Annotated in this window: 46 protein-coding genes, 1 tRNA gene, 1 pseudogene and 1 other annotated feature; of the genes and pseudogenes, 13 read left to right on the top strand and 35 right to left on the bottom strand. The window is 52.0% G+C overall.

What is annotated here, in order from left to right; translation table 11 throughout:
• Positions 1-369: 369 nt before the first annotated feature.
• Together BLR64_RS25285 and BLR64_RS25280 are read right to left on the bottom strand one after the other, a co-directional pair.
• Positions 370-801, bottom strand: a complete 432-nt coding sequence (locus tag BLR64_RS25285) for a CBS domain-containing protein (RefSeq protein ID WP_208607231.1) — start codon at positions 799-801, stop codon at positions 370-372.
• A gap of 78 nt (positions 802-879) precedes the next feature.
• Complete coding sequence (locus tag BLR64_RS25280; protein ID WP_090718874.1) at positions 880-2049, bottom strand: M20 family metallopeptidase; 1170 nt, start codon at positions 2047-2049, stop codon at positions 880-882.
• Positions 2050-2224: 175 nt separating this feature from the next.
• Between BLR64_RS25280 and BLR64_RS25275 the strand changes: the two genes are divergently transcribed.
• Positions 2225-2572 (top strand): YugN family protein, encoded by a 348-nt coding sequence (locus tag BLR64_RS25275; protein WP_090718872.1) that lies wholly within the window; start codon positions 2225-2227, stop codon positions 2570-2572.
• Positions 2569-3816 (top strand): putative lipid II flippase FtsW, encoded by a 1248-nt coding sequence (ftsW, locus tag BLR64_RS25270; RefSeq protein WP_090718870.1) that lies wholly within the window; start codon positions 2569-2571, stop codon positions 3814-3816. Before BLR64_RS25275 ends, ftsW begins: the two co-directional genes overlap by 4 nt.
• 79 nt (positions 3817-3895) lie before the next feature.
• On the opposite strand, the gene BLR64_RS25265 is transcribed toward ftsW, so the two are convergent.
• The gene (locus BLR64_RS25265; protein WP_019911482.1) at positions 3896-4261 is read right to left on the bottom strand and encodes an Asp23/Gls24 family envelope stress response protein; all 366 of its coding nucleotides are present in this window, start codon (positions 4259-4261) and stop codon (positions 3896-3898) included.
• Positions 4262-4413: 152 nt separating this feature from the next.
• Here BLR64_RS25265 and cax point away from each other — a divergent pair, with 152 nt between their 5' ends.
• Entirely contained in the window at positions 4414-5484 is a 1071-nt protein-coding gene (cax, locus tag BLR64_RS25260) for a calcium/proton exchanger (protein WP_090718868.1), read from the top strand.
• A gap of 90 nt (positions 5485-5574) precedes the next feature.
• Here the strand turns inward: cax and BLR64_RS25255 are convergent, their stop codons facing one another.
• The 5 genes from BLR64_RS25255 to BLR64_RS25235 form a co-directional block, all read right to left on the bottom strand.
• Entirely contained in the window at positions 5575-5877 is a 303-nt protein-coding gene (locus BLR64_RS25255) for an Fpa/YlaN family protein (RefSeq protein ID WP_068727580.1), read from the bottom strand.
• 148 nt (positions 5878-6025) lie between these two features.
• Positions 6026-6271 (bottom strand): HPr family phosphocarrier protein, encoded by a 246-nt coding sequence (locus tag BLR64_RS25250; protein ID WP_039872573.1) that lies wholly within the window; start codon positions 6269-6271, stop codon positions 6026-6028.
• A gap of 114 nt (positions 6272-6385) precedes the next feature.
• Positions 6386-7501, bottom strand: coding sequence for an aminopeptidase (locus BLR64_RS25245; RefSeq protein ID WP_090718866.1), 1116 nt, complete (start codon positions 7499-7501; stop codon positions 6386-6388).
• A gap of 94 nt (positions 7502-7595) precedes the next feature.
• Positions 7596-8438, bottom strand: coding sequence for a hypothetical protein (locus BLR64_RS25240; protein ID WP_139172094.1), 843 nt, complete (start codon positions 8436-8438; stop codon positions 7596-7598).
• Positions 8439-8602: 164 nt separating this feature from the next.
• Complete coding sequence (locus tag BLR64_RS25235; protein WP_090718862.1) at positions 8603-10606, bottom strand: sensor domain-containing diguanylate cyclase; 2004 nt, start codon at positions 10604-10606, stop codon at positions 8603-8605.
• 391 nt (positions 10607-10997) lie between these two features.
• Here BLR64_RS25235 and rpsD point away from each other — a divergent pair, with 391 nt between their 5' ends.
• Complete coding sequence (rpsD, locus tag BLR64_RS25230) at positions 10998-11597, top strand: 30S ribosomal protein S4 (protein WP_068727586.1); 600 nt, start codon at positions 10998-11000, stop codon at positions 11595-11597.
• A 152-nt stretch (positions 11598-11749) separates the two neighbouring features.
• Here rpsD and tyrS read toward each other — a convergent pair whose 3' ends face one another.
• Complete coding sequence (gene tyrS / locus BLR64_RS25225) at positions 11750-13003, bottom strand: tyrosine--tRNA ligase (protein ID WP_090718860.1); 1254 nt, start codon at positions 13001-13003, stop codon at positions 11750-11752.
• A 59-nt stretch (positions 13004-13062) separates the two neighbouring features.
• Positions 13063-13314 (bottom strand) — a binding site (T-box leader).
• Positions 13315-13452: 138 nt separating this feature from the next.
• Between tyrS and BLR64_RS25220 the strand changes: the two genes are divergently transcribed.
• On the top strand, positions 13453-16386 hold the full coding sequence (locus BLR64_RS25220; RefSeq protein WP_090718858.1) for a transglycosylase domain-containing protein: 2934 nt from the start codon (positions 13453-13455) through the stop codon (positions 16384-16386).
• Positions 16387-16460: 74 nt separating this feature from the next.
• On the opposite strand, the gene acsA is transcribed toward BLR64_RS25220, so the two are convergent.
• Positions 16461-18182: an acetate--CoA ligase gene (gene acsA / locus BLR64_RS25215; RefSeq protein WP_090718856.1), complete on the bottom strand. Its 1722-nt coding sequence runs from the start codon at positions 18180-18182 to the stop codon at positions 16461-16463.
• A gap of 161 nt (positions 18183-18343) precedes the next feature.
• On the opposite strand from acsA, the gene BLR64_RS25210 reads away from it, so the two are divergent.
• Positions 18344-18976: a GNAT family N-acetyltransferase gene (locus BLR64_RS25210; RefSeq protein ID WP_090718854.1), complete on the top strand. Its 633-nt coding sequence runs from the start codon at positions 18344-18346 to the stop codon at positions 18974-18976.
• Between the two features lie 11 nt (positions 18977-18987).
• On the opposite strand, the gene BLR64_RS25205 is transcribed toward BLR64_RS25210, so the two are convergent.
• The 3 genes from BLR64_RS25205 to BLR64_RS25195 all read right to left on the bottom strand — a co-directional run bounded on the left by BLR64_RS25205 (position 18988) and on the right by BLR64_RS25195 (position 21536).
• Positions 18988-19689: a 5'-methylthioadenosine/adenosylhomocysteine nucleosidase gene (locus tag BLR64_RS25205; protein ID WP_090718852.1), complete on the bottom strand. Its 702-nt coding sequence runs from the start codon at positions 19687-19689 to the stop codon at positions 18988-18990.
• Between the two features lie 109 nt (positions 19690-19798).
• Complete coding sequence (ccpA, locus tag BLR64_RS25200; RefSeq protein WP_068727591.1) at positions 19799-20809, bottom strand: catabolite control protein A; 1011 nt, start codon at positions 20807-20809, stop codon at positions 19799-19801.
• 274 nt (positions 20810-21083) lie between these two features.
• Positions 21084-21536 carry a hypothetical protein gene (locus BLR64_RS25195; protein ID WP_090718850.1) on the bottom strand — a complete coding sequence of 151 codons (453 nt, stop codon included), beginning with the start codon at positions 21534-21536 and terminating at the stop codon, positions 21084-21086.
• 206 nt (positions 21537-21742) lie between these two features.
• Between BLR64_RS25195 and BLR64_RS25190 the strand changes: the two genes are divergently transcribed.
• Positions 21743-22267: a type 1 glutamine amidotransferase domain-containing protein gene (locus BLR64_RS25190; protein ID WP_090718849.1), complete on the top strand. Its 525-nt coding sequence runs from the start codon at positions 21743-21745 to the stop codon at positions 22265-22267.
• Between the two features lie 92 nt (positions 22268-22359).
• Here BLR64_RS25190 and BLR64_RS25185 read toward each other — a convergent pair whose 3' ends face one another.
• From BLR64_RS25185 to aroA, 7 genes are all read right to left on the bottom strand, one after another.
• Entirely contained in the window at positions 22360-23766 is a 1407-nt protein-coding gene (locus tag BLR64_RS25185) for a hypothetical protein (RefSeq protein ID WP_090718847.1), read from the bottom strand.
• Complete coding sequence (locus BLR64_RS25180) at positions 23753-24277, bottom strand: sigma-70 family RNA polymerase sigma factor (RefSeq protein WP_244157848.1); 525 nt, start codon at positions 24275-24277, stop codon at positions 23753-23755. The genes BLR64_RS25185 and BLR64_RS25180 overlap by 14 nt, the downstream gene beginning before the upstream one ends.
• A gap of 204 nt (positions 24278-24481) precedes the next feature.
• The gene (gene ptsP / locus BLR64_RS25175; protein ID WP_090718845.1) at positions 24482-26239 is read right to left on the bottom strand and encodes a phosphoenolpyruvate--protein phosphotransferase; all 1758 of its coding nucleotides are present in this window, start codon (positions 26237-26239) and stop codon (positions 24482-24484) included.
• A complete protein-coding gene (locus tag BLR64_RS25170) occupies positions 26236-28119 on the bottom strand; it encodes a glucose PTS transporter subunit IIA (protein ID WP_090718843.1) in 1884 nt (627 codons plus the stop codon). Before BLR64_RS25170 ends, ptsP begins: the two co-directional genes overlap by 4 nt.
• A 485-nt stretch (positions 28120-28604) precedes the next feature.
• A complete protein-coding gene (locus tag BLR64_RS25165) occupies positions 28605-29273 on the bottom strand; it encodes a hypothetical protein (protein ID WP_090718841.1) in 669 nt (222 codons plus the stop codon).
• Between the two features lie 130 nt (positions 29274-29403).
• Complete coding sequence (locus BLR64_RS25160; RefSeq protein ID WP_090718840.1) at positions 29404-29838, bottom strand: CoA-binding protein; 435 nt, start codon at positions 29836-29838, stop codon at positions 29404-29406.
• Between the two features lie 340 nt (positions 29839-30178).
• Positions 30179-31471, bottom strand: a complete 1293-nt coding sequence (aroA, locus tag BLR64_RS25155; RefSeq protein WP_090718838.1) for a 3-phosphoshikimate 1-carboxyvinyltransferase — start codon at positions 31469-31471, stop codon at positions 30179-30181.
• Positions 31472-31583: 112 nt separating this feature from the next.
• Between aroA and BLR64_RS25150 the strand changes: the two genes are divergently transcribed.
• Positions 31584-31892 carry a rhodanese-like domain-containing protein gene (locus tag BLR64_RS25150; protein ID WP_090718836.1) on the top strand — a complete coding sequence of 103 codons (309 nt, stop codon included), beginning with the start codon at positions 31584-31586 and terminating at the stop codon, positions 31890-31892.
• A 28-nt stretch (positions 31893-31920) separates the two neighbouring features.
• Here the strand turns inward: BLR64_RS25150 and BLR64_RS25145 are convergent, their stop codons facing one another.
• The 4 genes from BLR64_RS25145 to BLR64_RS25130 all read right to left on the bottom strand — a co-directional run bounded on the left by BLR64_RS25145 (position 31921) and on the right by BLR64_RS25130 (position 36584).
• Positions 31921-32466 (bottom strand): shikimate kinase, encoded by a 546-nt coding sequence (locus tag BLR64_RS25145; RefSeq protein WP_090718835.1) that lies wholly within the window; start codon positions 32464-32466, stop codon positions 31921-31923.
• A 181-nt stretch (positions 32467-32647) separates the two neighbouring features.
• On the bottom strand, positions 32648-34060 hold the full coding sequence (gene gndA, locus BLR64_RS25140) for an NADP-dependent phosphogluconate dehydrogenase (protein WP_068723567.1): 1413 nt from the start codon (positions 34058-34060) through the stop codon (positions 32648-32650).
• Between the two features lie 333 nt (positions 34061-34393).
• On the bottom strand, positions 34394-34990 hold the full coding sequence (locus tag BLR64_RS25135) for a hypothetical protein (protein ID WP_090718833.1): 597 nt from the start codon (positions 34988-34990) through the stop codon (positions 34394-34396).
• 307 nt (positions 34991-35297) lie between these two features.
• Positions 35298-36584 (bottom strand): MFS transporter, encoded by a 1287-nt coding sequence (locus tag BLR64_RS25130; RefSeq protein WP_090718831.1) that lies wholly within the window; start codon positions 36582-36584, stop codon positions 35298-35300.
• Positions 36585-36678: 94 nt separating this feature from the next.
• On the opposite strand from BLR64_RS25130, the gene BLR64_RS25125 reads away from it, so the two are divergent.
• Positions 36679-38154, top strand: a complete 1476-nt coding sequence (locus BLR64_RS25125) for an aminotransferase class I/II-fold pyridoxal phosphate-dependent enzyme (protein ID WP_090718829.1) — start codon at positions 36679-36681, stop codon at positions 38152-38154.
• Between the two features lie 107 nt (positions 38155-38261).
• Here BLR64_RS25125 and BLR64_RS25120 read toward each other — a convergent pair whose 3' ends face one another.
• Both BLR64_RS25120 and BLR64_RS25115 read right to left on the bottom strand, forming a co-directional pair.
• Positions 38262-38585, bottom strand: coding sequence for a DUF1292 domain-containing protein (locus tag BLR64_RS25120; protein ID WP_039872519.1), 324 nt, complete (start codon positions 38583-38585; stop codon positions 38262-38264).
• Positions 38586-38674: 89 nt separating this feature from the next.
• Entirely contained in the window at positions 38675-39226 is a 552-nt protein-coding gene (locus BLR64_RS25115) for a copper amine oxidase (RefSeq protein ID WP_068723560.1), read from the bottom strand.
• 165 nt (positions 39227-39391) lie between these two features.
• On the opposite strand from BLR64_RS25115, the gene BLR64_RS25110 reads away from it, so the two are divergent.
• A complete protein-coding gene (locus BLR64_RS25110; protein WP_090718827.1) occupies positions 39392-40129 on the top strand; it encodes an MBL fold metallo-hydrolase in 738 nt (245 codons plus the stop codon).
• A 3-nt stretch (positions 40130-40132) separates the two neighbouring features.
• On the opposite strand, the gene BLR64_RS25105 is transcribed toward BLR64_RS25110, so the two are convergent.
• The 7 genes from BLR64_RS25105 to BLR64_RS25075 form a co-directional block, all read right to left on the bottom strand.
• Entirely contained in the window at positions 40133-41239 is a 1107-nt protein-coding gene (locus BLR64_RS25105) for a GerAB/ArcD/ProY family transporter (protein WP_090718825.1), read from the bottom strand.
• Between the two features lie 22 nt (positions 41240-41261).
• On the bottom strand, positions 41262-41459 hold the full coding sequence (locus BLR64_RS25100) for a hypothetical protein (RefSeq protein WP_090718823.1): 198 nt from the start codon (positions 41457-41459) through the stop codon (positions 41262-41264).
• A 17-nt stretch (positions 41460-41476) separates the two neighbouring features.
• Positions 41477-42625, bottom strand: coding sequence for a Ger(x)C family spore germination protein (locus BLR64_RS25095; protein WP_090718822.1), 1149 nt, complete (start codon positions 42623-42625; stop codon positions 41477-41479).
• Positions 42622-44175: a spore germination protein gene (locus tag BLR64_RS25090; protein ID WP_090718820.1), complete on the bottom strand. Its 1554-nt coding sequence runs from the start codon at positions 44173-44175 to the stop codon at positions 42622-42624. The genes BLR64_RS25095 and BLR64_RS25090 overlap by 4 nt, the downstream gene beginning before the upstream one ends.
• 193 nt (positions 44176-44368) lie before the next feature.
• Positions 44369-44605, bottom strand: a complete 237-nt coding sequence (locus tag BLR64_RS25085; protein ID WP_068723548.1) for a DUF3892 domain-containing protein — start codon at positions 44603-44605, stop codon at positions 44369-44371.
• 88 nt (positions 44606-44693) lie between these two features.
• On the bottom strand, positions 44694-45137 hold the full coding sequence (locus tag BLR64_RS25080; protein WP_090718818.1) for a GNAT family N-acetyltransferase: 444 nt from the start codon (positions 45135-45137) through the stop codon (positions 44694-44696).
• A gap of 110 nt (positions 45138-45247) precedes the next feature.
• The gene (locus tag BLR64_RS25075) at positions 45248-45466 is read right to left on the bottom strand and encodes a hypothetical protein (RefSeq protein ID WP_090718816.1); all 219 of its coding nucleotides are present in this window, start codon (positions 45464-45466) and stop codon (positions 45248-45250) included.
• Between the two features lie 101 nt (positions 45467-45567).
• Here BLR64_RS25075 and BLR64_RS31290 point away from each other — a divergent pair.
• A pseudogene (locus BLR64_RS31290) lies at positions 45568-46201 on the top strand (class I tRNA ligase family protein); the annotation flags it as partial.
• 75 nt (positions 46202-46276) lie between these two features.
• On the opposite strand, the gene BLR64_RS25065 reads toward BLR64_RS31290, so the two are convergent.
• Positions 46277-46723 carry an NUDIX hydrolase gene (locus BLR64_RS25065; protein WP_090718814.1) on the bottom strand — a complete coding sequence of 149 codons (447 nt, stop codon included), beginning with the start codon at positions 46721-46723 and terminating at the stop codon, positions 46277-46279.
• A gap of 334 nt (positions 46724-47057) precedes the next feature.
• Here BLR64_RS25065 and BLR64_RS25060 point away from each other — a divergent pair.
• Positions 47058-47129: transfer RNA gene (locus BLR64_RS25060), tRNA-Val, on the top strand.
• Positions 47130-47259: 130 nt separating this feature from the next.
• Here the strand turns inward: BLR64_RS25060 and BLR64_RS25055 are convergent.
• Positions 47260-47781 (bottom strand): serine O-acetyltransferase, encoded by a 522-nt coding sequence (locus BLR64_RS25055; RefSeq protein ID WP_090718812.1) that lies wholly within the window; start codon positions 47779-47781, stop codon positions 47260-47262.
• 101 nt (positions 47782-47882) lie between these two features.
• On the opposite strand from BLR64_RS25055, the gene BLR64_RS25050 reads away from it, so the two are divergent.
• Positions 47883-48169: transposase (locus tag BLR64_RS25050; RefSeq protein WP_167360780.1), on the top strand; the 287-nt coding region annotated here is incomplete at its 3' end.

The raw sequence follows: 48169 nt of genomic DNA, 5'->3' as shown, positions 1-48169 counted from the left end.
ATGCCGTTCCCTCTACGCCGGAGGGTTCTTCGCTGTTGTACCAAGTTCTTTACAGCTTCCATGGCCTTCGTCCAGTTTAGCGAGACTCGGCTCCCTCTTTTCCCCTTTGCAGGGCCTTTTTGACGACGCGGCAGGATTCACTTGATGTTGCGGCCTGGGTTGTTGCTCGCCCGGTCTCTGACCGGTACTTTTGTCGATGCGCTTTTACACACAGATTTCGCCATGCGCAAGCATCCTAGCTACAAGAGTGGCTTGGCCCCTCTCTTGGTTGGACTTGCACCAACTAGATAATGCGTGCCTCTGGGCACGCCAGAACAGGAAAAAGCCCATTTCCGCATGCTGCGGATATGAGCTCCCTTAATCCCCTCTTCAATGCAGCTGACGCTGCGAAATTTCACTCAGCGCTTCTCCCGCTTCGTCGGCAAAGATTTGTTTTACAGCCAAATCGCCAAGTGATACCACACCGATCAGCTTGCCGCCGCGTGTTACCGGCAGGCGGCGGATTTGTTCCGAAGCCATCCGTTCAGCGGCCTCATCTACAGTAGCGGACTCCTCGATCGAGACCACCTTGCTGCTCATCACGGTCTCCACAGAGGAAGAACCCGGGTGCTTCTCCGCGTACCCCCTGAGAACCAGGTCCCGGTCCGTAATAACGCCGATGAGCTTTCCTCCCGCTTCCGAGTCCACTACGGGTATAAACCCGGTATCGTAGTCTCTCATTTTGACGGCAACTTCATAGACATTGTCCAGCAGCGTAACCGCTGCAGGCTGCGATGTCATCACTTCCCGGACTGTTTTCACAAAAGAACCTCCTGTCTGCTCCGTAATATACGGAAGTAGGTTCCCCTCATTCGGGCAAATTATGCACAATCGGAACCATTATTCATTCAGGCAGGAATCTGCAAGTGCCACCAGCAGTCTGGCACCATGCAGCATCGCATCCTCATCAAAATCAAATTTACTGTGATGATGCGGATATACGGCATTCTTGTCCGGATTCCCTGCGCCTACAAAGATGAAGCAGCCGGGAATCTCTTTGACATAATAAGCGAAATCTTCGGCCGGCATGATTTTTTCCATTTGTATAACCTGCACTGTATCCCCAAGCGCTTCAGGGGCAACCCGGAAAAACCGGCTGAACTCTGCTTCATCATTGACAAGCGGCGGATACCCCATCATGTAATCCACCTTTGCTTCCGCCCCGTAGACCGCGGCAACTGCAGCCGCCATCTCTTCAATTCTGCGGCGGATCAGATATCTTGTCTCTTCATCAAAAGCCCGGACAGTCCCTGTTATCCGGCAGCGCTCCGCAATGATGTTCTGGGCAGTACCGCCTTGAATCGTTCCGATGCTCAGGACAGCCGGCTGCAGCGGGTCCACACTGCGGCTGACAATGGTCTGCAGCTGGGTTACCAGCGCCGCTGCAGCTACAATGCTGTCTACCGTACGGTGGGGCATCCCGCCGTGTCCGCCTTTCCCGGTAATATCAATGAAGAATTCGTCCGCCGAGGCCATCAGCGGGCCTGGCGCACTGCCGACTGTTCCCAGCGGCAGCGGTGTCCACAGATGCAGCCCGTAGACGGCATCTGCTCCCTCAAGCACGCCTTCGGCGATCATGTCCTTTGCCCCGCCCGGACAGATTTCCTCCGCCGGCTGGAACAGGAAGCGCAGCTCGCCCTTGAGCTCGTTCCGGCGGGCGCTGTAATAGGCCGCTGCTCCAAGCAGCATCGCCGTATGCCCGTCATGCCCGCAGGCATGCATAACACCGGGGTTCTGCGAAGCATATTCGCTTCCGCTCTCCTCAGTGATGTTGAGTGCATCCATGTCAGCACGCAGCACCACCGTCTTGCCCGGACTGCCCCCTTTGAGAATTCCGGTCAGTCCGTAACCGGCTTTGCTGCGCCTTACCTCTATGCCAAACGCGGCCAGCCTGTCCGCCACAAAAGCCGATGTTTCCTTCTCTTCATACGACGGCTCCGGATGACGGTGCAGATGTCGGCGCCATTCCACCATGTCCGGAAGCAGCTGTTCAATCTCTCTTTTATCCATTACGGTTCCATTCCCTTCTCCCAAGTGTTTATATTGTAGCAGAATCGCAAAAAACTGTGTATCTGCAGAGCCGGTCTGCCTTGCACAACCCCTGGAAACATACTATCATGAGGAAGAACATCTATAATATTGCTACGAAATTATCATTATACTTCACAAGGGGGATATGTGCGCTATGATATTTGAGAACACTGGCCTCGTAGGACTGCAAAGCGACCTTCAGTATCTGGATGAAAGTGCGGCCAAAGCCGGATTTATCCGCTGGCAATGGGAATACTACAGGGCCACTTACGATTGCAAGATTGAGGATCACCAGAACGGCGGCGAATATTTCCTGCGGATCAACACACGCGCCGTCGAAGGCAAGCTGGAAAAGCCCGATGCCGTGCTTGCGATTGAAGCCGTTTACCTGGGCAAGGCCACCTTTCCCCACGGCCTGGAGTACGAATCCCCGGTTCCTCAGCCCGTACTGGATACTGCAGCACAGCGCATTCTTGAGCTGAAAGGACTGCTTGAAGCTTGAACACCGTAAAAGGAAAAACCAAACAAAAAACCAGCCTGCCCAAAAGAGGCACACCTGATTTCCAGCTGCTCATCCTGACTCTGCTGCTTGTCGGCTTTGGACTCGTCATGGTGTTCAGCTCCAGCTCCAGCCTCACGCTGGCCAGTGAAAAGTTCGGAAACGATCCGCTCTACTTCCTTAAGAATCAGATTCAGTGGGTAGTGGTTGGCAGTGTCGTAATGTTTACTGTGATGAATATTCACTACAGCAAATTCAAGAAATGGTATGCCCCGATCTTTTTGCTTACGCTCGTGCTTCTGCTGCTGGTAGCCTTCTCTGAGCGCACCAACGGTGCCAAGAGCTGGTTCAACATCGGCGGCCTCGGCATCCAGCCCACGGAGCTGGCCAAAATCTCCATTATTCTGTATCTGTCTGCGCTGATAACCAAAAAGGGTGAGCGGCTGAGAGATTTTCGCACCGGCTATATTCCGGTCATGGTCATTGTCGGCATTGTTGCCGGTCTTATTATGATGCAGCCGGATCTGGGCTCCTGTCTGATTCTCGTGGCAACCAGCGGCCTCGTTATTTATGCCGGCGGTGCCAGCATGAAGCATATTCTCGCCTCTATCGCACTTCTGGTGCTCGGTGTAGGAATTGTAATGGGTGCAAAGACCGCCATCGACTTCCTGTCGCCGCAGACTGCTACTGTTGCCGCAGATAATAATTACAAAATGGACCGCATCACTGCTTTTCTTGACCCGTTCCAGGATGCCGAAGACGGAGGCTATAACATTATCCAGTCACTGACGGCACTGGGAGAAGGAGGTACAAGCGGCGCCGGCTTCGGACAGAGCATCCAGAAGCTGCACTACCTGCCTTATCCTTACACGGACTTTATTTTCGCCGTTATCGGCGAGGAGCTCGGTTTTATCGGGACTGCTGTTTTCCTGCTGGTCTATCTGTACTTTATCTGGAGAGGGATTCTGATTGCACTCAGATGTACCGACCCTTTCGGTACGCTAGTCGGTGTCGGGGTCATGGGGCTGATCGCCATTCAGGCCTTTGTCAACATCGGCGGAGTCACCAAGACGATCCCGCTTACCGGGGTCACCCTTCCGTTCATCAGCTACGGCGGCTCTTCACTGGTCGTAACGATGTTCTGCATGGGCATTATGCTGAGCATTTCGCGTGAAACCAACCGCCCGGCCAAAGAAGAGGTCACCAAATCTGTAACCACCGTCAGACAGGTACGCGCCAGCCGCTGAATCTGCCGGTTCAAGCTTCATAAGATACAAAAAGGCAGTCCGGAAAACCAACACCGGACTGCCTTTTTGTATTCTTGGCTTACGAGATTTCGTCGTTCTTAAAGGCAACGCCTTCTACTTTTACATTGACCTCAACAATATGAAGCCCTGTCATGCTCTCTACCGCTTCACGCACGTTCTGCTGCAGCATCCGGCAGACCTCATGAATCGGTGTCTCGTACAATACGATAATACGCAGGTCCACTGCAGCTTCAAGCTGTCCGACTTCGACAGTGACACCCTTCTGCACATTCTTGCCGCTGAGGCGTTTGGCCCAGCCTTCGGATAAGCCGCCTGACATGGCCGCTATACCCGGAGTCTCTAATGCCGCAAGTCCGGCAATTTTTGAGACGACATCATTGGATATCCGTATATTTCCCATTTCAAGTTGAAGTTGTTCCGCCATGCCATATCCCCCCTACACTCATTATCAATTATTGTAATTCGAAAACAGGCTAAAAAGCAAATGACTTCTGCAGCACCGTTTACACTCCGGTTTAATTTGGGTATATTGAAATATGAATTTAACCTACATACAAAGATCGGGGTGTGTTTCACTTGAAAAAATGGATTTCTCCGGCGCTGCTGATAATCACTTTTATCTTAAGCGCAGTCGGACATTATGCGGACTGGGATCACACGCTGCAATTCGTGTTATCCGCAGTTGCGGTTGTTTTTGTAGCCGGCTTCCTCGGCCGGGCAACCGAAAGCGTAGCCCACTATGCCGGACAGCGGCTGGGGGGCTTTCTTAATGCCACCTTCGGTAATGCCGCAGAGCTGATCATCGCCTTCTTCCTGGTCAAGGAAGGGCTGTTTGACATGGTCAAAGCGAGTCTCACCGGCTCCATTATCGGCAACCTGCTGCTGGTGCTGGGCCTGAGCATTTTTGCCGGAGGAATGAAGTTCAAGGTTCAGAATTTCAACGTCACGCTGGCCGGGCTCAACGGCTCACTGATGATCGTTGCAGTCATCGCCCTCTTTGTTCCTGCCATGTTCTTTAACACCCACTCCATCACCGAACGGGACACGGATGTGCTAAGCCTGGTTGTAGCGGGTCTGCTTATTGCCTCTTATATGGCGTGGCTGATCTTCTCCATGATTACCCACAAGAAATATCTGGCCGATGTAACGGATGACAGCGCAGAGGAGCTGCCCAACGAACATGCCCCTGCCTGGTCCAAGGGCAAGTCGATCCTGTATCTGATTCTGGCTACGGTAATGGTCGCTTTTGTCAGCGAATGGCTGGTCGGCACGCTGGAGACGCTGACCGAGCGCTTCGGCTTCAGTGAACTGTTCGTCGGAGCGTTCCTCGTCGCTATTATCGGGAATGCAGCTGAGCACAGTGCGGCGATTATGCTGGCCATGAAGAACAAAATCGGGGCTGCAGTAGAGATCGCTGTCGGCAGCAGCCTGCAGATCGCCCTGTTTGTAGCGCCTGTCCTCATCTTCGCCAGCTACTTCCTGGGCAATACCATGGACATCGTCTTTACGACTATAGAGATTGTGGCCATCGCCGTCTCCGTGTTTATAGCCAAGTCTATTATACAGGACGGTTCAACCAACTGGTACGAAGGGCTGCTGCTGCTGGCGGTCTATATGATTCTTGGAGTCTCCTTCTATCTCGTATAGGCTCATTCTCCACCATTGCTGTACAACAAAAAACGCACATGGGCGGCACTAACCCTCATGTGCGTTTTTATGAACAGCTGGAAGCTTCGCCTAATTCCCGCGCTCTTCCGCCTTCTTGTTCAGCGCCTCGTACAGCACAGCCAGATTACGCTCCAGCTCACTCAGTACCTGCTTACCTGTATACTCTGGTACAAGCCCCGCTCTGACCGCAAAATCGACCTCTCTGGAGAAGCCGTACATCTGGGTATCCAGCACTTCCTCATAGAGAGGGCAATAACGAGTCGCCAGATTCTCCATCTGCACTTCGATGAGCTTCTGAATTTTATCGGCATCTTCTTGTAGAAGAGTAATTGCTTTAAGATTAAGCTGTTCCTGCAAATCCGATGAAGTCATGCATTTTCCCCCCCATGTCCAAAAGTTACAGCTGTTATTGCTATTTAGTTTAATATTAGTCGAAATTGAGATTCAATACAAGAATTCAGTTTCACGACTGCAAAAAAACGCCCTGCCGCATAGGCAGGACGTCTTTGAGGCTGATAGATTACTCAGCAACAACCGTAAAATTCAGACCGTGCTTGGAGAAAACTTCGCTCATTGCTTTCTTTGCTTCTTCGGCATCAGTGCCGTGAACATGAAGTTCGTAGCTTTGACTGGAAACCAGAGTTGTAAACAACCCAAGGATACTCTTTACGTCAATGTACTTGTTGTCCGCCTGAAGGACGATTGATGAGTTGAACTGGCTTGCCGTTTGGGCAATATCCACGATTGCCGCATTGTTACTGGACATAGGAATCCCTCCGCAACTTGATTAGAAAAACTTAGTTCGCTTGTTCATTTGTAACCAATTCCATGATACCTTGAATCCGCTTACTCGCGCAAGGTGTTTTCTGTTGATTACATTTTATTTCAGGTTTTCTGGATTCAGACCATCAAGCTCCGGAATCACGAAAATTCCATCCTTGCGGATCAGCACATCATCAAAATAAATCTCCCCGCCGCCGTACTCGGGACGCTGGATCAGTACAAGATCCCAGTGGATGGAGGAACGGTTGCCGTTGTCGGTCACATCATATGCCTGCCCCGGAGTGAAGTGAAGGCTGCCGGCGATTTTCTCATCGAACAGAATGTCCTTCATCGGATGCAGGATGTACGGATTGAAGCCGATTGCGAATTCACCGATATGGCGCGCACCGTCGTCGGAATCAAGAATTTCGTTAAGGCGGGCAGTATCATTGCTGGTCGCTTCCACAATTTTTCCGTTCTCGAAGCGGAATTTCACATTTTCAAAAGTGATGCCGTTGTACAACGTGGCCGCGTTATAGCTGATCGTTCCGTTAACGGAATCGCGGACAGGAGCGCTGTAGACTTCACCGTCAGGGATATTTTTCTGGCCGGAGCATTTCTCCGCACCGATTCCTTTGATCGAGAAGGTGAGCTCTGTTCCGGGACCTGTGATCCGCACCTTGTCTGTCTTCCGCATAAGCTCCGCAAGGGCATCCTGGGCTTTGTCCATCTTGGCATAATCCAGGTTGCATACTTCAAAGTAGAAGTCTTCAAAAGCTTCTGTGGTGGTGTTGGCCAGCTGGGCCATGCTCGCGTTAGGATAACGCAGAACTACCCATTTGGTATGCTTGACACGCTGCTCGCTATGTACCGGATGAGAATAGAGGGAATTGTACAGCTTCATATTTTCTTCCGGCACATCTGCCAGATCGTTGACATTCTCGCCGGCACGGATACCGATATAGCAATCCATCTGCTTCATGCGGTTCAGGTCGATCTCAGCCCAGGTCTTAATCCCCTCCGGGGTTGCATATTTAAGCATGCTGCGCAGAACGGTGCGGTCAGTCAGCTGGACAAAAGCGTTGCCGCCGGCTTTACCGACCTCCTCCACAACTGCTTTGATCAAATCTCTTTCGCTGCCGATCATTTCGACCAGCACATTTTCGCCCGGCTGCACGTCTACGGAATAACCCACAAGGTTTGCCACCAGCTTTTGAATTCTTGGATCCTTCATCCTGCTCGCTTCCTTCCTCTTACATAAAAATGGCATACCGTTCTATTGTAGCACGCCCTCTACTCAGCGCAAGCCTTCCTTGCCCGGTAACCTTCTATTGATAGCCGTAAAAATCCACCTTGGTCACATATGCTTCCCCGTCTGCGGGATCTGTCATCCCCGGATAACGGATGGTCCGCGTCCAGGTCAATCTCTTGGGCAGGCTGTGCCTGGAGTCCACCTTCATAAAATAGACGGAGGTCACTTCAGCTTCATCTATCCGCTGTTTAAGCTCCCTGGATTTCTGTGTCCAAAGCGTATCCATCGCTTCCCTGACCTCAGCAGTCTGCCCGGCAGATTCAGCTACTGACTCTTGCCGGATTGCCTGCATTTCCCGTTCCAGCTCCTCAGACAGCTGCCGCTTGGCTTCAGCAGGACTTAACCTGATCCGCAGCACCCGGATTCCGCCGGAAGAACCGGATTCCTCAGTTACCTGCGTGTCCGGCTTCTGCAGCTCCTCCAGCTGCTGCAGGGGGTTGAGGCCGGCAAGCCTGCCGGCTTCACCGGATTGCTGAGGCTGCCATTCCCCATTCTTCTTCTCCAGCTTTGTATAGAAGGAGGGAGCGGCTGCCTTGCTCCGGCCTGACTTTTTCACGCCTTGCACAGGTACCGACCTGGTCTCCCCCGCCTCATCCGGAAGCAGGGAATACAGGCTGATCCGGCTATGGTCCTGCACTTTGCCTCCATAATACAGGGCTGACTCCGGTACAGGCTTCCCCGCTATGAGGAGTGCCGCCGAGCCTTCAAACGTAACGGCATCCTTTCCGTCCATTCCGGCCAGAGCCAGATTCAACTCCTCCGCGGCCGGCCGGCCGCCGGGTGCAGCGCATCCACTGAGCAGCAGCAGGGCAGCAACCGCCGAGAGTCCTTGCTTATGTGACAAGACCGGTATTTTCATGGCACCCATGCCTTTCCTGATCGTTTATCTTTCTAGGGTTCTCCTTCTAGCACAGGCTTATGCACTATAAAACCCTAAATGGGGTCTAACATGGAAGCACACTTCGACGCTTTGAGGGACTCCGTTCTTATCTAGCAAAAAAAAGAACCCTTTTGGCCGGTAGCCTAAGGATTCTTAAGAGTTACATCTGAATTTTTGCTGTCAATGACCACCTGGTTCCGCCCGTTATTTTTTGCCTCATAAAGCGCCATATCCGCCCTGTAAAAAAGGGATTCCACGCTTACCCGCTCATCCGTCCAGCTCCATTCAGCGATTCCGCAGGATACCGTGACCCGCGGCTCCGTCTCGCCCATCACCCGCTTGCGGATCCGTTCAGCCACGAACCGGGCCTGCTGGATTCCAAGCTGCGGCAGATAGACCGCAAGCTCCTCACCGCCCCATCTTGCTGCTATATCACCTTGCCGGATGGAAGATTTGACAATTTCACTGACCTGCTTCAGGATCTTGTCACCCTTTTGGTGACCGTATGTATCGTTCACCATCTTGAACTGGTCGATGTCTACTACAACCAGCGTTCCGCAGAAATCTTTTGTCTGCCGCTCCTTGATCTCCTCATCCAAATAGTGCCGGGCGTACAGGCCGGTCAGGCTGTCCCGGTTCGCCAGATAGCGGACCTCGGCATGCAGGCGGGCATTGCCGACCGCGAGTCCAATGTGCCCCGCCATCGCCTGCAGCAGACGGAAGCTGTCATAGGAGAAATAATGCGGCTCGCGGTGGGTCAGCATAATCGCGCCGCGGACCTCTCCGCCCACATTCAGCGGAGTTGCAATCACCGACTGCGACTCCGTTGCGGTCATTAGCCGGGAAGAGACGCCTGCGGTATTGCTGTATTCTGATAAAATAAGCGGCTCCCCCAGTTCATACACCTGTCCGCCCAGGCCCTTGCCTGTTTCGATAATCTCACCGCGCAGCGGCGGAAAGTTGCAGGCAATCGCTTCAAGACCGCCCTTCTCTTCATTAAGGTGCAGTATACAGCAGTAATCGGCGCCGAACATCTCCAGCAGCTCTTCAAAGGCGTATTGGAAAATGTCCCCGAGCCGCAGACTCTGGTTGAGGCGCTGGGTCAGCTCACTCATCATGCGCAGCTCGCGGATCAGCTGATTGGATCGCTCATACAGCTTGGCGTTCTCGAAGGCTGTTCCTGCAGTATCAGCAATCATGGACAGAAAACGGAGATCCACAGCCGGGAAGGATGGCTTGTCCAGCATCATATGAAATACGCCGTATATCCCCTGCTTGCCGCCCAGCGGCAGGCCGATCTCTACAGAATTATTATCACGCCCGGCATGCAAAGTCACGCGCCCGTCCTTGAAGGCCTTGGCGCAGACATCGTCCTTGCCCCAGCGCAGCGGCAGCGGTTTGACCTGCGGGTGGGTGCTGCGGTGATCCTGCGACATGAACAGCTCCAGCCTTACACCCGGATACATCGCAGAGATGCTGTCGATCACCTCGGTCAGCACAGCGTTGACGTCAATGTTGTCATGCATCCGCTGGACGATCTGGAACAACAGGGAGCGGCGGCTGCTTTCACGCTCGGCATGCTGGTGTACGCCTGCCAGATCAGAGACAAATACATGCTCGAACCTGCGGTAAAAGCAGGTCTGGTAGTGCATCGCCATCGCTTCTGCCGTATGCCGCCCGCCCAGCTGGTATTGCTCAGCCGGCATTGCACAGCCAAGCAGGGCAAAGATTTCACCTTTGCTTCTTGTAAACACAGGGAGCACCAGCAGCTGCACCCCGGAACTGTCCGCCGGAACTTCTGCGGCGAATGTAACAGGCTCCCGTGAGTCCAGGCTGCCGGCTGCGCCCTTCTCCCACTCTGTTCTCCAGAGCCCGCTCTGTGCACCGGTCCCGTCAGCCGCTTCAATCCATTCTCCTTTATAGTTAAGTACACACCAATCCCACAGCTTTGCAAACGGAGGCACCTTCAGCCCCCGCCACTCTCTGAAGCTCTCTGCAAGCAATTGGCCTGCGTACGGGAAATCATAGGATACGATATCCGTCTCCCTCAGCCACGCGGCGGGATCACCTGAGTCTCCGCTTGATTGCATTGTGTCCTGCAACAGCATACGTGTATCTTTCTGAACGCATGCTTCCTGTTCCGACATAAATAGGATCCCCTTTGCATCTCAAATTAAATATATCCGGTAACATCTAATTAGCTATATTTTACTCCCTTTCTTCCTGTAATGCATTATATTTTCCTAAAACCCGGGATTTTTTTTAGGACCAAAGAACTAACGACAAAGATAGACAAAATCTTATAAAAGAAGAACTTGACTTTGCCTGTTGTTTTCATATAATATTTATTGTTGAACAAGACTGATAAGAAGTCTTACTTGGGCGTAACGTTGTGTCACCCTCACGCATCCCGTTACTGCCAGGGCAGCGGCTGAACTTCCCAGGCAGAGTGAAACCAAATACACGCTTTCACGAAGACGGTTGCGGCACAAATAGGCCCTACCATGAAATTTCAATTATAAAGGAGTCTACTTTAATATGGCACGTTACACCGGACCTAAATTCAAACTCAGCCGCCGTCTGGGCATTTCCCTTAGCGGTACAGGCAAAGACCTGAAACGCCCTTTCCCTCCGGGACAGCATGGCGCTAACCAACGCAGAAAAGTAAGTAACTACGGAATGCAGCTTTTGGAAAAACAAAAACTCCGTCACATGTACGGTTTGGGCGAGAAGCAATTCCGCACTTTGTTCTCCAAAGCTCAGAAGCTCCAGGGTATCGCGGGCGAAAACTTCATGTTCCTGCTCGAAAGCCGTCTGGACAACCTGGTTTACCGTCTTGGATTTGCTAACTCCCGTGCAGGCGCACGTCAGCTGGTAGCCCATGGCCACGTAACCGTAAACGGCAAAAAAGTCGACATCGCTTCTTACCGTGTAAGCGTAGGCGATGTAATCGGTCTTCGTGAAAGAAGCCGTTCCATGAAGTCCATCAAGGAAGCTCTGGAAAACCGCAATCACCTTCCAGCTTACCTGGAATATGCTGATGCAGCATTCGAAGGCAAATATGTTCGTTTGCCGGAACGCGCTGAGCTGTCCCAGGATATCGATGAAAAGCAAATCGTCGAGTTCTACAACCGTTAAGATTGGTTCGATCAAAGCCTCCGGTTCTCCGGAGGCTTTTTTTGAAATATAAGAATTTATATGTTTTACGCTATCAATCATCCTTATCTTTCTCGCAGAGCGGTTACCGCCTTCTCTGAAGGACGGCATAGCCGTTTCTACTTGTTGTCTTTTTACATCAGATTCAGCCTGGCGAACTTGCGCTTCCCTACCTGAATAATATCCCCATCCTGCGGACTGACCTCTGCAGCCTGCTCCTCCAGTTTGATTCCATTAAGCTTCACTGCCCCCTGCCGGATGCTGTGTCTGGCCTCACTATTCGTCTCCGCAAAACCGAGCAGCGTCAGCAGCCTAACCAGCTTGAGGGTACCGTTCTTCAGCTCTGCGGCAGCAAGGCTGTAGGTCTCTATCTGCTCTGGCAGCGCACGCTGCTGAAACACTGTAACAAAATGCCGCTGTGCAGACCCTGCCGCCTCTGCCCCATGGTACATCCGGACCAGCGTATGGGCCAGACGCATCTTCACATCCCGCGGATGGGCAGCTCCTGAATCCAGGCTCCGCTCCAGCTCCGCCAGCTCCTCATTACTGAGATCGGTCGCCATTTCGAAGTATCTCAGCATCAGCTCATCCGGCACGGACATTGTTTTACCGTACATTTCATCCGGTGCTTCATCAATGCCTATGTAGTTGCCCAGGCTCTTGCTCATCTTCCTGATTCCGTCGAGCCCTTCAAGCAGCGGCATAAGGACCACGGCCTGGGGCTCCGCCCCATATTCCTTTTGCAGAGTACGACCCATAAGGATATTGAACTTCTGGTCAGTGCCGCCGATCTCGATATCCGTCCTGCTCACCACCGAATCCATTCCCTGCATAAGCGGGTAGAAGAACTCATGCACGCTGATCGCCTGCCCGGCCTGGAACCGCTTGGCGAAATCATCCCGCTCCATCATCCGCGCCACCGTTACTTTTGCCGCCAGATTAACAACCTCCGCAAAGTCCATGGGTCTAAGCCACTCCGAATTGAGAAGCAGGCTGGTTTTATCAGGATCAAGAATTTTGAAAATCTGCTGCCTGTAGGTAGCCGCATTACGCTGCACTTCCTCCCTGCTGAGCTGTTTACGTGTCTCTGATTTGCCAGTAGGGTCCCCGATCATTCCGGTAAAATCCCCGATAATCAGCTGCACCTGATGACCGGACTGCTGAAACTGGCGCAGTTTGTGCAGAACAACGGTATGTCCGATATGAATATCGGGTGCCGACGGATCAAGCCCCAGCTTAATGTTGAGCGGCACCCCTGTTCCCACTGACTTCACCAGCTTGCTTTTCAGTTCCTCCACCGGCACGATTTCCGCTGCACTGCGAACGGCCGTTTCCAGCTGACGCTCCACCTCCCTCTGCTGCGCAGGGGTCAAATCTTCCCATTTCATACCCACGTCCTCCTTCAAATTGTCTCGGTTGAATGCAAAAAGAGCCGTATGCTCACCCCCAAAGGGACGAGCATCCGGCTCGCGGTACCACCCTAATTAAAGATCCCCGCCATGCAGAAGCAGCAGATCCTTCACTTCATTATCATAACGGGTATGCCCCGGTTCCGGACTACTGGCAGGACTCTGTGCACCTGTGTTCCTCCGGACAGCTTCAGACTGTAATTCAAAGGGGCCTGCTGCCGGTTCGCACCACCCACCGGCTCTCTGAAACACATGGCTTGCCTTCTACTGATGTCCTTCAACGCTTTTGTCCGTATCCAATTGAGTAAATTTATACCATGACAGGATTCTAAAAGTCAACAGTTCCTTAAACTTACTTTCGGGCAGAAGCGCATTCAAAACCGGCAAATTGTGCTATAATAGTTCCGTTAAAAGGAGGATTATCGTCGATGGTTGAGGAGAAAAAGAAGAAGACCGCAAAACAGCGTCCCCCGCGCAGATCCTGGCTCCGCAGGTTCGGTTCAGTCGTAAAATGGGTGTTTATACTCGGCATCCTGGGCCTTCTGTTTGCCGGCGGTGCCGTGGCAGGCTATGTCACTTCCATTGTGAAGGACGACCCTGTACGATCCGAGGAATTGATTCAGCAGCAGGTCAGCCAGAACGCCATCACCGGCTTTGCTTATTTCCGTGACGGCCAGCCGATTGGCCAGCTCCGTACAGAAGAAGACCGCAGGCTTATTGAATTTAATGATATTCCGCAGCTCGTGATCGATGCCGTTCTCGCCATTGAGGACAACAATTTCTACGAGCACGTCGGAATCGATGTAAGCGGCACCCTGCGTGCCGTCAAGCAGAAGCTGCTTAACGAATCTGTCCAGACCGGGGGAAGTACCCTGACCCAGCAGCTGGCCAGACGGGTATTTCTGAATCTTGACCGTACAGAAGACCGTAAGGTCAAGGAAATATTGCTGTCACTGCGCCTGGAGCGTTTTTTATCCAAACAGGAAATCCTTACAGCCTACCTTAACAAGGTTCCCTTCGGAAACGGCTCCAACGGCTACAATGTTTACGGTATCAAGGCAGCAGCCAAAGGCATATTCGGGCTGGATGATCTCGACCAGCTCAATGTCGCTCAAGCCGCTTACCTGGCCGGGCTTCCCCAGCTTCCCTCCAAGTATTCCGCCTTCAACGGCGTAGGTGAATTCAACGAGACGGCCTTCGGCCGGGCCATGGAGCGCCAGAAGCTTGTGCTGCGCCGGATGCTTGAAGAGAACAAAATCACGACAAAACAGTACAATGAAGCGCTGCAGTTTGATATCCAGGCTTCTCTGGCTCCGCATACGAAGAAAGCTTATGCCACCTTCCCTTACCTGATGCTGGAAACTGAGCGCAAGGCAGCGGAAATTCTGCTGTCCATCAATGAAGACAAGAATAACCCAGAGAGCACTGAGGGTGCTGAAGGTTCAACAGCCTCCGGCAACGACACTGTCCTGCTTGAGGAAGCCCGTCAGCAGCTGATGACCGGCGGTTACCGCGTATACACCACAATTGACAAAAAAGTATACAGCGCCATGCACAGCATTTCGGAAGACAGTGATAATTTTACGAAGGACAGTGATACAAGAGGCAAGGAACAAACGGCCGGTATGCTGATCGACAACAAGACCGGGGCGATCCTTGGAATGATCGAGGGCCGTGATTTTAATATTGAACAGATGAATTATGCCACACAGATGATCCGTCAGCCGGGTTCGACCATGAAACCGATCGCAGCCTACCTGCCTGCGCTCGACAGCGGTCTGATCCAGCCGGCCAGCATCCTGGACGATGCCCCGATTATCCTGAAGGACGGCACCAAGGGTTTTCATATTCCGAAGAATGCCAACAACCGCTATCAGGGGCTTGTAACAGCCCGCTACGCGCTCAACAAATCCCTTAACCTGCCGGCTCTGAAGCTGTTTAACGACAAGGTCGGCATTGAAGAATCCTGGGCTTTCACTAAGAAGCTGGGGATAACGACTATTCAGGATGATGATTATCATGCGCAGACCGGGGTTATCGGCGGTCTCCGCTACGGGGTGTCCGTTGAGGAATTAACCAACGCCTATTCTTCAATCGGCAACAACGGCGCTTTTAATGATGCCTACATGATTGAGAAGATCGTTGATTCCCAGGGCAAAATCATTTACCAGCATAAAGTGAATCCGGAGCAGGTGTTCTCCGAGCAGACTGCTTATCTGATGACAGACATGCTGCGGACAGTCATTACAGAGGGTACGGCTTCCACCGTAAAAAGCACCTACAAGCACTTCAAGGAAGTGCCGATTGTCGGCAAAACCGGTTCGACACAAAATTATGGCGATGTCTGGTTCATGGGTTATACACCTGATGTAACACTCGGCATGTGGGTGGGCTACAAGGAGCAGATCAATACGCTTCAGGGCGATACCCAGAAACGGCAGGCCCAGACGCTGTGGGCCAAGGTCATGAACGCCGTAATCGACAAGCAGCCTGATCTGTTTGTAACCAAAGAGTTCGCCCAGCCTGAAGGGATAGTCAAGAAGACGGTCTCTGCTTACAGCGGCAAGCTGCCGACTGATCTGACCGACAAGTTCACTACAGACCTGTTTAATGCCAAATATGTGCCGCAGGACAGTGATGACGGCATCTCTAAAGCCAAATACATTACCTACAACGGTGTGAACTACCTGCCGCTCGAAGGTACACCTGACGATTTCCTTAAGGAGAAGATCGTTGTCAAGCGGGAGAAGCCGATTCAGGACCTCATCAAGGAGCTGCAGACAGCCTTTGAGGGGATGAAGGAGCATGAATCGCTGCAGTATTATCTGCCTGCGGATGCCAAAACCGACTTCCCGACCGAGGTTGACCCGCGTGTCGATGATGGTACGGCACCGGCACCTCCCGGCAATGTCAGTGTCTCCTACAGCACAGGCAAGGCGGTCATTTCATTTACCGCAAGCGGTTCGCCGGATGTTGTAGGCTACCGCCTGTACCGTTCCCTGAACGGAGGCGCCTTCCAGAAGCAGGCGGTCATTTCCGCAGGCGAGAGCACCGTCTTTAAACCGGGCACACCGCAGAATGTCAACGCCACCTTCTATGTCACAGCTGTGGACGTAGCCGGGCATGAGACAGCCTCAGGCAGTATTGCCGGCGGAGCTGCCCCGACACCAGAGCCGACGCCGACACCGGAGACCCTTCCTGGAGCGGAGGCTACACCTGAAGGCAGTCTGCCGCCTGACGGCACTGCAGAAGATCCCGGCATGATTATCATTCAGCCGCCGGGCGCTGAAGAAGTACCGACCGGCGGAGTTAACAACGCTGGTGGCGGCAACAGCAATGCCGGCTCCGGCAATGCCCAATAAGGAATAGCACACGCAAGAAACACCGGTTCCCGCCGTATGCAGGAACCGGTGTTTTTGTGCTTCACCCTATCAGGCTAATCCTCAATGGTGGAGAGGTCGCCTGCCGGAAGCTGCAGCTCCCAGGCCTTCAGCACACGGCGCATAATCTTGCCGGAGCGGGTTTTGGGCAGCTTCTCTTTAAACTCAATTTCACGGGGCGCAGCATGCGCAGACAGCCCTGCTTTGACAAAAGCCGCAATCTCATCCTTCAGCTCTGCAGTCGCTGTATAGCCCTCTCTGAGTGATATAAAAGCCTTTATAATCTCCCCTCTCAGCAAATCCGGCTTCCCGATAACCCCTGCCTCAGCCACGGCAGGATGCTCTACCAGCTTGCTCTCTACCTCAAAGGGGCCGATGCGCTCCCCTGAGGAATTGATAACATCATCAATGCGGCCCTGGAACCAGAAATATCCGTCCTCGTCCATGTAAGCGGAATCACCGGAGATGTACCAGCCGGGTATCCGGAAGTATTCATCGTACTTAGCCTGGTTGTTCCAGATCTTCGCCATCATGGAAGGCCAGGGCGTACGGATCGCCAGATTCCCCATCGTATAAGGCGGCACTTCATTGCCCCTGTCATCGAGAATGGCTGCCTCAATGCCGGGCAGCGGGCGTCCCATGGATCCCGGCTTAATATCCATCCCGGGATAGTTGCAGATCAGCTGGGCTCCGGTTTCAGTCATCCACCACGTATCATGAATGCGTTGCCGGTAGACTTTATCGCCCCAGCGCACCACCTCCGGATTCAGCGGCTCTCCTACTGACAGCACATGCCTTAGGCTGCGCAGATCGATTCCGGCAAGGCTGTTCTCCCCTGCACCCATCAGCATGCGGAATGCCGTTGGCGCACTGTACCAGACGGTGACAGCGAAGCGCTCAATCGTTCTGTACCAGTCTCCCGGACTAAAGCGTCCGCCCCGCACCACATTGGTGACACCGTTCAGCCAGGGCGCGAAAATTCCATAAGAGGTGCCGGTGACCCATCCGGGATCTGCAGTACACCAGTAGATATCATCCGGCCGCAGATCAAGGACAATTTTGCCTGTATAATAATGCTGGATCATCGCTCTCTGTGCATGATAGACCCCTTTGGGCTTCCCGGTAGAACCGGAGGTATAATGCATAATAAGGCCATCCTCCAGGGTCAGCCATTCCGGCTCCAGTTCCGCCTTCGCTGCCGCCATCTCCGCCTCATAGCTGATGATTCCCTGCTCCCCTACGGCCCTGCCAACTACTATAATATGGCGGAGTGTGGGCAGCTCCTCCCGTCTGACCCGTTTCAGCAGCTCCGGTGTAGTTACGAGAGCAACTGCACCGCTATCCTCCAGCCTGTCTTTTACAGCTGTCTCCATAAACGCCTCGAACAGCGGCCCTGCCACTGCTCCAACCCGGAGGACACCGAGCAGACTGAAATACAGCTCCGGGCTGCGCGGCATAAAGATAAATACACGCTCTCCCTTGCCCACGCCGTATTTTCGCAGAACATTACCAAAACGGCTGGAGTGTTCCTGGAGGTCAGCGAAGGTGTACCGCTCTTCCCTGGACGGATCGCTGTAGATCAGGGCAGTGGCCGCCCCCCGTCCTTCCAAGACATGGCGGTCAATCGCTTCATGGGTCATATTCACCTTGCCGGTGTGATACCAGGAGAACGTCCGCTCAACATCCTCCCACCGGAATTGCTGCACTGCCAGGGTATAGTCGCGCAAATTAGCATGTTCTACACGGCCCGGCAAAATTTCATCGTGGACTTGCCCCATTACTCTTGCCTCCCCTGCTGGATTGATTTAAGCTTGAAAAGCGGGACTTCACCACCCCGCCAACTGTCAATACAATAATTGTGAATATTTTATGTCGGAATCAGTATAACACAGTAAGCGATTACATTCCATAATTTAGTTATACGAAAGGAGCCCGGTACATGGAGCATTGCAAAATCCCAGTCACACACACCCTAATGCAAAACAATAGCCTAATCACCGTGAGCGGCCCTGTGTCTTCAACCTTTTTGCACAATCTCACTATTCATCCCGATCTTGATGCCTTCCGCAAACCGCATGAACAGCTGGAGGCCCTTATAGAAATCAGCGAATTGTCTGAAGGTCGGGTTATTGCCGCCGTCTGTGACCAGATTCTGGTTGGTTATGTCACCTTTCATTATCCGGATGAGCTGGAGCTGTGGTCACAGGCTAATATGCCTGATCTGGTTGAACTCGGGGCAATAGAGGTAGCCGATAGTTACAGGGGAGGCGGACTTGGCAGGCTGATGCTTGCCGCCGCATTTGAGCGGGAACAGCTGGAGAATTGCATTGTGTTCACTACTGAGTACTACTGGCACTGGGACCTTAAAGGCAGCGGGCTGGATGTATGGGCATACCGCAACATGATGGAAAAGCTGATGAAATCCGCAGGGATGGTCTGGTATGCCACCGATGATCCGGAGATTTGCTCACATCCGGCCAACTGCCTGATGGTCCGGATCGGCAGCCGGGTGCCGTTGTCCTCCCAGGAAACCTTTGACAGGGTCCGCTTCAGGCAGCGTTTTATGTATTAGCCGATTGATTTTTACAGTTCCGGCACTTTCAGCATATATTCGAGAATGGCGTGGGAGGACCGTGCTGCTGTAACTGTAAATTCTTTATAGCTCACATGGGCTGAGCCGTCGGCTTTATCCGACATGGAACGAATGATGACAAACGGAGCTTCATTCATATAGCAGACCTGGGCAACAGCCGCCCCCTCCATCTCTGCGCAAGCGCCGTTCAGATCCCGGTGCAGCGCTTCCACTGCTTCGCTGCTGGCGATGAATTGATCCCCTGAAAGCACAATGCCTGTTACAAAATGCTGCTTAAGCTCTTTGCAGGCCTGCTCGGCCAGCTTCACCAGTTTCTCGTCTGCGGTAAAGACAGATACCTCCTGATAAGGAATAATACCCTTGGGATAGCCCAGAGCCGTCACATCCATATCATGCTGGATACAGGCCGAGGAAATGACGATATCGCCGATATCCAATCCGGGATGAACCGCACCGGCCACTCCGGTAAAAAGCACCCTGGATACGCCAAACGTATCCAGCAGAATTTGCGTGGTGACTGCCGCATTCACTTTACCGACCCCTGATTTGCAGAGAACCGCCCTTCTGCCAAAAACGTCGCCGGAATAGTATGTAATCCCTGCCTTGACTGCAGTCCGCTTGTTCTCCATGCTGCTGAGCAGCAGCTCAATTTCCTCGTCCATCGCGCCTATTAATCCGATAACCTCGCTCAATATAATGTTCCTCCGTTACTTCCGCTGTCGCGGGAATCTGAAGCCATTACACCCCGGGCAACATAAAAAGCTCCCGAAGGAGCTTTCTACGAACCGCTATAACAAACTCTTACTTGTTGACATGGTTGACTGACAAGCGGAGAATCGTCTCATGCGGCAGAATAACCCGCGGATTCTCGACCGTCTCCTTCTTCATCAGCTTGGTCAAAAGTCTCATCGCCACCGCACCGAGATCATACATCGGCTGTGCTACAGTAGTCAGCAGCGGACGGACCATGGAAGCCATGCGGATGTTGTCTACGCTGATAATCGAGAAATCATCCGGAACCTTCAGGCCTTCATCCTGAATACTGTGGATGGCGCCAATCGCCATTTCATCTGTTGCAGCAAAGATGGCTGTCGGCTTCTTCTTGAGCCCAAGGAAATACTTCATCGCTTCGACACCGGATTCGTAACGGTAGTTACCGATGCGCACCAGGTCTTCCTGATACTCAATTCCGGCCGCTTCCAGCGCTTTTTTGTAACCCTGGAACCGCGCATAGCCGTTAGCCGGATCCTGCAGCGTTCCGCTGATCATTGCAATTTCACGGTGTCCGTGACGGATAAGCGTATTCACAGCATCAAAAGCCGCATTCTCATGGTCGATATCAACCGAAGGGTAAGTGCCCTTCTCGTCGCGTGTTGCGCAAAGTACGATTGGAACAGCAGAGGTCTGAAACGCCTGAATATGCTCTTCCGTTACCGTGCCGCCCATAAAGAGCAGCCCGTCAACCTGTTTTTCCAGAAGCGTGTTGATAACACGGATTTCCTTCTCTTTGCGTTTGTCCGCATTACACAAAATAATGTTGTAATGATACATGTTCGCGATATCCTCAATCCCGCGGGCAATTTCCGCAAAAATCGAGTTGGAGATATCGGGAATAACAACCCCTACGGTTGTTGTCTTCTTGCTGGCGAGACCTCTCGCCACGGCGTTCGGACGATAGCCCAAACGTTCAATTGCTTCAAATACCTTCTTCCGGGTCTGCGGCTTCACGTTAGGGTTATTATTCACAACCCGTGATACCGTAGCCATAGATACGCCTGCTTCGCGAGCTACATCGTAAATGGTTACCGTCAAATTACTCTCTCCATTGCGATAAATTTTATCGTTCGACTAATTAAAATTATGATACGACACTTTGTACAATTGTGCAATGATAACGCTTCATTTTCCTTTCAAATTTCTTTCAAAGTTAAAAAAGTCCAGAGAAAGGATGAAATTTTTGTCTATAAACCGCAAATACAGCACGTTCATCCTGCACAAATAATGAACCTGATACTATGGTAACAAAAAGTCCGTGAAAAATCCAACATTCGTGAAAAATTTTCATCATTTTTGCAGAAAAAACTTTTCATTTCGCACTTTCTGCCGATTGTACTGCCAATTGTGCCAATCTGGTTCCGGTTTCTTCCATCCATTTTACATCAGCAAGCTCGACAGCCAGCCGGTAAACATCAAGCAGGACATCAATCCGGGCCTCAGCGGCTTCACGGATGCTCTCCTCCAGTTCACTGAACCCGCCGGGAAATTCACCTGCACTTAAGACCTCCTTCAGCACACTCGCCCACTCATTCCGTTCAGCAAAAGAAAGCCGCCGCCCCGGAATGACATTCTCCAGCTCACCGATCAGCCTGCCCAGCTCCCTCTTAATGGATGGCAACGGTTCATAACGGGCGCAGACACCGCATGTATAGACAGGGACGTGAGTGATTTTGATCTTTGCGCTGTAAATCAGAGTGTGCATATGTATGGTCATGGTTCCGCCGCAGCTGCATGACTTTCTAACAACATTATCTTTTAACATCTCCTACACCTCAGGCTGAAAAAATTAAAAACACAGAAACCTGCCTTTTCAAAGCTATATTCGACTCCCGGCATCCAAACTCCTTCCGATTTGCATTAAATGATTTATTTGGCAATAAAGCAAAGTAATGTTTATGCAAAGGTGACTTCATATTTCAAATTTGATAGAATGAACAGGATATCGTGATCCGAGGGGAGCTGCTGACAATGAGATTATCAGGTAAAAAAGTGATCGCACTGGTGGATGATGAATTCGAGGATCTGGAGCTCTGGTATCCGGTATACCGGGTGCGCGAGGAAGGCGCCGAGGTCCATCTGGCAGGACTTGAGAAGGGTAAAACCTATACCGGCAAATACGGTGTACCCGCAACAGCCGAATATTCCTGGGATGATCTGAGCGCAGCTGATTACGACGGCATTCTTGTACCCGGAGGCTGGGCACCCGATAAAATCCGCCGCTACGGTGCAGTCCTGAAGCTGGTTCAGGATTTCAACACCGCCAAAAAGCCGATCGGCCAGATCTGCCATGCCGGCTGGGTGCTCATCTCCGCCAAAATCCTGGACGGGGTGACCGTTACCTCTACGCCTGGCATCCGCGATGACATGGAGAATGCCGGAGCTATCTGGAAGGATGAAGCTGTAGTGACTGACGGACACATCATATCCGCCCGCCGCCCGCCGGATCTTCCTCCATACGGCAAAGCCTTCTGCGATGCGCTGGCCGGGGAATAAGCGGACGTATAGATTATTTTTAAGCATGACAAACAAGCCCTGCCTCATCATCTCTTGAGGTCCAGGGCTTGTTCCGTTTCTTTGTCCGGCAGTCAGTCAAGGATTTCGAGCGATACCTTCTGGTTAATCGGGGCCGGATAGCTGGTTATCGTAAATGTCAGCGGCTGGGCATACTTATTGCTGCCTAGTCCCACATAATCCAGCACAGGGACCGACTTCTTGTCGGCTGATGCCTGGTACGGCGGAATATCATACAGATCAGCGGTTGAATGAATCTGGCCTTTGGAATCGGTAAACTCATTATCCAGCTTTAAAGCGTTATAGAATCTTTTCTTCCCCGTTGACGTGTTATGTTTCAGAATCATCGTTGTTCCTCTTTCGGCCGTATACAGGGACATAGTTAAGTAATTGTCGGGAGCTTTGATGATCTGCTGCTGTTCCGTATCAATAACCACTTTCAGGGTATCCTTATCCAGCGCCAAAATACCGTCGAGCTGAAATTGAAGCGGCTGGCTGGACCGGCTGTCATTCCCGAATACCAGAATCTCCTTGCCTTTAACCTCCACCGTGCGGACAGGACTCATACTTGAAAAAATACCGTTGCTACCCAATAAAAACCGCGGATAAATCATGGAAAAGATTTGTTTGCTGTTTTGCTCATTGTAAACGGGTTCCAGGTAAATCCCGGTCGCAGAGGTATACACTTCGTTGATTAAGATTTCCTGCCCGGCGACAGTCAGCGTTTTGTTAACGGTGTGGACCTCGCCTGACTTTGCTATCTTCCCTTTGTCCAGTGTTATAGGTACTGACAGCGCCGCCAGCGGCTTTTCTCGGGAAGCTTGAGAAACCGGCTTGCTCTCACCTAGATTCAGTTCAAAAGTGATTTCGTCAGGCAGTGAATCAAACCCTTCAGCCCACTGTAATATTTCATAATATAGAGTCGTACCGGTTGGTACATCCGTGTTATTTAAAGCCCAGCCATACCGGTAGTTTACCGGTGAGCTGCTTTTGCCTACCAGCTGCAGATTATCCACACGTGCTTTTTGACCGGTATGATTTTGCAGGGAATACAAGATCATAATGCCCTTGCGGTCTGCGGCAATTCCGTCTACCTTCAGTACAAACCCGTTCTGCTCGGCCGTTACACCGCTTACCCGTTCTATCAATCCTGCTTCAATGGCTGAGGCTACGGTGGTATCATTTATTGCCTTCCAAAAATAAGGTGTAAAGGCCTCATTCATCTGTGATGGGGCTGATAAATTCTGTGGTTCCAGCGGCTTCGGCAACTTCCCGATCCAGGGAACCGCAAACAGCGCCGCAGCAGCTAATACTACTGCTACACTTACAGCAAACCTCTTACGTGCTGATGTCCGGTATCGGGCCGGGCCTGATATTCCGCTGCGTATTGCCACATTCATTTTAACCTGCGGTATATCCTCCAGTTCCCTTGATATTTCATCAAAATACTCCTTTAACAGCCTTTCCTCACTGCCAGCCATTTGCCGCTCCCCCTTTCATTTTGTTACGCAGCTGCTTGAGCCCCTTGTTCAGCCAGGTTTTGACTGTTCCTTCCGGCTTGTCCAGGACTTCGGCAATCTCTGTCAACGTCATATCACGGTAGTATTTCAGCACAAGCACCTGGCGGTATTTCAGCTTCACGCTATCCAGCGCCTGCTCCATATCCAGCTTCCGGTCACTGGTCATTACCATGACAACCCCGCCGCTTTCATCCGGTGTTTTTACCGGAACCAGCCGTTTCCTCCGCTTCATTTCATCGTTGCAGCAGTTAACCATTATCCGTGTTATCCAGGGAGCAAATTTCCCGGGATCCCTAAGGCTTTTCCGCTTGCTCCAGGCCCGGTACGTTGCTTCCTGAAGCATCTCAAGTGCATCTGCCTCACTGCGGAAATAGCTGTAGGCTATCCCGTAGAGGATCCTTTTCTGTCCGGATACAAGGCTGATAAAGGCCTGAGCCTCCTCTTTGGCCTGCTGTACATGTTCAACCTCCATCAGATTTTCCATTCTGTGCGATCTGTGCCTCCTTTATATGCAGCTTCAAAAGCTTCTTTTGTACTTCTATCTATACTGACTTCCGGAGCCCGGAAACGGTTTTACTTTTTTTCTGATGGTTTTATATGTACCCCTGTAACGCAAAAAGTCCGGCGTATCCGCCGGACCCTGCAATTCAGCAAACCTGTAATTCGCTGATTTTCTCTACGATGTTTTTTCTTTTATTGCTTCTGCCGCCGTAGCTCCCCGTCCGGCAAATGCGCCAAGTACTTCTTCCGTCTCCAGGCTTGTCTTGAACCGGAAGCAGGCTTTCGCCGTCTCTCTGGCCTCGGATGCTACGGTATTAAGGGTCCGGTGCTTCACACGCAGCAGCGCCTGCGGCGACATGCTGAGATTGCTGATACCGAGCTCCAGCCAGAGCGGCAGAGAACGTTCGTCCGCCGCCAGCTCGCCGCAGACGCTGATATCAATGCCGGCACTGCGTGCCGCCTGCACAGTCATCCGGATCATGCGCAGCACCGCCGGATGGTACGGATGATACATATGGGCGATCTGCTCGTTCATCCGGTCCACGGCCAGCACATACTGCACCAGATCGTTGGTGCCGATGCTGAAGAAATCGACCTCCTCGGCCAGGAGGTCGGCAATCATAACAGCTGCCGGAACCTCAATCATGATGCCGACCGGAATGTTGGCGTTATAAGGAATGCCCCGCTGATCCAGATCCTGCTTCACCTCGTTCAGAACGGCCTTGGCCGCCTGAACCTCTTCTACGGAAGAAATCATCGGGAACATAATTTTGACATTGCCGTAATGGCTGGCCCGCAGGATTGCCGTCAGCTGGGTTTTGAACAAATCCGTCCGGTCCAGACTGATGCGGATGGCGCGGTAGCCAAGGAACGGATTCTGTTCTTCGGGAAGCTGGAAATAATCGAGATGCTTGTCTCCCCCGACGTCCAGCGTGCGGATGACCACCGTGCTGCTGCCAACCTTCTCGGCGACCAGCTTATAAACCTCAAACTGCTCTTCCTCTGTAGGGAAGGAGTGCCGGTCCATGTACAGGAATTCTGTACGGAACAGGCCAACTCCCTCCGCACCGTACTTCAGCGCCATATCCAGCTCCTTGACGGAGCTGATATTACCGGCCAGATGCAGATTTACGCCGTCCTTCGTAACCGCTTCAACGGTAGCGAGCAGCTCGAGCTGTTCCTTTTTGCGCTGCTGCTTATCGCGTCTTGCGGCATATAACTGTATCGTGGCTTCATCCGGATGCAGCTGGACAATGCCGGTATCCCCGTCCATCGCCAGCATGTCGCCGGTCTGTATCGGATTGCTGATTTTGTTCTCAAGGCCGGCAACCAGCGGAATCCCGAGCGCCCGTGCCATGATCGAGGAATGTGAGGTTTTGCCGCCCATCATGGTAACAATCCCCAGCACATACACCGGATTCAGGTGAGCCAGCTGGGACGGGGACAGCTCCTTCGCCACCAGAATGTAGGGCTGTGTATCAGAAGGCAAAGTCACCTCCGGAGCGCCCAGCAGATGCTTAAGCAGCCGGTTGCCGACATCCTTGATGTCTACCGCCCGCTCCTTCATATATTCATCGTCCAGCAGATCGAACATGGCCACAAAATGATCGATAGCTTCCTTAACGGCCACCTCGGCCGCCTTATACTGGCGTTCAATAATACCGCGGATCTCACTCATAAACACCGGATCATCCAGAATGGCCAGATGGGCATCAAAAATGCTGGATTCCTCCGGCCCGACGACCTCGCGGAATTCTTTTTTGATAAATTCAATCTCATCTTTAGAGGTGCGGATTCCTTCATATAACCGCTCAAATTCCTGGGCCAGATCAACCGGATTCACTTGTGTGTCCGGCAGGCTCCATTCCCAGTTAGGCAGGACAAAGGCCTTCCCGATAGCTACACCTGCTGCAGCGCCTATGCCTTGAATCATGCTTCCACCCCTCCAACACTTTCATGTAATACCACGGACATTACCGAAGACTGCCCTTTTTTAACATTTTTGAATGGAGCATAGCTCCACGATTTGACACGGTCAGGATTGGTGATCACCATCGGCGTTGCCAGCGAAGCGGCATGCTCCTGCAGGTAAGCCAGATCGAACCGGACGAGCAGCTGACCCGGCTCCACGCTGTCACCTTCCTGTACAAGCGCCTCAAACGGCCCTTTGAGCTGGGATGTATCGATCCCGATATGCATCAGCACCTCAAGCCCCTCGGGCGTAGAAATGCCTATTGCGTGCATTGTAGGGTACACGTGCATGACCTTGCCGAATACAGGCGAGACCAGCTCTCCTTTTTCCGGATAAAAAGCCACCCCGTCACCAACCAGCTTCGCGGCAAAAATATGATCCGGCACTTCCTCAATCGGCATCATCTTGCCCTGGATCGGGGCACAGAACAGCACCTGCGGCAGATCGCGCAGCATCAGCTTGTCGATTTCCTCGCGGATCAGCTCGGAGTAGGTTCCGAATACCACCTGCACGTTGCCGCCGCCAAGCTTAATAATGCCCGCAGAGCCCAGGCCCTTGAGCGCTGATGTATCTATATATCGGTCGTTGTGCACCGTTAGTCTTAACCTTGTGATGCAGGCCTGCACCTGGACAATGTTTTCTTTGCCGCCCAGCGCCTCCAGAATCAGCGGAGCCTGATAAGGTATATTACCCGCCCAGTCGCCAAGCTCAGAGCCTTCCTCGCGTCCCGGAGTCGGAATCTGGAAGCGGCGGATCGCCCAGCGGAACAGATTATAATAAACAACCGCGTAGCCTATGCCGATCGGAATCAGCAGCCAGGCACGCTGGGAAAGATGCATATTCAGGAAGAAGTCAATTGCTCCCGCCGAATAAGAGAACCCGTGATGGATACCCAGCAGATAGGTCAGCACCATAGCCAGACCCGACATTACCACATGCACCGCGAACAGATACGGGGATGCAAACAGGAACGCAAATTCGATCTGCTCCGACACTCCGGTCAAAAAGCAGACCAGCGCGGCACGCAAAAAAGTCTTTTTGATCTTAGGCTTCAGATCCTCGCGCGCTTCCTGTATGATGGCCAGTGCAATCGCCGGGAGCGCAAACATCATAATCGGAAACAGCCCGGCCATAAATACGCCTGCAGTCGGGTCACCCGCAAAAAAACGCGGCAAATCCCCCTGCACGACCGCACTGCCGTCAGGAGTGGTAAAGCTGCCAAGCTGGAACCAGAACAGATTGTTCAGGATATGATGGAGCCCGAAGGCTGTAAGCACCCTGTACAGCACCCCGTATACGAACACGCCGTACCCTCCGGCTGATTGTATATCGCGGAGCAGATGATCAAGCACATTTTGGAGCAGCGGCGAAACGCCGAGCATCACCCAGGCAAACAGGGCGGAGAATAGGCCCATGAACAGGAGCACAAAACGCGACCCGCCAAAAAACTGGATCGCCTCCGGAAGCTTGATATTTTTAAATTTGTTATGCGCCACACCGGCGACAATCCCGAGAATAATGCCGATGAGCGTTGCAGGCTGAACCGTTCCGTCGCCCATATTGGAAACAATCCGGTCATAGGTGAACATTCCCGCTAATGCTGCAAGACCGGCCGGCCCGGCCTGATTGGACAGCCCCCAGGCAACGCCCACAGCAAATAAATAAGGCATGAAATAAAATATTCCCTGCCCCGCGTATGTAGTCACTTCAGATACCGAAGAAAGTCCCCATGCAGACCACGGCAAGCTGCCCAGACTCAGCAGAATAGCTGCAGCCGGCAACACCATAGTAGGAAGCATTATGGCTCTGCCCAACTGCTGCAGTGATCCGAGCCAATTCAAGGTGACCCTCTCCTTTCGTTCTATGCTAAATGGTAAGCGCTCCAGCAGTTTTTGTCAAAAAGAATACGCAACTCCTAGAATACCATGCGGGGCGGGAGGATGGGAAGTGAATGATTACTTTGCAGATACAGAGTAAAGACAAATAACTGTAGCCGGAATGCGGCAAACTTGTTTAAAAAGTATACTGACGCTCACAACCCTCATAATCCATCTCTAAACTAACCTATGATGTATGATAATGCCCAGTTCGCATGGTATCTATTGCACTTTGTACAACAGATTTACCGTTTTCCTGCAGTAAAAACAATTCTATTGTATTTCGTACAATAGATTATTCTAAATTAACCTTAATCGGGCTTATTTCAGAATTTCTGTTGTATAAAATGCAATAGAATCACTTTTGAAGCCCTTTAAGATGAAATCAATTGTATAAAATACAACAGATCTCTCAAACCTCTATACAATTTCGGAGATGAAGAGAATTCTCACCAGATCTGATCCCTGGACATCGGCTTGAGTTCATAGTGACGTACTCCCCGACCTCCCTCAACCGGCATAAGCAAGCCTTTTTCGCTAAGTGTCCTTAACACCTTCCGTACTGTACGAAAGTTTAGCCCGAATTGATCTATCACATCCTTCGGACGCAGCGGTCTGGCCAATCGCCAGGCTAGCCGGAGCACCTCTTTTTCAGCTGGCAAAATATCTGTCGCCGCGGGCTTCTTTGCCAAATACGGAGCCAGCACCAGCTGCAGCAGCATCCTGCATACTTCAGGACGCTGCTGGATGTCATCGAACGAAAAGTGCAGCATCCGCCAGCCCATACCGGTGAGGAAATTGTCACGGTTCAGCGCATAGCTGAACTTCTCCCTGTCCATGTCCTTAATATGGCTCTGGAATCCGTCACATTCAATGCCGATCTGCGGGCCGTTAGGCGGTAAAAAAGCAAAGTCCAGAAACTGGGACTTGCGGTTCCAGTCATAGATCTCGTACTCCGGATGCAAATGCTCCAGCGATTCAAACAGCGGCCACCACACATTCTGTACGAACAGCTTCTCAGCAAAGTTATGTCCTCGCAAAAGCCTCCCTCTGCGCTCACCGCTCCGCCCAGCTGAATGACGGCTTAACCACAATCCATACGCTTCTTCAAACTCCATCAAAGTTCCCCTCCCGGAAAATAAAAAAAGAACGCCCACAGCCCGGAAGTAACCTAACGGGTAATGGACGTTCTTCGTCTAAAGCCAGTATAACAATGCGCTCAGCAGGTTTCCAGCTTAAATTAGCCGATCAGCCCCGGCTGCGCCCGTGCATGGTGATCGCTTCCTCGACCTTGATGCAGCGGTCCATGATGGCGGTCATGCCGTGTTCAGCTGCAATGTCAGCTGCCTCCTGGCTGATAATGCCCTGCTGCAGCCATAGCACCTTGGCACCGATGTCGGCTGCATCCTGTGCCACTTCAGCACAATATTCGCTGCGGCGGAACACGTTGACAATATCAACCGGCTCCGGAATTTCAGCCAGGGTGTGGTAGCATTTCTCGCCGAGAATGTCTCCGTCCACGGTAGGATTCACCGGGATGATCCGGTACCCCCGGCTTTGCATGGCGTAAGCTACCATGTATGAAGTACGGTCGGATTTGTCTGACAGGCCGACAACAGCGATATTGCCAGCTGATGCAAGAATATCTCCAATCTGTTCACGGCTTGGATTCTCAAAACTCATCGTAGTATTCCTCCCTGTGCATGATTTTTGACTGAATTTATTCTATTCATTCTTATCAGCATCAATAAGAATGTCCTGACACTAAGAATAACACAAAGAGTCAGCAGCTTTCTGAGCCATAAGACACATGTGAGGGATGTAGCATCAGCAACCATAAACAGTATCCGCCACAGCCTGCATTACGTGCCCCTTATCCATAAAAAACTTCGCTTTACCGATCAGCGGTCAGCAGTGTTCCTTCACAAGAACAAGTAGAGACAGGCTGAAAGCAGCCCCATATGTCCGGAGCTTAGCTCAAGACAGCCGTGCTCCGACTCGCCGGCAAGTGATCTGACCTAACCTACTTTACCCATTCCACATCAGCACCAAGCTCACGCAGGTGGTCAAAATACTGCGGATACGACTTGGCGACGTGATGGGCGTCCTTGATCAGCAGCGGCTGGCGTGCGCGCAGGCCGACTACGGTCAAGGCCATAATGACACGGTGGTCATAATGAGCGTTGATGGTTACGCCGCCCTCTACTCCTTCCGGCATACCGTGCACGATGATCTCGTCGCGCCGCTCCTCGACCCTTGCGCCTGCGCGTGTCAGCTCGGCCAGGTAGTCGGTAATACGGTCGCATTCCTTATACCGCAGATTCTCTACATTATAGAAGCGTGAGGTTCCTTCCGCGAATACGGCGGCTGCCACCATGGCCAGCACAGCATCAGTTGCTGCATCACCGTCGAATTCTACAGCCTTCAGGATTCCGTTGCCCTTGACATGAACAGTACCATTCTCATGGGTCAGCGGTACTTCCATCATCTGCAGCACATCCACAACAGCCCGCTCCCCCTGCTTGCTTCTCTCAGCCAGCCGGTGGATCTTCACATCAGACTTCGTTACAGCCGCAGCCGCGAGCACAGCAGCCGATCCAGGATAATCCCCCTGTACAGTATACGACTTGGCGGCATAAGCCTGACGGCCAGGCACCTTAAAGGACATGTAGTCATCTGCAGCATGTACTACGATTCCCGCTTGTTCCAGCACCTCAAGGGTCTGGCCAACAACGACCTTGGATTTCAGGTCATCCAGCACGATAATCTCGCTGTCCTCCTCAAGCAGCGGTGTCAGGAACAGCAGCGCACTGAGATACTGGGAGCTGACTGCACCGGATACAGTAATCCGTCCGCCGGCAGACTTGCCCCCTCGGATGGTAATAGGCAGCCTGCCGTTATTATGCTCAACATCAACGCCTAGCTGGCCCAGTGCCTTAATCAGATCATCATGCGGACGCTTGCCCAGGGAATCAGGATAAGTATTAACAAAAGTAACCTCAGGGCTAAGCGCAGCCACAGCCATCAGAAAGCGGAGTACCGCTCCTGCATTGCCCACGTTCAGCTCCTTCACATCCCGCGGGCTCTTGCCGAAGCCCTGTACAACGATTTTTTCATCGTCTTCCGTCAGGACAGCGCCCAGATCAGCGATACATCTGCGGATGGCATCACTGTCCTCACTGTGGGCAGGATGATAGATGGTGCTTACTCCTTCAGACAGCGCCGCAACCAGCAGGTAGCGGGTTGTATAGTTTTTGGAGGACAGCGCTCCAATTTCTCCTTGCAGGGTCGGTGTAGGCCTAACAATAACATCCATTATTTAAACGCTCCTTATTCATAGTATTAGGGATATGTAGTGCTCGTTTGACACTGTAGTCCAAAGCTATGGTATTATATCAATATTCTGCAAATAGAAAGGGGTCTTAACCTTGAACGATATTCCACAAGTTACACCAGATGAGCTGCGCCAGCGTCTTGCGGCAGGTGAGGACCTGCTTCTGATCGATGTCCGCGAGGATGACGAAGTTGCAACGGGAATGATTCCGGGTGCCCGGCATATTCCAATGGGACAGATTCCGCAGCACAGCGGAGAGCTTCCCGCTGATACCGGCATTATCTTCATCTGCCGTTCCGGTGCACGCAGCCAGCGTGTGTGCGAGTACCTGCAGCAATTCGGCATCCAAGCCTCTAACCTAAGCGGCGGGATGCTGGAATGGAACGAAACGCAGGAGGCGTAAACAGCCCATTGCAAATACACTTAAAAGCTCAACCGCGGTAATGCATTAAAATATGCTGTGACACTTCTGCCGCACTCAGCTCCGATGTATCGACCGTGCAATGCGCAAACCGGTAGGCCTCACGTCGCTCCTCCATAATGGCGCGGACTCTATCCTGCGCGTTGCCGGCGAGCAGCGGACGGTTCGCATCTCCGCTCACACGGGCAATAATAACTTCTTCTGTAGCTGTCAGTGCTACAACAAGCCCTTTGGCAAGCATAGTCTCAGCGTTCCCCGGTGCAAGCACCGCGCCGCCTCCTGTTGAAATAATTCTGCGTTCTCCCTCAAGCATCCGCTGCAGGGCAGCTGACTCTGCCTTCCGGAAATACGCCTCACCGTCTGCGGCAAAGATATCCGCAATGCTCCGGCCTTCAGTTTCGACGATAACATGATCCAGATCTACCAGTTCATACTCCAGCTCCTCGGCCAGCATTGCACCTACGGTTGACTTTCCTGTGCCCATCATCCCGACCAGAATGATATTTCTCCCCGGTTCAGGCTTATATGAACACTGTTGTTCTCTATCCCCCGACATAACGACCCTCCAACCGCGACATTTGTCATATCATAACACACGCCCAAAAGATTGCACAATCCACTTCCCCCTGCTTCCTGCCAGAGTGATGCCATACCCGTATCCTCCATGTAAAAAAAGCCCGAAGGCTTCCCGCAACCGGGAAACCATTCGGACTTCTTCCTGCAAGCATGCTACAGAACTATTCGTTAATCCAGTTGTGGTGGAAGACGCCTTCCTTATCCACACGTTTGAAGGTGTGGGCACCGAAGTAGTCGCGCTGTGCCTGAAGCAGGTTCGCAGGCAGACGCTCTGTGCGGTAGCTGTCATAGTAGGCAAGAGCACTGGAGAAGCCTGGTACAGGTACGCCTTGTGCAACAGCAGCGGATACCACTTTACGCCAGGCAGCCTGGTAAGAGCTCATGATGTCCTTGAAGAACGGATCAAGCAGCAGGTTCTTCAGATCCGGATTGGTTTCGTAGGCATCGGTGATGTTCTGCAGGAAACGGGAGCGGATAATGCAGCCGCCGCGCCAGATTTTGGCCAGGCTGCCGTATTTCAGATCCCAGCCATATTCGTCGGAAGCTACACGAAGCTGTGCGAAGCCCTGCGCGTAGGATACGATTTTGCTGGCAAACAGTGCTTTGCGCACGTTCTCGATGAATTCGGCCTTGTCGCCCTGGAACGGCTCCACTTCCGGTCCGCTCAGCACTTTGCTTGCTGCTACACGCTCTTCCTTCATGGCGGACAGGAAGCGGGAGAATACGGACTCAGTGATCATGGACAGCGGCACACCCAGGTCGAGCGAGCTCTGGCTTGTCCATTTGCCTGTTCCCTTTTGGCCGGCGGAATCGAGGATCACGTCAACCATCGGCTTGCCGGTCTCTTCATCGTATTGGGCGAAGATATCTGTAGTGATCTCGATCAGGTAGCTGTCCAGCTCACCGCTGTTCCACTCCTTGAAAATGCTGTGCAGCTCCTTGGCATCCAGGCCAAGAACGTCCTTCAGAAGCTGGTAGGCTTCGCAGATCAGCTGCATGTCACCGTACTCGATACCGTTGTGCACCATTTTGACATAGTGTCCGGCACCGTCCGGTCCAATATATGTACAGCAAGGCTCTCCGTCCACTTTGGCGGAAATTGCCGTAAGAATCGGTTCAACCAGCTTATAGGCGCTTTCCTGTCCGCCCGGCATAATGGATGGACCTTTAAGCGCACCCTCTTCACCGCCGGATACACCGGTGCCGATGAAGCGGAAGCCTTTGTCTTCAAGCTCTTTACTGCGGCGTACAGTATCAGGGAAGTATGCGTTACCTCCGTCGATAATGATATCGCCCTGATCCAGATACGGCAGAAGCTGCTCAATGGTAGCATCCGTTGCTTTACCGGCCTGTACCATGATCAGAATTTTGCGCGGTACTTCAAGGGATTGTACAAACTCTTCTACAGAGAAGGTACCTACCAAGTTTTTGCCTTCAGCTTCGGCGATCAGGTCATTGGTCTTCTCCGGGGAACGGTTATATACCGATACGGAAAAGCCTCTGCTCTCGATGTTAAGAGCCAAATTTTTACCCATTACCGCCAAGCCAATAACGCCGATTTGTTGTTTTGCCATCTGGTTCTCCACCCTTTGCACCCTATATTTTTGTGAAATCCATTTCTCGCAGTATCAGAATACCACCCTTTGTCAGCTACAGCAAAGTTCCGGCCTGCGAAAGAGAGATCAATTTCATTGACAAAGCGCTTCAATATCAGGAAATTGCTCACGATGACTATTTTAACGTTTTTGCCGCCAGAAGTGAACCCCTGTCCACAAGTTGAACAGCGCATGCAGAAATGACAGTTTCTTGCCTGCAGCCATGCGGCTCTGGTCTTAAAAGTCCTGTATTATTTATCCCGGATATCCGCACAGATTAAGAGCACCCCGCCAGCGGGATGCCCTGATTCTTTACCATTCGAGCATATTCAGTTCACGGGACAAACCGGCCAGCTTCACCCTGCATGCCTCCATCAGCGCAGTGTCCCCGCTCTGCATCGCTTCATTCAGCCGGTCAAGCTCCTCGTCCACTTCCACCCTGCGCTGCCGGATCCGCTCCTCGCCCTCTTCTGAATAAAACAGCTTTGTAAGCTCCTGGTCGGTAAGCAGCGGACCTTTCTGGTACAAGACACGCTGCTGATACCCGGAGATTTCCACCAGCCGTATCACTTCGCCGAACATAATGTTCTCAATAATAATCTGCCGGTCGCGGAACCGTTTGACTACCGCATGCCCCCGCATGTCGCCGATCAGCTTCTCCATCCATCCGGACAGCCGCGCATCGCGGATCATATAGTCTCCGACCAGCTTGTAGCCGTCCTTTATCTGCTGAAAACGCAGCTTAACCAGCTTGCGGCCGGTGCGCACCGAGATCAGAAATACAGTTTCATTCTCACTCCAGTACAGGGAATAGCCTTCCTTGATCAAATCCTTGATCAGGTTCTGGATATCCTGCCTGTCAAAGCGCAGCTCCAGGTTGCAGTACTCCACCTCGTCGTTTTTGTTCACGGCACTCCCCCCTAACAGCTTTGTTGAAGCAGTTTCATCTGTATTTACAGAGTAAAACCGACGGCCGGACCTCCACCTGAAAGCAATTCCTTTTTTTCGTTCGTCTTACTGATATTTTATACTTCATTTTATGTAGCGGTAACTTGGTTTATTGACTATTTTTACCCGTTTCCCGACATTCCCAAACGGTCACTGTTTTTTCCTTCGCCGCTCACGCAATCAGGCCCCGTTCATCCGGAACATATCATGATCCGGATAAACGGGGCCTCTTCAATTAATAGTGGCTGTCGTGTAAATGCATACCGGATCAGCCTGCGCTCTGCTTAAGCCCGGTCCGGCGGACGATCAGCAGATGCAGCCCGGCCAGCAGCACCATTACACCGGCGCTTGCCAGGAAGGGGGCGCTGTGGCTGACAGAATCCCACAGCCTGCCTGACAGCACGGGGCCGGCAACCATCCCCGAGCCCTGAAGGGTCAGGAACAGGCCCCATACGGTGCCGCGTTCCCCAGCCGGCACCTGCTTGGCCACAAAGGCATTCCAGGCCGGCAGAATCAGCGCATAGCTGATGCCGACAAGCGCCACAGCGACAAAAGCCAGCGGCAGCCAGCGTACCTGTGAGAAAAAGGCCAGTGAAGCGGCCGCAAGCAGAAAGCCGATGTTCAGGAACACGGTCGTTCCGATCCGGTCGACCAGCTTGCCGGCCGGAATGAGCGTAAGCACCGTAATGCCGCCTCCGGCAATCAGCAGCAGGCTGAACTGGTTCGGAGTCACATGCAGCTCACTGCGGGCGAAGAGCGTTACTACAGGCGTCATCAGGCCGATCGCAAAAGCCTGCAGGAACAGCGCCGGGAACAGCAGCCTGCTAACCTTCAGCGAGGTTCTGACCTGCAGCAGCGTACGCTTCAGGCTCTTCAGCGGCTGGAATGGCCGCCGGCCTGCTGCCCCGGCCTCACCGTCCATGCTGCGCACCACACGCGGCGCATGGCCGGCAATTCTCGATGGCAGCAGCAGCGCGACCGCGGCAACAGCGGCGGCACAGCCCATAAGGACAAGGAATACTGTCCTGTAGCTCTGTCCCCCGTGATCCATCATAAAATTGACGACGATGGGCCCGATGCCCGTTCCAGCCAGTGAAGCCATCTCGACCGCACCCATGGCCGCGCCGCTGCTGCCGCTCTCTGTAGAGCCGGCAAGCTCGGTTATGCCGGTCATGGTACACGGCCAGAGCGGGGAAGTGCCGATGCCGAGAATCAGGCAGGCAACCGAGAGCGCTGCCGCATTCTTGGCATAGATAATCATGCCCACTGCAAGCACAATCAGCAGCAGCGATCCTGTCATCGTCCAGCGGTATCCGATCCGCTCCATGACCCAGCCGAATGGGCTGCGGAACAGATTATCCCCCAGATACTGCAGCGCGAAGGAGAAGCCAACCACCGTAACCGACAGGCCGAGAATATTCTCCATGTACACCGGGAGCAGGGCAACGAGCAGGGAGCCTTTTACAAATTCGACCAGAAAAATGATTACCCACATTTCCAGAATAAACGGCGAAGCCAAATTAATATGCACACGGCCTGCAACTTTGCCAGTCATTTTATCACATCCTAGTATTATGGTGATTGATTTGTTATACTGGTGCTTGCGTTAAAAAAAAATAAATTTTGGCGAAAGGTTGTGACAGCATTAAATGAATCAACACGATACTCCCCTCTTCACCGCTCTCAAAAAGCATGCCGCCGGAAACCCTGTTCAATTTCATATTCCCGGGCATAAGAAGGGGCAAGGAACGGATGCCGAATTCCGTGAGTTTATCGGCGATAACGCGCTATCCATAGATTTGATCAACATCGCACCGCTTGATGATCTTCATCAGCCCACGGGCGTGATCCTGGAAGCTCAGAAGCTGGCTGCGCAGGCTTTCGGCGCCGACTACACTTATTTTAGCGTACAAGGCACGAGCAATGCCATCATGACTATGATCCTCTCTGTCTGCTCGGAAGGAGACAAAATAATAGTGCCCCGCAACATTCACAAATCCGTGATGTCGGCCATTATTTTCTCCGGAGCCAAGCCGGTCTTTATCTCACCTGTTCAGGATGAGAATCTTGGGATAGACCACGGTATAACCACCAGCTCGCTGGAAAAGGCATTAAAGCGTCATCCTGACGCCAAAGGCGTTCTGGTCATCAATCCCACCTACTTCGGCGTAGTTGCCGACCTGCGTTCGATCGTGGACCTGGCTCACAGCTACGGAGTACCTGTACTGGTGGACGAGGCGCATGGAGTATTGATTCATTTTCATGAAGATCTGCCGGTATCGGCCATGCAGGCCGGTGCGGATATGGCAGCAACCAGCGTTCACAAGCTGGGCGGCTCCATGACGCAGAGCTCGGTACTGAATCTTAACGCGAAGACCGGCCTGGTCAATCCGCAGCGGGTTCAGACGATCATCAGCATGCTGACAACAACGTCCACTTCCTATATTCTGCTGGCGTCCCTGGATACCTCCAGACGCAATCTGGCCCTTAACGGCCATGAAATGGCTGAGCGGACGATCGCGCTGTCCAATTACGCGCGGGAAGCCATTAATAATATCGACGGCTTGTACAGCTTCGGCAAGGAGATTCTCGGAACAGAAGCTACCTTTAATCTCGATCCGACCAAGCTGAACATCCATGTCCGTCACCTTGGCATTACCGGCTACGAGACAGAGAACTGGCTCCGTCAGAAGTACAACATCGAAGTTGAACTCAGCGACATGTATAATATTCTTTGCCTGATTACCCCCGGAGATACCCGGGAAACCGTAGATAAGCTGATTTCCGCGCTGCGTGTGCTCTCCGCCGTACACTACAGCAAGGGCGAAATTTACGAGCTGAAGGTACAGGTGCCGGAAATCCCGCAGCTTGCGCTGATTCCGCGCGACGCTTTCTATGCAGATACACAGCTGGTTCCGTTCCGCGAATCCGCCGGCTACATCATCGCTGAATTCATATACGTCTATCCGCCGGGAATTCCAATTTTGCTGCCTGGTGAAGTTATTACCCAGGACAACATCGATTATATCATCGACCATGTCGAAATCGGCCTCCCGGTCAAAGGACCGGAAGACCGCAGCATCAACTTTGTCAAAGTTATTGTAGAAGCTGACCCGATCTCCTGACGGGCAGCTTCCAAGGCAAACAAAACCCCGATACTGTCCAGTATCGGGGTTTTGTGCAAGGAGCGCTGCTGCCTGTCCGGCAGGCATGCCCTCAGCTGCACTGAAATCTATTCTTGCTGGGCAAGCAGCTCGTTGTAAGCTTCTTCAACAGCTTTCCATTCAGCTTCATCTTCAATGTTGTAAAGAACCATTTCTTCGTTCTCTTCTTCCATACGCAGAATGATACCGTCTGCTTCAGGGTTTTCGCGTTCCAGCAGCAGCGCGTACAACTTCTCGCCTACGTCGAACGTTTCCACCAGCACCATTTCTACATCTTCGCCCTGCTCGTTCGTCAAGGTCAGCACAAACTCCTCGTGCTCATGGTCGTGATCATGTCCGCAACCGCATGCTTCACCATGTTCATGGCCATGCTCATGTTTGTGATCGCTCATTGAAATACCTCACTTTAATTGAATTATCCTGCTAAGGTATCGTAACACGTATGGCAAGTTCAGGTCAATTTGCGTATGGCCCAAAAACCCTAATCCAGCGCCGTAATTACCTTCTCTGCCACAAGAACGTAATCGGAGCCTTTGGAAGCCTTGATATAGAAGCCCACACGGTACTTTCCGGAATCCTTGAAGTCATAGGTGAACTCTGAAGTCGGGAACCAGAAATCCTCCTTCTTCGAGCCGCCGAGCTCCTGGGACTGAATATCTTTCACGTTGCCCGAAGGGTCGGTAATCGCGACCTTTACAGCCGCAATATCATCAGTCAGGCTGTCCACCTGAGTCAGCACCTTGATCTTGAGCTTGCCCACATTGACATTGCCAAATACCTTATCACCGTTGAACAATACGATCTGCACATTCGGCTTGAGGATCGTCACCTTGCCTGAGCCGTCCCAGCTGACGACACCTCCGGCCTCCCTGGCCGGAATGTAGGCCTTCCCGTCAATCAGATATCCCCCGTCGGCCATCTCCTTTCCATTACTCCAGACTCTAAGCTTTTGATTTACAGAATCCGCGAACAATAATGAGCCTCCCATCAGGGAAAACACAGCCACGCACAGAGCAATTTTTTTCCATCTCATCCTTGAGACCCTCCAAATAATTCATGCTGTTAATATATACTACATATACAGCTACAAGTTGCGGAGGAAACAGGTAATAATTTCATTATCCCGGTTAAAATAATACTATATTTAGATAATGCCATTTCTGCCCCGGCAGCACTATAATCATTGGAGGAACTCAGTATGACCGTACAGCTGCAAATGCTCGGCACCGGTGATGCCCATGCCACAAACTACTATAATAATAACGGGCTGCTGCTCAGCCCGGGTTATAACCTGATGATTGACTGCGGGACGACGGCACCGCTGGCCCTGGAAGCAGCCGGACGTTCGTTCCGTGAGGTCGATGCCGTTTTGATTACCCATACCCATAGTGATCATGCCGGCGGTCTTCCTGAGCTCGCCAGGCTCACGCATGCTGGCTCCGGCCGGAAAATGACACTGCTTGCAGCCGGTCCGCTACTAGAGTCTCTCCGGGAGAGCTACCGGAAAAGCCTCACTGGGAAATCCGCTTCCCCCCGCTCATTGGATGAAGCGTTTGAAGTAACGCCGCTGGAGCCCGCCACCCCCCATACCCTTTCAGCCGAGGTAACGCTGGAGCTGATCAGCACACCGCATATCCGCGGGAAAGACAGCTATTCCCTGCTGCTCAACGGGGATATTTTTTACAGTGCCGATATGATCTTTCAGCCGGAATTCCTCCTGAAGCTCGTCCGCAGGCAGGGTGTCCGCAAAATCTTTCATGAATGCCAGCTGACAGGTCCGGCTACCATTCATACCGCATTAAGCGACCTGCTGACTTTGCCTCAGGATGTACGCAGCTTGATCAGTCTGATGCACTACAGCGACCAGAAGCCGGAGTTCGAGGGCAAAACGGCCGAGATGATCTTTATGGAGCAGCATGTGGTATACCCGTTGTAAGCACTAACGGTCTTTCGGTTCCGGCAGAGCAATATTCTCCCCCCGGATCTTCAGCACTACCCAGTACACTGCCGGAATCAGCTGCATACAGATGGCATAGGTTGGCCAGTATACCGTCATGAAGTGAAGCAGCTCAGCTGTATTGTTGACAAAATGGACGGAATACCCCACCACGATTGCCGACACCGAGAAAGCGAGGGGCTTATAGTCATGCAGCGCAAGCAGCCGGGCCAGACTGATTACTGCAGCATAGATTAACAGACTGATTTTTAGAATCACTGCAGGGATATAGAGGATGGTCAGAAACGGGTCCAGCGTCTCGATGAAATCGGCAATGCGCATGCTTCTTACATATTCCATTACCGGATAGGTCATTTTACCGCCCAGCTCCGGTCCGAAGGCAAGCAGGCTTGGAACCAGATAAGACATGATTAAGATCATGGAGAAGACCAGCCCCCACACCACCATCCGGCTGATTTTCATCCGATGCTTCAGATGAGGAAAGATAAACAGAACCACAAATGCATCGCCGAACCAGGGGGTCGCCTGCAGCATCCCCGCCGCTGTGCGGTTCAATTCAAAATTCGTCACAAATGCCCGGAGCATCGGAATATGCAGCTCAATGCCAAGCAGAAGCGGTGTAAGGACTATTAGCAGAAACAGGTTTACAAAAAAGATCGCTTCCGCAATTCTCGCAATCGCCTGTATCCCCGCACGCACAGTCAGCGCAACAGCTGTTCCCAGTATTATGGCAATTACAGCCTGCGGCGTCGTAGGCAAATGATTAACCAACAGGAAGTCTTCGATATTTCTCATACTCATGGATGCCCGGTGGAGCAGGTATCCGGCAAGGAGCAGCATCAGCGGGATATGTACCCATTTACCGACAATATATTTGCCAAACACGGCAAAATACTCCCGCTCATTCTTCCGCGCAACAGCCGTACCAATCAGGATAATGATCAGTCCCATAACACCCCCGAGCAGCACGGACAGCACTGTGTTATAGGAGGCCGTTTTGAAAATCGGGGAAATCAGAAAGGCGGCATTCTCTGAATAAAGGTAAATCGTCAGCAGCATTATGAACTGCGAGGCGGATACATGCTTCACACAAGACTCTCCTTACCAACGTTTATTTCCCCAGGACGGCTTCGATAATCAGATTGGGATTCAGCGCTTCAGGCAGAAGGGCTGCGGCCAGGTTATACACCAGGGCAAGCAGCATCACTCCATATACTATGATATAGGTGCGCAGCTTTCTTTTTTTAACTTTAAGGTATACACCCTCAAATAGGACGATCATCAGAAACAGCAATAAGATTGCAGCCATGCACATCCCTCCCGCTATTATTTCTGGGCGCCCAGCAGACGGATTACGGCTTTTGACTCTATATCCAGCCTGGCCCGCTCCTTGTATACGCTGCTCCAATCCTCCCTTACCTTCTTCCATTCTGCCGGATAATTCCAGGCAATATGCGCTCCAAGCTGAAAAGCATCGCTGCCTGCTTCGCGGGAAGCATTAAAAGCCTGGCGGATTCTCGACTCTATTTCTTCGCCCAGCATGCTCTCAAGCTCCCGCAGCGTATCCGGATCAGACAAAGCCAGTGATGAATCGGAGGAATCGATAACACTCTCAACACTGAGCTTCAGAGAATACAGAAATTTGCCGTCCTGAAGCTTAAGGCTTAACTTTGACTTAGCCCCGGTCACTAACAGGCTGATCTTTCCCCTGTCTGTAGGAGATGGAAAGGTTATGACAGCATCCTTGATATTGCCCCGCAGCCACATAGCCCCTCTGGTCTTTTGTACATCCATAGTGCCGATCATACGGTTATCCTGGAACAGGGCAGAACCGAGCACCCTGATCTGATTGCCCTGTGTCTTGTCCGGATTAGGGCTCAGATAAGCAAGGATCATACCTCTTCCGTATTCACGGGCAATCATGAAATGCTTCACACTGCCGACCACAATTTTTTTGCGGGCGACCAGCTCACGGAAAATTTCACTCGGGAACTTTTCAATCTGGGTAGGAAACATGGAAATCTCCTCCGCTTTTCCTTTAGCCACCAGAATGTAGGTTTTAAGCGGAATCGAAGATTTACGGTTTACGAAATCCAACAGCGGCTCCAATCCGGTGCGGGCATACTCCTCCCCCAACACAATGATTTTTACCTGTCCCCAAAAAATTTCACGCGAGATATTGGTCTGGATATTACGGTAAGCATCTGAAATATTCCGACCTTCCCCTTTAACGGTGGCATAAGGCATTGACGAGCCCGGCGACTCTCCTCCTGCCCCGGAGGCGATTTGATTCGGCTTGGCATAGCCCAATGTAAGCTGTACCTTGCCTTCCTCAAGCTCATCTACGAACATGGCCACTACCAGCAGCCGGTCATTGATCTCGATTCTTGACCAGCAGCCGGTGAGCACAAGTGACTGCATAACTAAGAGCAGGAGCATAGGGAGTATTCTTTTGTATACCGGAAAGCCGCTCAATCCTGTTCATCCCCATTGTCATATAATTGGCTCTTCAGCCTTCTTGTCGGGTCAATTCCGTAAACGGAAGGACGGTTCTTCATAAGCTTCCATGGCGCACGGATAATGGTATCCTTGATATCCTTCCATTTAAACGGTGCAACCGGAGCCAGATACGGCACCCCGAAGGAGGATAATACAACCAGGTGGAGCAGAACCAGGTACATCCCGATTGACAATCCAAGCAGACCGAAGCTACCCGAAAGGATCATGATCGGAAAGCGGATCAGCCGCAGCGTCAGCCCCAGGCTGTAACTCGGTACAATAAAGGACGAAATCCCTGTCAGCGATACGATAATAACCATCGGCGAGGAGACGATACCTGCACGGACTGCCGCCTCCCCGATCACAAGCGTCCCCAGAATAGAGACGGCCTGCCCGATTGCCGAAGGGATCCGGATGCTGGCTTCCCTTAGCCCCTCAAAGACAATCTCCATAATAAACGCTTCGAAAAGTGCAGGGAATGGAACCGGCTCGCGCGCCGCAGCAATACTGAACAGCAGACTTGCAGGAATCATCTCCGGGTGATAAGTGGTTAGCGCAATATAAAAGGAGGGCGCCAGCAGGGAAACAAACATGAAAACCACCCTGACCCAGCGGATCCAGGTGGAGGCATAGGAACGCTGGTAATAGTCTTCAGGTGACTGGAAAAAGACAGGAAAGGTAACCGGTGCTATCAGCGCCATCGGTGTTCCGTCGGTCAGGATAAGAATCCTTCCTTCCAGCAGGGCAGCAGCAGCCGTATCCGGCCGCTCTGTATTCTGGATCTGCGGGAACGGGGAGAAGGGGTGATCCTCAATGAATTCCTCCAGATAGCTGCTCTCCAGTACACCGTCAATTTCAATTTTGGACAGCCGGTGCTGAACCTCCTCCACAAGCTCCGGCCTGCAGATGCCCTCCATATAAATGACAAGCACTTCCGTACGGGTATGCTTCCCGATATAGCTGCTCTTAATCTTAAGCTCCGGGCTCCTGATACGGCGGCGCAGCATCGTAACATTGGTGCGGACTTCCTCTACAAAAGCTTCACGGGAACCGCGGATCACCACCTCATTCTGCGCTTCCGTTATACTGCGTTTCTCAAATTTGGCGTAGGGATAACCGATCATCCGCGGTTCACCGGCTATAATCAGAACCGCAGCGCCGTCCAGTACATATTGCAGCGCCTCCCCGCACTGCTCGGTAACATTGCAGGAGGTAATCAGCAGACGGCCGAAATCAACAGTCTGCCCCTTAGCCGGACTATCCATTTCCCCTGCTCCTACAATAGGGTTGATCAAATCCTCCTGCAGCAGCTCCAGATCAACAATCCCGCCCAGAAATACCAGGGCGTACTGCTGCCCGCCAGCCCCCGTGAAGGCTCTGAACACTGCATCGACACAGTTGTCCAGGCGCTCCTGGAACCAGGCAAGCCGCTGCTCAAGCGAAGCTCCGGGTTCAGAGCGGTCAGCCTGGGCTGTTGCCGGGGACCTGCCGGTGGTCGATTTAGATTTACGGAATAACGAGAACATCTGCAGCCTCCCCCGGCAGTTTTAATAACCACATTATCCGCCATTTCCCATTGAACTATACGACAAACAGCCCATCAAAGAGCGGCTTTAACACTTCGGGTGATACTCAGGTACTTGGCGGGGATTCCAAAAAAAAAAGACCGGACACTCGCTTGTCAGAGCGCATGTCCAGTCTTCCTATCCTTTGATGTCTTTAAAATTGCGGCAGCTGATCCAGATTATTCGTAGGATCCCCGTCCGCATCGCCGCGGATATACATTTCGCCGTCTTTCCCTTTGAACACGTTCACTCCGGCAATACTACCGGCCTGAACCTCCTGCAGCGCCTGCTGATAATCGAGTACACGTCCAGAGGAAGTCTGAAACTTCAGCAGATCGCCGTCACCATTTCTCTGCGCCGCTACAAAACGTTCGCGTTCATTGTTGATCACTGCGGATTCTCTCCTTCGCATTTTGGATTCGCCCTATGTCACACAGGTAGATTTCCCTCCGCTGCAAAGAAGTATGTATCATCAGCCTCTAGAGCTTTTTCTGCATTCTGACATGCAGAATGCCTGCATCATAGAACGGCTCGTCCGAGATGACCTCGTATCCCTGCTTGGCGTAGAAATCTTCCGCCTGGCACTGCGCGTCCAGCACCGAGAACACAAGGCCCAGCTCCCTGGCGCGCTCTTCAAGCGCCATCAGCAGGACACGGCCGTACCCCTTGCTCCGGTATTCCTTATGGACAGCGATCCGCTGCATCTTGGCAGAGCCCGCTTTATAGTAAATCAGTCTGCCTGCGGCTACCGGAACGCCGTCTTCCACAACCAGCAGATGATGCACCTGATCGCCGATTACATCGTATTCATCGATCTCCTCTTCCGCAGGAACCTGCTGCTCCTCCACGAATACCTTTTTGCGGATGTCCAGCCCCATCTGAAGCTGTTCCTCTGTTGTTACATGTACGATTTCCGCTGCCATATCCTCTGCCTCTCCTCCCTATGTCAAACGACAGTTGAATTATTATACAGAATTTTTGAATATCTGTATAGGGAAAATGCGGTCCGCCAAAAGCCGGTTTATACGCACGTTCAATCAGCGGAGTACACCTCAGCAGGAATGGAACGGTCATACACATCCCGCATCACCGGCGACACCGTCCGATCCAGGGGATCCAGGTTGCCGCCCAGTTCCGTCATACTGTGTATCGGGGCGGTCTTCGGTGCCTGATATACAGCCGTACAACCGGTAAGCACCAGCAGCAGAGCAGTACAGAGGCCTGTAATAAAAGTCTTACTGTCTTTTCGCATATGATTCTATCCTCCTAATCAGATCTGCTGTTTCCAGCTTTGACGTTTAGGAGGGATATTAAACTTACACTTGACTTCAGCTGCAGCGGCTGTTTGCCTGCGAATACATGACCCTGGAAGGCCAGAAATTCTCCACCAGCCGGAACTGGGCGGTCTGGGTTCCCGATATACTCAGCCGGTATCAGCCGGATTCTCTCCGCTATTTTCTCATAGCAAACGGCCCCGAGAAGCGGGACACTGATTTTTCCTGGCGGGAATTTATCCACAGCCATAACAGCGAGCTGCTCGGAGCCTTCGGCAATTTCGTCAACCGGACCCTAGCTTTCATTAATAAGGCGTTCGACGGCCGGGTGCCCCAGGGAGAAGCAAATCCGCTATGGAGCGATACGATTAATAAATCGTATTCAAAGGCCGGAAAGCTTATTGAAGCTGGCCGGTTCAAGGACGCGCTGAGCCCTGGGCAACCTTAAGGGAAAATCCCGCAGCCTGCAGCCATACCCTGTACAACAGGGTGCAGATTATTGCCAACCTGGCCAACCTGTTAAATCCTTTTATTCCTTTTTCCTGCGGCCGGATCCGCTCCTTCCTCTCTCTTGAGCAGCCCTGCTGGCACAGCATTTCCGTACCTGCGGACAGACCCTTCAGGACCTGACCCTGCTGTTTGAACGGATTGATCTGCAGCGGATCGAGGAAGAGACCGAGCGGCTTCAGGCGCAAATTACCGGGGCAGGTTAGATGTGCAAAATACACATTCGGGCATAGCGCTGAGACCCATTCATCTACCAACCGGGGCACTGTCCGGGTGAACCTTTATTCAGCTCCGGTCCTGCCCGGCTGCATCTCCAGCAAAAACCGTTTCACTTCAGCCACAAGCGCAGGTACAATATGCGGGTATGTTACTTCTTCCGGAATTTCTGTAAAGCTTTTAATTTCAGCCATTTCATATTGCGGGATCTGCCCGAAGCTTTGGACATCCGCCAGATAGAGCTTACCGAAGCTCTCGGGCATTCCCTGACGAGCTACAGAATACACACAGACCGGAGTCAAGGAGAACTCCTCTGCACCGGTCTCTTCATACAGTTCCCTGCCCGCAGCAGCATCCGCCGGTTCATTGGGCTCAATATGCCCGCCGGCAAACTCCCACGTAGTGCGTTCACGGTGCCTGGCCATAATCCACCTGCCATCCTGCCTTGCTGCAATCACTACATACTTCAGTACAGATTCATCCATACCTGTCTTATGTATCGTAACTTTCACCGGCCGCCCACCTTTGTCATCTTCATGGTCTTAAACGGCTTCCATTATATAACAGACGCTTTTTAGCTGTCGCGCTCTTTTCTCATAACGAGATTAGAATATTGCTTTTACCCGAATCAGGGTATTCCGCTACATCCAGTCCGTTATTGGTACGCAAATCAAAATTCCTGCACAGAACCTCCGTATGATTATACAGCTGGTGCGCCCCTTCCGGCCCTGTCTCAAAAAACACAATATCCCCCGCGCCAGCTCATGGATTCCCGATGCTTAATTTACATTCAGAAAATAATTGTTGCCATCAGTTAACAGCCTGTGTTATTATAAATTTCGTTGCAGGACGGTAGCTCAGCGGGAGAGCACTATCTTGACAGGGTAGGGGTCATGGGTTCGAACCCCATCCGTCCTATATGTATAATCTCTAGAAAACCCCTTATATAATAAGGGGTTTTTCTTTGTCATGCCCCTTAACCATCTCAACATAGTTTGATCCTCAAATTTGCTCCTTATTTAAGCTTTTTCTCATGTCATTCCTCCGTCTATCTAGTATTTTCTTTTTTAGGTTCATCTCGCAACAGGTTTCGTGCTGGGATTCCTATCGCTGATGCGTTGTCAGGTACATCCTTGACAACTACTGACATAGCGCCGATATTCGCATCGTTACCAATCAAGATAGGACCGAGTATCTTAGCTCCCACTCCAATAAAGGCTCTGTCTCCAATTACTGGCTCACCTAAGCTATTTCTGCCGCCGATAGTTACTTGATGAAAGATGGTAGCATGACTGCCGATAACTGCTTTGTGACTAATAACGATACCATTTAAACCATGCGGCAAATGAAGATAATCACCGATCTTAGCCTGTGCATGTAATTCTCCATTAGATAGGATTCGAACAAAAGCTAAGTCCATCATTTTATAGAGTCCCCATAGCGTTTTTTTTACAATCTTATTCTTAACCTGATAGTGTACCCAGTTTCCAAAGCGATAAGTAAACAAGACCATAAGCGTTTGTGGATTTTTGCGATTCGCTTTTAAATCTGATTTAAATGACTTAATCATTTGTCATCCTCCTTTTTTGTCAGTCATCCTCTCAAGCCCCCTAATCGAATTGGAGTCCTCAAGATGCATAAGGTACACTAATAGAGAAGGGGATGAGGAACATGAAGAGCAATAAGTTGTACGACGAACAACGGATCAAAGTTGCCCAAGAAGCGATTAATGGAACAAAGATATCTTTCCTTGCCCGTAAGTATTCAGTTTCTCCGAGCACGATTGCGAACTGGGTGAAGTTCTACAAAGAACGATTCGGTGAGCAGGCAACACCCTCTGTTAGCGAACGTATCGAAGATGCAAAACGTGTTCAGGAGTTAGAGGACAAGATGGACACTGCGATTAAACTCCTAGGCGAAAAAGATCTAGAGATCGAGCTTCTGCGTGAACTGCTAAA

It is taken from the genome of Paenibacillus typhae, assembly GCF_900099765.1.
Taxonomy (GTDB): Bacteria; Bacillota; Bacilli; order Paenibacillales; family Paenibacillaceae; genus Paenibacillus_AQ; species Paenibacillus_AQ typhae.
The sequence above is the reverse complement of the archived record's forward strand: the minus strand, read 5'-3'. Positions and strand labels throughout refer to the sequence as shown.

Bases quoted from the DNA above. Each gene is read 5' to 3' on its own strand.
- BLR64_RS25190 (WP_090718849.1), top strand. From the start codon at position 21,743: ATGAGATTATCAGGTAAAAAAGTGATCGCACTGGTGGATGATGAATTC.
- rpsD (WP_068727586.1), top strand. From the start codon at position 10,998: ATGGCACGTTACACCGGACCTAAATTCAAACTCAGCCGCCGTCTGGGC.
- BLR64_RS25250 (WP_039872573.1), bottom strand. From the start codon at position 6,271: ATGTCCAGTAACAATGCGGCAATCGTGGATATTGCCCAAACGGCAAGC.
- BLR64_RS25110 (WP_090718827.1), top strand. From the start codon at position 39,392: ATGACCGTACAGCTGCAAATGCTCGGCACCGGTGATGCCCATGCCACA.
- BLR64_RS25265 (WP_019911482.1), bottom strand. From the start codon at position 4,261: ATGGCGGAACAACTTCAACTTGAAATGGGAAATATACGGATATCCAAT.
- BLR64_RS25235 (WP_090718862.1), bottom strand. From the start codon at position 10,606: ATGTCGGAACAGGAAGCATGCGTTCAGAAAGATACACGTATGCTGTTG.
- gndA (WP_068723567.1), bottom strand. From the start codon at position 34,060: ATGGCAAAACAACAAATCGGCGTTATTGGCTTGGCGGTAATGGGTAAA.
- BLR64_RS25255 (WP_068727580.1), bottom strand. From the start codon at position 5,877: ATGACTTCATCGGATTTGCAGGAACAGCTTAATCTTAAAGCAATTACT.
- BLR64_RS25180 (WP_244157848.1), bottom strand. From the start codon at position 24,277: ATGGAGGTTGAACATGTACAGCAGGCCAAAGAGGAGGCTCAGGCCTTT.
- BLR64_RS25055 (WP_090718812.1), bottom strand. From the start codon at position 47,781: ATGATTAAGTCATTTAAATCAGATTTAAAAGCGAATCGCAAAAATCCA.
- BLR64_RS25130 (WP_090718831.1), bottom strand. From the start codon at position 36,584: ATGACTGGCAAAGTTGCAGGCCGTGTGCATATTAATTTGGCTTCGCCG.
- BLR64_RS25100 (WP_090718823.1), bottom strand. From the start codon at position 41,459: ATGGCTGCAATCTTATTGCTGTTTCTGATGATCGTCCTATTTGAGGGT.
- BLR64_RS25165 (WP_090718841.1), bottom strand. From the start codon at position 29,273: ATGGAGTTTGAAGAAGCGTATGGATTGTGGTTAAGCCGTCATTCAGCT.
- BLR64_RS25240 (WP_139172094.1), bottom strand. From the start codon at position 8,438: ATGAAAATACCGGTCTTGTCACATAAGCAAGGACTCTCGGCGGTTGCT.
- BLR64_RS25210 (WP_090718854.1), top strand. From the start codon at position 18,344: ATGGAGCATTGCAAAATCCCAGTCACACACACCCTAATGCAAAACAAT.
- BLR64_RS25220 (WP_090718858.1), top strand. From the start codon at position 13,453: ATGGTTGAGGAGAAAAAGAAGAAGACCGCAAAACAGCGTCCCCCGCGC.
- acsA (WP_090718856.1), bottom strand. From the start codon at position 18,182: ATGGGGCAAGTCCACGATGAAATTTTGCCGGGCCGTGTAGAACATGCT.
- BLR64_RS25195 (WP_090718850.1), bottom strand. From the start codon at position 21,536: ATGTTAAAAGATAATGTTGTTAGAAAGTCATGCAGCTGCGGCGGAACC.
- BLR64_RS25280 (WP_090718874.1), bottom strand. From the start codon at position 2,049: ATGGATAAAAGAGAGATTGAACAGCTGCTTCCGGACATGGTGGAATGG.
- BLR64_RS25090 (WP_090718820.1), bottom strand. From the start codon at position 44,175: ATGTTCTCGTTATTCCGTAAATCTAAATCGACCACCGGCAGGTCCCCG.
- BLR64_RS25245 (WP_090718866.1), bottom strand. From the start codon at position 7,501: ATGAAGGATCCAAGAATTCAAAAGCTGGTGGCAAACCTTGTGGGTTAT.
- aroA (WP_090718838.1), bottom strand. From the start codon at position 31,471: ATGGATGTTATTGTTAGGCCTACACCGACCCTGCAAGGAGAAATTGGA.
- BLR64_RS25145 (WP_090718835.1), bottom strand. From the start codon at position 32,466: ATGTCGGGGGATAGAGAACAACAGTGTTCATATAAGCCTGAACCGGGG.
- BLR64_RS25075 (WP_090718816.1), bottom strand. From the start codon at position 45,466: ATGCGAAAAGACAGTAAGACTTTTATTACAGGCCTCTGTACTGCTCTG.
- BLR64_RS25160 (WP_090718840.1), bottom strand. From the start codon at position 29,838: ATGAGTTTTGAGAATCCAAGCCGTGAACAGATTGGAGATATTCTTGCA.
- BLR64_RS25275 (WP_090718872.1), top strand. From the start codon at position 2,225: ATGATATTTGAGAACACTGGCCTCGTAGGACTGCAAAGCGACCTTCAG.
- BLR64_RS25185 (WP_090718847.1), bottom strand. From the start codon at position 23,766: ATGGCTGGCAGTGAGGAAAGGCTGTTAAAGGAGTATTTTGATGAAATA.
- BLR64_RS25120 (WP_039872519.1), bottom strand. From the start codon at position 38,585: ATGAGCGATCACAAACATGAGCATGGCCATGAACATGGTGAAGCATGC.
- BLR64_RS25080 (WP_090718818.1), bottom strand. From the start codon at position 45,137: ATGGCAGCGGAAATCGTACATGTAACAACAGAGGAACAGCTTCAGATG.
- tyrS (WP_090718860.1), bottom strand. From the start codon at position 13,003: ATGAAATGGGAAGATTTGACCCCTGCGCAGCAGAGGGAGGTGGAGCGT.
- BLR64_RS25115 (WP_068723560.1), bottom strand. From the start codon at position 39,226: ATGAGATGGAAAAAAATTGCTCTGTGCGTGGCTGTGTTTTCCCTGATG.
- ptsP (WP_090718845.1), bottom strand. From the start codon at position 26,239: ATGATTCAAGGCATAGGCGCTGCAGCAGGTGTAGCTATCGGGAAGGCC.
- BLR64_RS25125 (WP_090718829.1), top strand. From the start codon at position 36,679: ATGAATCAACACGATACTCCCCTCTTCACCGCTCTCAAAAAGCATGCC.